The organism is Acinetobacter sp. TYF_19, assembly GCF_043105125.1.
GTDB classification, from domain to species: domain Bacteria; phylum Pseudomonadota; class Gammaproteobacteria; order Pseudomonadales; family Moraxellaceae; genus Acinetobacter; species Acinetobacter johnsonii.
The window spans coordinates 115,344-159,135 of sequence record NZ_JBICLH010000061.1 but is presented as its reverse complement, the minus strand read 5'-3'; the positions used below and the strand labels follow the sequence as shown (position 1 = coordinate 159,135).

Sequence of the window (43,792 nt, the reverse complement as noted above, 5' to 3'; positions counted from 1 at the left end):
TTCATACTGTCAGTATGTTATTATACTTTAAGGAAAAAAATCTTATTTTCTTTTCAGTCGAAGACTTATTAGTATTAGTAGTTAGTCAATATAAAAATATTGTAAATTTACAGGAAAATATTAAAAAATTTGATTACTTTGGTATTAGTGAGGAGTCTGGTGGATATGGATTATATGCTCGTGAATTTCCCATTTTTAAAAAGTTTATAGAGGATCTTGCTCAAGCATATGAGGATAAATATGTTGAAAAAAATATAGAAAGAGTACAAGAATTATTGTCCCTAATGGAAAATGATAGTTATGAGTTTCATCAACAGATCACGAATAAATACTATGATTATCCAATCTTGAACTCATTAGAAGCTATAGATTTTCTAGATCAACTTTTAAGAATTGACTATAGAAGCGCAATGTATGCAATAGACGGTTTAAACTCACGATTTACAGTACATTCCCAAAGTGCAATATATTTACAAGAGGAAAAATGGTTTGAAAAAATCATTGAGCTCGCTACTCAAAAATTAGTTTCATCTCCAATGCTAGAAAAGCATAAAATTCAAGATAAATTTTTACCAAAATTGCTTGAAATAAAGGAACAGGCATATAAAGGCTAATTTTTAGCTATATTTAAAAAATGAATTGAAATGCTATAAAAAAGCCCCTACAACGTAGAGGCTTTTTTCATCTAAGATCTAAATCTTAAGATACTTTATCACCAGCTTTAGCACCAGATTCAGGTGAAATCACCCAAACACCTTCGCCATTGCCAGCAGCTAAAACCATACCGTTAGAAATACCAAAACGCATTTTACGCGGTGCAAGGTTTGCCACCATCACCACCAATTTGCCTTTTAAGTCTTCTGGTTGGTAGAACTCACGAATACCACTGAATACATTACGCGGTTCAGCTTCACCCACATTTAAAGTCAGTTGAAGCAATTTATCAGAGCCTTCAACGTGAGCTGCATCTAAAACTTCAGCAACACGAAGGTCAACTTTCATAAAGTCTTCAATACCAATTACATTGTTTTCAGAAACAGCTTCACCCACTTTTGGCTCAGGCTTCTTCTCGGCTTTCTTCTCTTTTTTCTTTTCAACTTTTACAGGTTCAGCTGCAGCCGCTAAAGAGTCTTTAGACGCATCGACCATTGCCGCAACTGCTTTCGGGTCTACACGTTGCATTAACGGTTGGAACAATGCAATTTCATGATCGACCAATGCTGTTTGAGCAGAAGCAAAGTCAAAGCGGTCTAGTTTTAAGAACTCTTGCACTTGAGCCGCTAAAGTTGGAAGTACAGGTGCAAGGTATACAGCCAATTGACGGAACAGGTTAATACCGACAGAACATACATCATGTACTTGTTGTTCTTCGCCTTCAACTTTGGCTAAAGCCCAAGGTTTTTTCTCATCGATATATTGGTTGGCTTTGTCCGCAAGCGCCATGATTTCACGAATCGCAGCAGAGAACTCACGTGCTTCATAGGCTTTCGCAATTGAATCACCGGCATCAATAAAGCTTTGAACCAATTCAGGCTCTGCACAAGTTGCTGATAATTTATTATCAAACTTGGTGTTGATGAATTTTGCACAACGGCTAGCAATATTCACTACTTTACCAACTAGATCAGAGTTTACCTTTTGAACGAAATCATCCAAGTTCAAATCAGAGTCTTCAACTTTATCAGACAGTTTAGACGCGAAGTAGTAACGTAAATATTCAGGGTTTAAGTGCTCTAAATAGGTTTCAGCTTTAATGAATGTACCGCGAGACTTTGACATCTTCTGACCGTTTACCGTCAAGAAACCGTTGATGAATAAACCTGATGGCGTACGGTAGTTTGCACCTTCAAGCATTGCAGGCCAGAACAGCGCATGGAAGTAAACGATGTCTTTACCAATGAAGTGATAGACTTCTTTGTCAGAGTCTTTCTTCCAAAAGTCGTCAAAACTTAAATCAGGACGTTTCGCTTTGATGTAGTTTTCAAAACTCGACATATAACCAATCGGCGCATCGACCCAAACATAGAAATACTTGTTTGGTGCATCTGGAATTTCAAAACCGAAATACGGTGCATCACGTGAAATATCCCAATCAGATAAACCCGCTTCAAACCATTCATCCAGTTTGTTGGCAATTGAAACAGGTAGGCGACCTTGGTCACGCGTCCATTTTTGTAAATATTCTGAGAAATTCGGCAGTTTAAAGAAGTAGTGATCTGAAGATTTTTCTACAGGCGTCGCACCACTCAAAGTTGATTTCGGGTTTAAAAGCTCAGTCGCATTGTATGTTGTACCGCAGACTTCACACGCATCGCCATATTGATCTTCCGATTTACATTTCGGGCACGTGCCTTTAATGAAACGATCCGATAAGAACATGCCTTTTTCAGGGTCAAAAAGCTGGTTGACAGGACGGATGGCAATATTACCAGCTTCACGGTTTTTCACATAAATTTCAGATGCGCGAACACGGTTTTCATCACTATGAGTTGAATCATAATGGTCGAAATGCACACCAAAACCGTCAAAATCACGGATGTGTTCTTTTTGCACATTGGCGATTTGATCTTCAGGTGAAATACCATTCGCTTCGGCACGGAGCATGATCGCTGTGCCGTGAGCATCATCCGCACATACATAAGTCACATCGTGTCCCATTGCACGCATGGCACGAACCCAAATATCTGCTTGGATATAACCGAGTAAGTGTCCCATATGGATGGGGCCATTGGCGTATGGTAGGGCGTTAGTGACTAAAATATTACGCACGGATATGACTCTCTCATTCGTATTTTATATAAGGTCAACGATTTTACCTTAGATAGCCGCGACTTGCACAAGTGAATCGGTGAAAAGTTTTCAAATGAGACTAAAGCCCATAGGAATTGATCGGCCCGAAGATGGATCTATTGCCAAATATTCATGAGCCAATAGTGCAAAGATCGAAAATATCGCTTTTAATATCTTAAAAAAGAAGGTGTACATCATTTTGTCTAACTCATGGGGAATACCCAAAAATATTGAAGAACTAGTTTTAGAACGTGATCAGTGTTGTGTTTATTGTGGCTGTGAATTTGGCACTGAAAGAGCTAAAAAGAAATCATGGGAGCACATCATTAATGATATCAATATTAAAACATTAGAGAATATTGCCTTATGTTGTGTTGGTTGTAATGCTTCCAAAGGCAATAAAGAATTAATCAGTTGGTTTTATTCTGGACATGCTCGAAAGAGAGGTATTAATTCCGAAACTATTGCTGATGTTATTAAAATAGCACTAAACCTTAAAAGCTAATGATGAAGTAATCTGCCTTCAATTTTAAGCACTGCTATATAATAGTGTTATTCAGTACATTCAGCCTATTTAGAGTATACCGTCCATGATCGATGATGATTTTGATTTCGACCAACCCGTGACCCGAATTCCGCAAAATCCACAAGCGACCAAACTACTGGGCAATCGACTTTTACAACAAGCTGAACAATATCTTGCTTCAATGGGTAGTCAAGCTCATGCACAATTGGTCGAGTCGCTCCGTCAGCTAGAGTTGGAAGATTCGTACTTTGCAGTAATGGCCGATCAGCTTGAGTATGAAAGTGATGAACCAATGGCCAATGACGTGCTCAATCTGTTGTTTTTCTGGCAAATGGCCAATGAAAAAGAAGCGGATATGACTAAGTTTCAGTTGCCTAATTTAATCCAAACAGACTATTTCCAAACAACTTTGCTTGACGCTTACGACGCGATGGATTTGGGGGCATTCCAAGCCCAGCGCCGCAGCGTGATTGAAGAAACCTTAAAACTGTATCAACAGCAGTGTTATGCAGGGTGCATTACAGTTCTTTATGGTCAAATAGAAGGGATTTTGACAGATGCGCTGATTGAACATGGCTATTTACAGCAAAATCAAACCAAGTTTGTCGATGTGTATAAAATCGTACCGGGTTTGAAAGGCCATGAAGTCAAAAGCCTATGGCATAAAGTCAAAATTGCCAGTGAAATCAATCCGTATTTTCTGAGCCTTGAAGCATTGAAAATGGATGCGAGTTCTAGTGTCACCGCCACTCGTCATAATATGGTACACGGTGCGGACGTGATCCATTTCACGCAAGCACGCAGTTTCATTTTGTTTATTTGGCTGTTTGCAGTTATCAGTTTTATCAGTACGTTAAAGCGTTAGTCACTGCCGTTGAGTGGTACAGGATGGTGTTTAAATTGATGCATCCTGTACAGCTATTGTTTCCAAATGATGCAAATGACGTCAGCACTCAAAAAGCAAGGTATAACTCTTAGTTAAGCAAAATTTTAAATACGAAAGAGGGCTGTGACATGACGAATGACAATAAACTCGATGATTTAAAAACCAAAGCGACTGAGTTGGGCGAAGACTTGAAGTTGAAAGCTCAAGCGGCAAAACTTGAAGGCGAGAAAGTGCTTGAAGATGTCAAACATCAGGCTACTGAAGTCAAGCTTGATGCTGAAAAGCAGCTGACTGACTTAAAGCAGAACGCAGCAGAAAGTAAAGCCGAAGGCGATGCAGCTTTTGAGCAAAAGTTGGAGTCTGCACAAGCCAAAGCCGAGCATGCGAAACAAGTCGCACAGGAGAAATTGGATCACTTTAAAGTTGAAGCAGGGCATAAACTGGATGAGGCAAAACTTAAAGCTACTGAGTTAAAGCATGAGGCTGAAATTAAACTGGAAGAATTTAAGGTGCAAGCCACTGAAAAGTTTGACGAATTGAAAAAGAAAGCCACAGAAACACTGCAAAAGTTTAAAAAAGACGACCAAGCTTAATCCGTCTGAAACGGCGAATGTCGATCTTTCCGAATTTGCGAATACTATGGCGTAGACTGTGTACTGAGTGCAGGGTCTGCGTCTAAATTAAACCACATGATGCTCTGAATTTGATTGTTCACGGTACGAATGGTGTAGCGATAGTTTGCAATTTCATATACATATACCGTCTCAAGTGGGCTATTCGGTGCACTGCTGATTGGGGTAGAGGACATAGAAATTGGCGATAAATCAATTTTTTTCTGCATGTCTTGAACTTGATCACCGATAGTCACCGTTTGACCCGCAGGGGTTTTAAATGAATTGGTTGATGTATCTGCAAAACTAAAGCTAGATATGGTGCAAGCCAAAACAACCACGGCCCAAAGTTTCATTTTTTTCTCCCCAAATCGCGTCAAGATAGAACAATAGAATATAGATATTTTGCTATGCAATAACATCACCTTAAATGGGGAGATTGGATTGTACTTACAATTCTTTACGTTCAAATTTGATGTAATTCACCGATTTTATTTTTTCAGTTAGCTTAAGTGACTAAGCTTCGCCCTTTGATATTCAGTGTATAAAACCAACTAAAAAGCTAGGAATACTAAATTTCATGGCATAATCCATAAATACTGAACTTAAACTAAGTTCGTTTTGTGGTTAAACTATAGCATTCAGCTGAATACTCGAATTTGGAGTACATATATGTCGTGGCTTTCTTCTCTTAAATCAGTTTTTTCTCCTGCGCAGGAGGTAAAGGAAGAAGAAATCCAAACAGTACTGCAAAACTATATCTTGCCCAATTCAAACCATGTGTTGAAAGACCGCATTACTCAAGTGAATGTGCAGGGCAATATTCTGCAAATTACCATCAATACTTTTCCTGCCGAAGCAGATGATTTACAACAGATTCATGATGATTTGGCGGTTGCGCTTGAAGCATGCGGTATCAAAGAATTAAACATGCATGTGATTCAACAAAAAACGGGACATAAAGAAAAGTCAGGTGGCTGTGGACATCAGCATGCTGAAGGTGAGAGCTGTTCAAGCCAAGCAAAAGAGGCTGCACCGAAAAGCAATTTACCCCCAGTGATTGATGCTTCAGGCTCAGCAGCCCAAGCTGCTGCACAACCCGTTGAAACTGATCCAAACAATCCACCCATTCAAAAAGCAGCACCACAACAACGTGATGTGCCGAAGCATCCGCGTATTCAAAATGTGATTTTGGTGTCCTCGGGCAAGGGGGGCGTAGGCAAATCCACCACCACGGTAAACCTTGCACTTGCTTTGCAAAAGCTAGGCTTAAAAGTTGGGGTCTTAGATGCGGACATTTATGGTCCAAGTATTCCGACCATGTTGGGCAATGCGGGCAAAACGCCGATGATTGAAGCGGAAAATTTTGTACCCTTAGATGCCTATGGTTTGGCCGTGTTATCGATTGGGCATTTAACAGGTGATCATAATACTCCTGTGGCTTGGCGTGGGCCGAAAGCGACAGGGGCGTTGATGCAACTGTTCAATCAAACCTTATGGCCTGACTTAGATGTCTTGATGATTGATATGCCACCGGGTACAGGTGATATTCAGTTGACGCTTGCGCAGCGTATTCCTGTGACAGGTGCAGTAATTGTAACTACACCGCAAAACGTGGCACTTATGGATGCGACCAAAGGCATTGAGTTATTTAACCGCGTACATATTCCAGTTATGGGTGTTGTGGAAAATATGTCGACCCATATTTGCTCAAATTGTGGATTTGAAGAGCAAATTTTTGGTACGGGCGGTGGAGATCAACTGTCGGAGCAATATGCTATTCCGCTGTTGGGGCGTTTGCCTTTAAATGTACAAATTCGTGAAAATGCGGATGCGGGTAAGCCTTCTGTTTTAGTGGAAGACAGTGCAGCAGACAGCTATATGCAGATTGCTGAAAAAATTGCAGCCGCACTGCCTCAGGCTGAGAAAGATCAGACTCGTATTTTTTAAATCAGCCATAAATGAAAAAAAGCCCAATCTGTTGAGTTGGGCTTTTTTTTCTTTTTTAGGAGAGTGAATAGGACTGATTTTGTTTTTTGGCTTGCATTATATTAATGCTGATCGCAATCACCACCATCACAATCCCGATAATATCAGTGACAGTTTCAGGGATAATCATACATAAAGCACCTGCACCTAAGAAAATTCGCCAGAACCAGTTCAAACCAATTTTAAAGTAACCTTCAACTGCTGCACCCAGCGCCAAAATACCGACTACTGAGGTAAACACAATACTCACAATAGTTGTCCATACAGGAAAGGCAAACTCACGTGCATTGACTGCGACGTTGGCCGTATCAATCATCAGCATGGCAGGGTTATAGACGAACAGGAACGGGACAATGAAACCAGCCAAAGAGAGTTTCAATGCTTGGAAACCTGTGCGCATTGGGTCGCCCCCTGCGATTCCCGCACCTGCAAAGGCGGCTAAGGCGACAGGGGGAGTAATATTGGCAAACAGACCAAAGTAGAACACAAACATATGTGCCACCAGTGTGGGAATATCAAAGTTTGCCAAAGCGGGTGCAGCCATAGTCGCGGTAATGATATAGGCTGGAATCGAAGGAAGTCCCATACCTAAAATCATCGATGCAATCATGGTAAAGAACAGCGTTAAAAATAGGCTGCCTGCACCGATGCTCATAATCGAGGAGGTCATGACAGAGCCAAAGCTGGTCAGGCTCACCACACCAATAATAATCCCCACCACAGCACAGGCTGCCATGACCGAAAGGGATTGTTTTGCACCATCGGAGAGCGCTTCTAATATTTCTTTGAAGCCCATACGGGTCGATTTGCGGAAACTCGCCACAATCACAGTTAAGACAATGGTGTAGACCGCGGCATAACTGACAGGGATGGATTGAAATAGGAAAAATACCAAAGCCACAATTGGAATAAGTAAGTGCCCTCGCTCTTTTAGGACATCTTTAACCCGTGGCAAATCCGCTTTCGGTACGCCTTTTAAATTGTCTTTACCAGCACGGAAATGGACTTGCGCCATCACACCTAAATAGTAGAGTAAAGCCGGAAGAGTGGCTGCAAGGGCAATGGTGCCATAACTGACACCCGTGGTTTCAGCCATAATGAAGGCACTGGCTCCCATCACTGGGGGTAAAATTTGTCCACCTACAGAGGCACTGGCTTCAACAGCACCTGCAAAATTTTTGTGGTAGCCAATTTTTTTCATCAGGGGAATGGTAAATGAACCTGTACCCACGACATTAGCCACCGCTGTGCCATTAATACTGCCCATAAATCCACTGGAAATGACGGCAACTTTTGCAGGACCACCTTGTTTATGGCCTGCCAGTGCCATCGCAAGATCATTAAACAGTTTTCCCATGCCTGATTTCGCCAGAAAAGCACCAAACAAAATAAACAGGAAAATAAAAGTGACTGAAGCACCGATTGCGGAAGAATAAAGTCCTTCAGTTTTTAAATACATTTGCCCGAAAATATCACTAATACTATATGGGCGCGTCAATAAACGATCAGGGACCCAGTCATAGTGGCTAAAAAACGGGTAAGACAGAAAGACTAAACCTAAAATAGGTAGCATCCACCCCATAACCCGCCGTGCGCCTTCAACCACCAGCACCACGGCTAAAATGGCAAAAACAATATCTAAGGTGTTTGGAATACCACCACGTGTGGTCATAATGGCTTGATATTCTTTCCAAAGGTATAAAAAGGTTGCTAAAGCGGCTAAGGCAAGTAACCAATCCAACCAAGGGATGCTTTGTCGTGAACTGGACTGACGCGCAGGATAAAGTAGAAAGATTAAAACCAAACCAATAGCGACATGGGCGGAACGTTGAATCAGTTCGGGTAGTGGATTAAATGTAATAAATAAATGAAATAAGGAATAGAAAATAGCAATCGCCGCTATGAACCATGCCACAGACTTGTTGCTTGGGGAACGAGTCACTGACTCACGATCAAATTTTTCTAAAATGGCTTGTTGTTGTTGCTCATCTAATTGTTCAGGGGCAACTTTGTCTTCATTTTGAGTCATCGGCATTCTCCGATCTGCCATGCTTTCCACAAGGGCTGTTGTTGTGCTGTAATTTGCACCAAGGTGTAATCTGGATATTGTTGAAAAATGGGCCAGACGCTCTGGTGAATAATGATACTGCCTTGCATATTCTTGGAAATGATCCAGTTGATTTGATCAATGCGCCGATGAACTTTCATTCTGACCATACCGTCTTTTTGAAAGATGATGGGGTAGTCATTCGGTGTGCCTGCACCGAAAGAAATCAGGTCGGTGTAGCGCAATATAAAGTGTTGTTGCTCTCGTTGATAGTTTTCAATCCAACGGGTTTTTTCAACTGAATGTTTCCACTGCAAACTAAATTGTGCTGTTGAAATTCGGCACTGCATTTGAGCAACAGTTACTTCGCTATAGCGAACAGGTAAGAACAACAGCCCGAATAAACCGAGTAGAAAAAGTGCAGTAATCACTGCACCTTTTTTCAGCTTCATTTTTTCGCTGCGAGTTCGTCGTAATAACGCTTAGCCCCAGGGTGTAGCGGAGCAACCACGCCTTTTTGAGCTGTTTCCAGATTAATTTCTGTCGCTGCCTGATGTGAGTTGGCCAATTGTCCTAAACTATCAAAGAAGGTTTTGGTCAGTTTATAGACATCATCTTCAGAAAGATCGGAACGGACCACTAAAGCATTCATAATGGCCGCAGTTGGAATATCTTCTGCATTACCATAAGTGCCTTTCGGAATATTCAGAGATAGGAAATAAGTTTGGTTTTTGGCGATTTGTTTCACTTTCTCAGGATCGATCCCGACCAGTTGTAAATCGAAACCTTGTTGCAGTTCCATCAAGGATGAGTTGGGGATACCACTGGTTAAGAATGCAGCATCAATTTTTCCACCCTTTAAAGCATCCGCGGCTTCAGCATAGCCTAGATAGTCGACCTTCACGTCATTGTAAGTAATACCAAAACCATTTAAGAGGGTGCGCGCATTAACTTCAACCCCTGAGTTTTGGGCACCGACGGCAATACGCTTACCTTTTAAGTCTTCAAGCTTTTTAATGCCTGATTTTTTTGATGCCACAATTTGCACATAGTTGGGGTAAAGTGCCGCCACTTGTTGGATATTATCAATTTTCCCACTGGCAAAACTACCTGTGCCATTCAGTGCTTCGGTTAAGCTGTCACTCATGACAAAAGCCATTTCAACTTTTTTCTGTTTGAGTAAGTTAAGATTTTCTACCGATGCGCCTGTGGTTTGGGTTTTTGAATTTACACCGTAGGTTTTATTATAAATTTCAGCCAAACTGGTGCCAATCACGTTATACGGCCCAGATGCACCACCTGTCGCTATGTTGACAAATTTACTTTGGAGTTTGTCGGATGCTTGTGCACTGGTTTCAGTTTGAGCATCGCCTGAAGTTGCGGTTTTATTGTCACTTGAGCATGCTCCTAGACCCGCAAGTGCAATTGAAAGTAGCGTGAGTTGAGTCCATTTTTTCATATACTTTTCCTCGTTTTATTATCTTCAAAGCCATTCACTTGGCTCTTTTATCCTTGACTTTGCGTGATCAGATTGATGAATAAAAATACGCATGTTTTAAAAAGTAACTGATTAAAAATCATTTGAATAGTTTTTTTTCATTAGTTATGTCTATTTGATTTATAAAATCATTGATTTGAAAAAAGAATAAAGCATATGGCGTCATTTTTATGAATGCTAGATTGGGTAAGGGTCTTATACGTTATTTATGTTAAGTATTGAATGAAAATTAAAAAAACTGTTATCACGGTTCACTAAATTTGATTGCTTTCAGCATGGCAAGTCATTACGCTTATAGTTATATATATGTGGGTCTGTGAATATGGTCACTTGGTTTTTTATTGGTTTAGTGATAACCATTCTTTTAACTCCAGGACCAACCAATACCTTACTTGCCTCTTCGGGTATTCAAGTCGGTATTCGTAAATCATTGCGTCTCATTCCTGCAGAAGCTTTTGGCTATCTCATTTCAATCACGGCATGGGGCTTCCTCATTGGAAAAGTGTCTGTGCACTTGCCTTTATTGCCGACCATTTTAAAATTGTTTAGCGCAAGCTATATCATTTATTTGGCCATCAAATTATGGCGTACAGCCGATGCTGAAGTGAGTTTTAATCAACCGACTATTCGGGCGCGTGAACTGTTTTTGGCAACATTATTGAACCCTAAAGCATTATTGTTTGCTTCAGCCATTTTCCCAACCATTGCGTGGACAAAACTAGATTATTATCTGTCACATATGTCGCTGTTTTTGGTTTTGATTGTTCCAATTGCTTTCTTTTGGACTTTTATCGGGTCAATTTTAGCGAGCAATAAAATTCGTTGGCTGAACCAATCTAACCTGCAAAAAACAGCATCACTGGTTTTGATGAGTTTTTCGATTCCGCTGAGCTATTCTGCGATTTTAAGCTTTTAATTTAGTAATTAAAGACAGAAATTTTGCGAACTTAAACGCGCTTATTTTCATTGAAAGCGATTTCAGTTAAAGTACAACGCAATTATTGAAATTAAGCTTTTTTGGAAAGAATAAATGGCTATTAAGTCCGATCGTTGGATTCGCGAAATGAGCGAAAAACACGGCATGATCGAACCGTATGCAGAAAACCAAGTTCGTTTAGATGAAAATGGTCAAAAACTCATTTCTTATGGCGTGTCGAGCTATGGTTATGACGTTCGTTGTGCACGTGAGTTTAAAGTTTTTACCAATGTTCACTCGGCAATTGTAGATCCAAAAAACTTTGATGATAAAAGTTTTATCGACATTGAAGCTGATGTTTGTATTATTCCGCCAAACTCATTTGCTTTAGCACGTACCGTTGAATATTTCCGTATTCCACGTAATGTGTTGACTGTGTGTTTGGGTAAATCGACCTATGCACGTTGCGGTATTATCGTAAACGTCACACCACTTGAGCCTGAGTGGGAAGGTCATGTTACTTTAGAGTTCTCGAACACAACCAATCTTCCTGCACGTATTTATGCAGGTGAGGGTGTTGCACAAATGTTGTTCTTCGAATCTGACGAAGTGTGTGAAACATCGTATAAAGACCGTGGTGGTAAGTACCAAGGTCAAACAGGTGTAACTTTACCGAAGACCTAAGTTTTTGGTATTAAAAAAAGCGGATCATTGATCCGCTTTTTTTGTGTCAATTCATTCATCGGAAAATAAATATTATCGGACAGTTGGTTTTGCATTTGTGTTGAGTTTCAGCATAATCAATTGTGAAATAGAGTGCTTTGGTTGACGCAAATAAAAATTATAGTGCGCAGAGTAAAATGCCAAGCAAAGGATGTAGTACATAAAGATGCGGAGCATCGAATAATAAGGATGGTCGAGATGACGAATCGTATATATCCCGCAGGATTGAAAAAATCCTGTTTAGCTAGTCTTGTCGGACTCATGCTTGCACAGTCTACATTTGCGCTCGAGTCACTTTCCGATGAATATCTAGCGGATACTACGGGTGAAGGCATTGCGTTACTTCCTGAAAACTTCAAGATGGTGTTCCAAGGGGCCAATGATCTCTCCACTGCTTCTAGCTACAACCGTGGCGTGGCCAATCCACAACAATACGACACGGGTTTCATTCGTATTATTCCTGTGGGTGAGAACTACTCCAAATATACCGATGCTGATGATCTGAGTGCGAAACGAACCAAAGCGGACATCTTTATTTATGGTTTAGCGCTTTCGCGGTCTGATAATGATGCCAATAGCCGTTTCAGTAATCAGGGCTTCACATGGGGAAGCGATGTTAATCCTTGGTTATTTCACGCTGGCACAGCCACGGGGATTAAACAGTTTCATCAGTCGAATGCAAGTTCAGATGTTAGTTTTCTGGGGCTAGAAGCGCCTTTAGCGACCGTTCTAGCCAATGAAGCAGATAATAATATTAAATTAGGTCTATGGTGGGATGCTTTTTCACGCAGTTGGAACTCTCAAAATAAAGTGGACCCTATTACAGGTGCACCAACAACAACCAATGCGGCTGCGGATCCTGATTTAAGTTTAAATCAAAGAATACGTCTACAAGCTGTTGCCAACGGATTGAGTTTAAATGGCTCACAGGTTCGTATGTTTCAAACCCAAGCATCTACCCTAGACCATCAGAATAAAACCTTTGGGATGGCAACCTTACTTCGGATCAATACCAATGATAATCCGTCTACATTAATCTATGAAAATACAGATGCTAATAAAGCGCTATTGAATGCCAAAGTACTTCGACTCAGCACAGCCACGACTAATGATGGCACGGCAGTCACACCCGCATTAGATCGTTCATTGGCTCCAATCTTTGATGCCAGTGAAGGACTTTATTTATACAGCCCAAATATTAATTTGGTCTTGGGCAATATGTATCAGCCTTTTGTTGTAGGTTCGGAAGGACGCAATATTATTCTTGAAGTCACGCGTATTCCGAATGTGCCTGAGATTTATAAGCAGATTTATACCTACTACCCAGATGTACAGGGTGGAAGCAACGCTGACTATAAAGGATCAACTTGTAATGTGGCCTATTGCGGTTCGAATTTTGTTCAAACTGGGGCAGGGACTAGCGCGGTTCAATACCAAGGAAATAACGCAACACATAGCAGTATTTCGATTGGTAGCGTGACACGAGATCCGACCACCAATACGCTCAAAGCCAATACAGCCAATAATTCTACGGGAGTGGTATTTCGTGGGACTGGAACGGCAGTTCCTGTGAATTTGGGTTCGGTTGCTATAGATGGTGTACTGATCCAACACTTAAAAATTAAGACCACAGGCCTATAGGACGCTGACATGATGAAAAAATTATGTGTACCCCTGTTGATGTCGCTATCCATGTTGTCTCAAGCGGGTTTGGTGGATTTGGATAATACTGAACTGGTCGGTGTGACTGGGCAGGGCGGCGCAGATTTGAGCTTAACCCTATCGATCAATCACCAATATGCCAATGATATGAGTTTAAATACGATCTCTAGGACCAATGGTGTCGATGCGAATGGTCGAGCTATTGTCACTGAAGCGTATTATCAAATGCGCGCAAATCAAGACTGCGCTTTATTAGAATTGTGTCGTATCGCTATTTCCCCAAATAATCATAAGGAAAATGGGCAACGAAAATGGCTGGTGTTTAAGCAGTTCCAAGGCACCATGCAAATTGATAAATTTTCGCTAGAAGGCACCACAATTCTGAATAAAGAAGGCAGACCACAAACTGCAATGATGTTAAAGTTTTTCGATGATAAACCCCTCAAAATTCGTAACTTGGGCTTTGCTAGCCTTTCAGTGGAAAGTGGTGAAAATGGGTATTTCAATACCTCAACGTATAACAGTTATGGTATGAGTAAAACTGTACCAACTTTTGACAAAGGTCAGGAACAAGGCTTTATGGGCTTAAATGTTCACGGAAACTTACATCTAGATGGAAATCTAAAAATCTTTAGCTATAACTGCTCGGGCACTGCGGGTAGCCGCTGTTAGACATATAGTTTCAAAAGGATATTGAAATGCATAAAATAATAAAACTAAACCTTCTGACACTATGTATCTGTGCAGCCAATCAAAGTTATGCATTACAAGCTTTGAATGATCAGATTTTAAGTGATGTAACGGGCCAAGATGGTATTTCAATTACCCATGAAGCTTCAAAAGTTGACATTAAACAGCTGAATTGGGTCGATCCTGCGGAAGTCGGAAAAACACCGATTAAACTGGGTTTACATAATATTGAAGTGAAAACGGCGACTGGTTATAACAACATTAAAACCAAACTCGATTTTGATGTGGGAACAACACAATTAGCCAATGGTACGCAAGGGGTTGGTATTCAGCTCTCTGCCAGTGTGTCACCTTTTACCGCAACGGCTGCCCAAATTATGCTGATGTGTTCACCAAATTGTGCAACGGGTGAAACGGATCAAAATTTAGGAAGTTTTAAGCTTTCGACTATTTCACCTTTTGAAGTGTACTTGGCAACGACGAATGGGCTATTTAACCGCGACTCAAAGGTGCATTTAGATTTTAAATTGCAGAATGCCAGCATTAGTTATGGACAAAATAATCAAGATTTAACCCTAAAAGATTTTAACTTCAATCTATCTGCTGATGGATATCTCTATATCGACGAAACAGAAGGTGTAGTTCTCACTTCAAAAGGCAGTGTTGGCGATAATCTTGTTGTTTTAGGTCGAGTGGAAGATAAGACAGATGTACATGACAGCCGTGTAGGCAATGCCACAAATCCGGGGTTAAACGTTGATTTACGTTATGGCTCAGCAAATTCGACTCACCGAAACTTAATTCGAATAGGGGCATCGGGTGCATTAACCAATGGCAAGATCGTATTAAATGCTGACCAGACTGGTGTTGCTAAATTTAATACGGTCAACCGTGTTAACGGTAATGTTCAAGAAAATGAGGTGGTTGCATCTGCAGGTTATGGTTTTAAGAATGCTGGCGGCTTACATTTAAATGTATCGGCTGACTTTACCCGTGCAGGGAATAGCTTGCTCGGTGCTGCCACACCGACAACGTTTGAATTAGGACACACCGGTACAGGCAGTTATGCCATCGAATTTTCAAATTTATCACCGCTGAACGTGCGTACTTCCACTGATCCTAATTCAGCAATAAACAGTCAAAATGCCTATATTGATTTTGGCCAAATTTATATCAATAACATTCGCACAAACTCAATGGGTTTTGTGGTCAATGACCAAATTAAGGCGATATTGGGTGCGCAAAACTATGAGTTGATTTATAACCCATCACCAACGGGCAATGCTTCAAATATGGCTTTTATTGCTGTACGTGGGCTCGATTTTCAAGCCATTGCACGTAAAGCTCGCTTTATTTCAGATAATTCTATTGCGGTAAACAATACTAACGAAGGGACATGGGGCTTAGGTATTCCGATTTATAACCTGAATGCCAATGCAGCATTTTTTGCCAAGAAATATACCAATACCGCTGGAACAGTGAAGGATGGTTTGGGCTATGACATCGCGGTATCAACTGATGGTTATGGTGAAGATAGTCAAGGCAACCCTAAAACAACGTCTATTATCGTCATTGATGGTGCGATGAGTAAGCATGGCGAAGAAGTTAACTACTATACAGGCTTACGTAATATTGACTCATATTTTAAAGCCAATGGTGTGATTGGTTTTAATGAAAATGAAATCTATATCAAAGCCGATAGCTTATTGTTTGCTGCCAATGCGGAAATCGCAATTGGGCAGCTTCCAGGTGCACTGTATAACTGCCCAGAAGGGGTGAATAGTTGTGCCAAAGAAGTCGTACCGATTAATAATTTTGCCAAAAAAGATGATGTTCTCGCATCGATTGCTTTTATGTTGGATGGTAAAGGTGAACTCTTTATTATTCCTGGGCTTGAGGCTGTAGGCGGAACACCGCAGAGCAATTATCTGTCATTTAAATCCAATTTTGAGTTTAATACACTGAGTAGCACAGACCTGAGTAATGAAAGTAAAAAAGGCAGTTTTATTAGTCTCAGTAATACTGATAGCAATGGAACAACAACAAAAACCTCAAGTTTTAACTTAAACAAAATGCAAGGTCAATTAGGTTTGAATGGAAAAATTCATATGCAAAAGGACTCAGTTGTCATCGACAATCAAGTGCAATTTAACCATAAGGCATTAGCAGGTGGACAAGGAGCTGCCTTTAGAACGGAGATTGCATTGTCTCCAACAGGTACCATGCAGAAGGTTGCAGATATTGCCATTACGGGTGGAGCTATGCGTAGCACATTAGGAATTATGCCGCGCTAAAAGGAATGACAAGGAATAAATAAAATGAATAAGTCTTTAATTTCAATTCTAATCACAGCGACTTTAGGTTTGACTCAAAGTTATGCGATGACCGCCTTAAATGACGAAGAATTGGCAGAAGTCGAAGGTCAGTCTTTGATGAATCTAGAGTTTCAGCAAGGAACAAATACAACCGATGCACAAGGGAAAACATATAACCAATCAAATATTGGGTTTTATAAGTTGGCTCTAAGTGCCGAATTGGAACTGAATGCCAATATTAAAAAGCTTCAATTAGGATGTGGTGGCGACAACAATTCCATTCGAGCCAACAGTTGTGATATTGATATCGATCATATTGGTTTAAGTGGATTGCCCGATGATCCGAACTATACATCGGATCAGCGTGCAGCAACTTCAGCATTAATCACAAACCCGTTCATTCAGTTTGCTATTAAAAATCCGACTTCAGCCGCAACACGTGAGGTGTTAGGGTTTCGTGTCAGTGCTGAAAAGATTAAAGGTTTGATGACATTAGGTACTAATAATGATGTAGATGCAAATAATAATGCGATACCCAATGGAATTAATACATTTAGTGGTTATATGAAAACCAAAACGGCATCTGGCACTGCAGTAACAGCAGCTCGTAACATGACATATGCGGATACGGGCTTAACTATTAATGGGGCTGTTTCAGGTCGTTTATTCGGAAGTAGTCCTGGTACAACTTGCGTAGGTGGTTTTTTAGACCCTTGTCACGATATTTCTTACTCATCTGATACTTATAATTTAAGTTTATCTTCAACCTCTGCTCCTTTTACGATTAATTCAACGATTGTGTCTGGGACTCGAATGAAAGATGTGACCTTAAAAGGAAGTGGTACGGTTGGGCAAATTGATTTTAGTGGACAATTAACGGCTAAAGTACTCGGTTTCTTAAACTTAGATAAACAGGTGTCAGGTAATATTACTGGGCTCAAAACGGATATCACTGTGAACCAAAGTTTAGGCTTAATTCATGCATTGTATTTAAACAACCCTGCATCATTATCCTTGCAATCCCAAGATATTTTATGGACGGGTGCTGCGGTTGGTGCGAATAAAGGCTGGTGGCTGGCAATGGAAGATGAAGTCGAGCTGGGTAGTTTAAGTCCAACGACTAAAGTAGCGATTACTAATGAAGTCTTAAAACAAACCATTGCGGGGATTAATAAAGATCTGACGGAAAATCCTCGAAATTGCGGTAATCTTTTAACAGGATGTGTCGGTGGTTCTGCATTAGTTGTTGGTAATGTCCCAATGAATTCTACAACTTTGGATTTCCCACTGACTAATTTAAGCTTACAAGGGCAAAACTTTAGATCAAACTGCTACGGTGGTTTAAAGTTCTGTTAAACATATAACGTAATAAAAAACCCGCGATATACGCGGGATTTTTTTAATCTAAAATGAATTATTTTGTAATTTTCGCCAATAACTCTGCTTTAGAAATGTTTACAGATTCAGCATCACGACGGCCTTTGTATTCAAAAGTACCTGCATCCAAGCCTTTCTCACCAATCACAATACGGTGAGGAATACCTGTAAGCTCAAGGTCTGAGAATTTCACGCCTGGACGTTCGTTACGATCATCCAGTAAAACATCATAACCTGCTGCCGTAAGTTCAGCGTATAGTGCTTCAGCTGCTTCTAAAGTACGTGGAGACTTATGCGCATTCATAGGCACAATCGCAACTTCAAATGGTGCAATTGCCGTAGGCCAAATAATACCTTTTTCGTCAAAGTTTTGCTCAATTGCTGAAGCAACTACACGTGTTACACCAATACCGTAACAACCCATGGTTACCGTAAATGGTTTGCCATCTTCACCTAGAACTTTACAGCCCAAAGCTTCTGAGTACTTTTGACCGAGTTGGAAAATATGCCCCACTTCGATACCACGTTTAATTTGCAGCGTACCTTTACCGTCTGGAGACGGATCACCCTCAACTACATTACGTAAGTCATAAACTTCGGTGAACTGTGCATCACGTTCCCAGTTTAGACCAGTCACGTGTTTATCAACCTCATTTGCACCCGCAATAAAGTCAGAAAGTACCGATGCAGCACGGTCAACAATAACTGTTAAGCCTTTTTCTACCAAGCCTTGTGGTCCACAGAAACCAGCGGTTAAACCTAGTGCAGCAAGTTGTTCTTCTGTTGCAAAAGTTAATGGTGATGCAATGCGTGGATGCTTCTCGGCTTTAATTTCATTTAGCTCATGATCGCCACGTAAGAACAATGCCACTACCGGTGTTGCTTGGCCTTCTTCGGCTGCAATACCTTGCACTAACAAGGCTTTGACAGAGTGTGCAGGATCAGATTTCAAGAAGTTAGAGACATCAGCAATGGTTTTTTGATTTGGTGTGTCGACAACTTCCAAAGCTTTGGTTGGCGCTGCACGTTCACCGACTAAAACGGCCTCTGCCATTTCAATATTTGCCGCATAGTCAGATTCAGTTGAGAAGGCGATATCATCTTCACCACTTGACGCTAACACGTGGAATTCATGTGAGCCTGAACCCCCAATTGAACCTGTATCGGCTTGTACTGGACGGAAATCTAAACCTAAACGGCTAAAGATTTTGCAGTACGCGCCATACATGATGTCATAGGTTTCTTGCAGTGATTCTTGGTTTGCGTGGAAAGAATAAGCATCTTTCATAATAAATTCACGTGAACGCATTACACCGAAACGTGGACGAATTTCATCACGGAATTTGGTTTGTACTTGATAGAAGTTTGCAGGCAATTGTTTATAGCTTTTGAGTTCATTGCGCGCAAGGTCGGTAATGACTTCTTCGTGGGTAGGGCCAAGTACGAAAGGGTTGCTATGGCGGTCTTTGAAACGAAGCAGTTCAGGGCCGTATTGGACGTATCGACCAGATTCTTCCCATAAAGATGCTGGCTGAGTTACGGGCATCAGGACTTCGAGTGAACCCGCATTGTTCATTTCTTCATGAACGATCGCTGCAACTTTATTTAATACGCGAACGCCCATCGGCAGCCAAGTGTATAAACCTGAAGCCAATTTACGAATCATCCCAGCACGTAACATTAGTTGATGTGAAATCACTTCTGCGTCATTTGGGGTTTCTCTTAACGTTGCAAATAAAAAGCGACTCGCGCGCATGGAAACTGTCCTAAAATTTTAAACTTTGAAAGTCAAAGATTATACGATAAAAAATGAGGAGGCATGTCGACACCGCCTCAGAAAAATGTTGATTATTATGACATGATTTTACGTGCTTGACGCAGCATAAAGTTCTTAAAGTCATCTAAATAGGTGAAGATCACAGGAACCACCACTAAGGTCAGCAGTGTCGATGTAATGACACCGCCGATCACTGCATGTGCCATCGGTGCACTTTGTTCACCTCCTTCACCTAGCCCTAAAGCCAGAGGCACCATGCCCATCACCATAGCACTAGTAGTCATCAAAATAGGGCGTAAACGTGTTTTACCCGCATCAATAATCGCTTGATAACGATCAACGCCGTGATCCATGGCTTTTTTAATGAAATCGATCAATAGAATTGCATTTTTGGTCACCAGACCCATCAACATGATAATACCGATAATAGAAAACAAGTTCATGGTGGAGTTAAATAAGAAGAGCGCTAAAAATACTCCTATCAGCGATAACGGAAGGGAAGCCATAATCGCCGCAGGGTGAATAAAGCTATTGAACTGTGAACCTAGCACAATATAAATAAACACAATGGATAAGGTGATAGCGGTCATGGCATAGCCTGCGGATTCAGCCATGTCTTTGTTTGAACCTTGTGTGTCAAAGCTATAACCTGCAGGAAGGTCAAAGTTATCTTCAATTTTTTTAATATCTGCACCAATATCGCCTGCAGGACGACCCGCGGTGTTGGCTTCGACTAAGACTTCCCTTGCTAGATCGCGACGATTAATCTGCGATGCCCCCAGACTTTGCTCTAAATGCGCAACGCTAGAAAGGGGAATCAATAAAGCTTGGCCATTGGCATCCGTTTTTTGCGATGTGAGGTAAAGGTTTTGTACATCACTAGGTAAGCTACGTGCAGTTTCAGTTAGGCGTAGGTTAACGTCATAGGTTTCGCCTTTGTCATCTTGCCATGTGGTGACATCATCCCCTGCAATCAGTGGGCGAATGACATTGGCAATTTGGTTGACCGATAGTCCTAAATCGCTGGCTAAGACCCGATTAATATGCACGCCTAAAGTCGGTTTAGGAGCTTTAAGTGAGCTTTCTAAGTCGACAATGCCTTGGACTTGCGCAATTTCTGCCATAAAGCGGTCTGAAATTTTTTGCAATTCGGCTAAGTCTGGACCTTTGATGGAAATCATCACTGGCTTTTGTCCGCCCGATACCGTTTCATCTGCGGAGGCAATTGAGGTCACAGTGATGCCACCCACTTGTTGTAGGCGTTGACGGAACTCATTGTTTAAGTCGGTTAAGCTTTTTTTGCGCTCTGTACGTGGTGTAACGGTTACGCGAATACTGACATGGTTTTTACCACGATCCGTAACGCCATTAATCACGGCATAGGTTGCTCGAACGTCAGGGTGCTGCTGAATAATTTTATCGACTTGCAGCAGTTTGGCTTGTGAATATTCCAAAGAGGCGTCGACAGGTGTTTCGAACTTAATCCGAATCTCACCTTTATCTGGAACAGGGACAAACTCTGTTCCAATCAGTTTAGATAAGCCTAATGCACCGAACAGTGAAGCCACAGCAATCATGAGGGTGATGAGTCGGAAGCGTAGAGCAAGCTTGAGTAATTTCTCATAGCCATGGCTGAGATTATCTAGTTTGCCAGAAATCCAATTAAAGAAACGTTTGACTCGATTGGGTGGTTTATGTGGATTATGCTTTTCAGCCCAATGTGCAGATAGCATTGGATCTAAAGTAAAGCTGACAAACATGGAGATCAGCACAGCAGTACTGACGGTTACGCCAAACTGATAGAAAAAGCGCCCGATAATACCGCCCATAAATGCCACAGGTAAGAACACCGCAACAATGGTTAAGGTGGTGGCTAAAACAGCGAGTCCAATTTCTTTGGTGCCATCAAGGGCTGCTGTGACAGGGTCTTTGCCCATGTCTGAATGTCGCACAATATTTTCACGGACTACAATCGCATCATCAATCAGTAGACCAATACTGAGTGATAGTGCCAGTAAGGTCATCATATTGATGCTAAAGCCAAAGATCCAAATAAACGTCAGAGTGCCAAGGAGGGCAATCGGCAAGGTCATGCCTGTAATGGCAGTGGAACGGAATGAGCCTAAAAACAGCAAGACAATCAAAACGGCAAGTGCTGCACCTTCAATAATGGTACGTGCAACATCGGTGATGCTGTTACGAATGCCTTTGGATGAATCTACCACGACTTTTGCTGTGGTGCCTTCAGGCAACTGTTTTTCGATATCTGCTAAGGTCTCATAAGCACCGTCGACCACGTCAATCACATTTGAATCGGAACTGCGTAAAATATCAATCGCAACTGCGGTTTTACCATCTAAATAGGCACTTGACTCAAGTTCGGCTTGGCTGTCTGAAATGCTTGCAACTTGGCGCAAATAAATCGGTACACCATTTTTATTGGCAATCACCAAATTGCCGAAGGCTAAAGGATGAATTACTTTAGACTTAATTTCGACCACAAGTTCACTGTTACCATGTTTCAACGTTCCACCCGGAACCTCGACATTTTCAGCTTTTAGCGTGTTGATGATCTGATCAATACCAATCCCAAAACTTTGTAATTTGTGGGGTTCAATCTGTATGCGAATTTGTCGCTGGGCATCACCCAATAAGTTGACTGTCCCGACACCAGAAACGGTTCTAAATTGTGGAACGATGCGCTGATCCAAATAAGAACTGAGCGCTTTCAGTGACATGTTTTGTGATTCAAATACAATCGACATCACGGCATTGGCAGAAGGGTCGTAACGTTCAACAATTGGGTCTTGAATTTCGTCTCGAAACTCAGCGGTGACTGGTGCAATTTTATCGCGGACATCTTGCGCGGCTATAGCGGAAGAAACATCGAGATCAAATTCAGCAATAATGGTCGATAAGCCTTCGCTAGACTGAGAAATGACCTGTTTTAAACCTGAAATGGTATTGATTTGATCTTCCATTTTCTTGGTGATTTCAGACTCCACCGTTTCAGGCGATGCCCCTGGATAGGTGGTATAAACCACCACGAAGGGGAAATCGACATCAGGAAACTCCTCAACTCCCATTCTTTGCCAAGAGGCTAAGCCCAAAACCATCAGACAGAACATCATCATGATGGTAAAAACAGGATATTTCACACTAATACGGGTTAACCACATAGCAACAACCTTTTCTTATTTTTATGGATTGATTGTCACCATTTGATGCAAATCTTTTTCATTAAACTTTATACGGCTGATACGGTCGCCGGCTTGTAGTCCCTGTACTACAGCGCTGTTGTTGCTATAGCGTTGTTCCAATACTTTTATGGGGCTACGTTCAATTTTATTGTGGCGAATCACCCAAACGTAAGGCGCATTTTGTATATCTTGAATGGTATCCAGCGGGATAATTTGTCCTGTGATGGGCTGTGAACCAAGTATGTCGCCCTCCACAAAGGTCCCGATACTCAATGAATTAATACTTTCAATTGGCTGAGCAAAAAACTCAATTTGACGGCTTGCGGGGTCTGCAATCGGGGAAATACGAGTAAGCTTGGCTGTCAGTTTTTGGGGATTGCCTTGCAGACGATATTCAATTTTTTCTCCCAAACTTAAAGCGGCTTGTAGATCACTTGGAATTTTGGCCTGTATTTCTAAACGACTCGGGTCAATGATTTCAAATAGGGTTTGTCCTGCGGACACTGTTTGCCCAGGTTCAACCAGACGTTGAGTAATAACCCCTGAAATCGGGCTTAGAATAGTGCCATCGCGATCCGCTTTTTCGGCAATATCAACATTGGCTTGTTGCGCACGTACATTTTCTAATTGAGCTTGATAGTCTACAAGGCTTTGTTCATATTCCACTTTAGAAATAAAGCCCTGATCGAGTAAACGTTTTTTTCTTCCAACCATGCTTTTTGCAAGATTGGCTTGGGCTTGAGTTGATGCAAGATTGGCTTGAGCTTGGGCAAGACGTGCAGCATTATCTTGATTGTTCAATCGAACCAGCACTTGCCCTTTTTGAACGGCTTGTCCAACTTGAGCGGAGACGGCGGTTGCTGTCGCTGTCACTTGAGCCTGAATGGAACTTTGATTGACGGCGCGAATAGTACCAGTAAAGGCTGTACGTTGGATAGAAGGCCCTTCTTGGAACTGGACTAAGTCTTCTGCTATCAGCTCGATTTTAGCTGTAGATGAAGTCGGAGATGTAGCCTCGTCTTGTTTTTGGCAGGCAGAGAGGAGTAAACACAAACACAGCGGACTGAGTTTTAAAATAGGGAGCACTTGGCGGCTTAATTTGTTTTTTATACGTAGTGCAGCCTGCATTGAGTCAAATCCTTTGGTCTAGCGGCGAAAGTCAGCACACTGTAAATAAAACGCAGATTATTCAAGTGTTTTTAAGCGAGCAATAATTCTGTCGTATTCAGCCTTGGTATTACGATAGTGACTTTGTAACGATTGTATTTGCTCTTTTTTCATCACAATATTTTTGGAATTATAATCAATCATATCTTGGAGCGGTTTCGGATTGCTTTTGCCTTTACGCATGTTCTCTTTTTCTTGGCGTAAGAATCCAATACGGTCATTCTGTAATTGTTTTAATTCATCTTGCTGGAACTTAATCTGCTTTAAGATATAGGAAAGGGCGGTATTGCGTTTCTGAGTGGCGACTTGGCTGTTGGTATAAGCGCGTTTTAATTTAAGATCTGACTCGCGTTGCTTGGCCGCAGCTGCGCGTTGTGGCGCATATTGCGCATCTTTTTCTGCGTTGTATGGACGAGCCCGTTGAATCACTTGCATGTTGCTATCGAGTGCTTCATAACCATAACGAATATGGTTGGGGGTGACACTACTACTGACGTTCGCGATGCCTTTACTGTCGTAATATCGATACCAGACCGCTTTAGGTGGATCGGCCATAATCGAGATGGTCTGCAAACTTAGCAAAGCCAGCAAAATGACTTTCGCAGTCATCCTTTTTTTCACGATCAAAGCAAGTTTGTGATTACACTCCCTAAGCATCGATACCCCCAGTTTAAAGTTGACTAAATTACTTATTTAGAAGCAATAAATAGTGCTATATTAGTCCTAAATTTAGGAATAAAAAATATAATCAGTCAAAAAAAAATCGACGGGTATGGGAAAGTGTGAAGCCGTTCTTAAAAAGAAGATGAAGTGTGGTTTTATGCGGAAACTGTTCGTTGAAAATATAAGTAAATATATGTTAAAAGTGTACGTAACTTGTAAAGCGTCTACGAATCTGTTTCTACAAACATTCTAAAAATGGGAAGGGTCATATTAAATGGACGATAAATTCCAGAATCTAAAAGTAATGGTCATTGATGATTCAAAAACCATTCGTCGTACAGCTGAAACACTATTGCAACGTGAAGGTTGTGAAGTGGTGACTGCAGTCGATGGTTTTGATGCATTGTCAAAAATTGCTCAAGCCAATCCTGATATCGTATTTGTCGACATTATGATGCCACGACTAGATGGTTATCAAACGTGTGCATTAATCAAAAATTCACAAAATTATCAAAATATTCCTGTCGTAATGCTCTCTAGCAAAGATGGTCTATTTGACCAAGCCAAAGGGCGTGTTGTCGGTTCAGATGAATATTTAACAAAGCCGTTTAGTAAAGATGAATTATTAAATGCGATTCGTAATCACGTTTCAGCATAAATAATATAAGTGTAATTGGGGAAAATTATGGCGCGTATTTTAATTGTGGATGACTCACCTACAGAGACATTCCGCTTTAAAGAAATTTTGGGGAAACACGGTTTTGAAGTGATTGAAGCGTCGAATGGTGCCGATGGTGTAACCATGGCTCAAGCTGAACTTCCTGATCTTGTGTTGATGGATGTGGTGATGCCAGGCGTTAATGGCTTCCAAGCAACCCGTCAAATTGCGCGTGGCGCAACAACAAAACACATTCCCGTAGTGATCGTCAGTACTAAAGATCAGGCTACAGACCGTGTATGGGGTAAGCGTCAAGGTGCATGTGATTATTTAACCAAGCCTGTTGATGAAAACCAACTGATTGATGTGATTAAGCAACACCTGAACGCAGGATAAGCTCTATGGCAGCAAATGGATTTATCGAATTACTTCGACTTGCTAAACGTGGTAATAAAAACTACGTTTCAAACGAAAATGAGGTAAACCGCTGGTCGGGCATTGCTTTTGAGATGATGGGGCAATATTTCGTTGCGCCATTAGGTGAAGTTGCAGAGGTGATTTATCCTCCGAAATATACCTTAGTGCCAAATACTCAGCCTTGGGTTGTGGGTTTGGCCAATATTCGAGGACGTTTACTTTCTGTTGCTGATTTAGCGCACTATGTATCAGGGCATCGCAGTGCGTATTCACCAACTCAAAAAGTACTCTGTATTAGTCATAATGACCACTATGTCGGTTTAGTTGTAGATCAGGTTCTGGGGATTCAGCACTTTAATAAGAAAAGTTTCTTTTCTAAACATGAAGATTTAGATCGGAATTTAAAAGAATATTGCCAAGGGTATTTTCACCAACATAACCAACAATGGCATGTTTTCTTATTCAGTCGCTTATTAGACAATCCAAAGTATATGAACGCATCTATAAAATTTATAAATTAATATCATTGTCGCGCGCGAAATTATAAGGGCGTAAATCGGGGAGAAGCTGCATGGGCTTTAAACTTAAAAAGAAAAATACGGATGGAAGCAGTAACCGCTCAGGTGGAAATGCTTTAGTAGCAAAACTTCAATCACAGACGGAACAGTTTTCACGTGTATTTGGTGATAGTGAAAAGTCCAAGCCATTAATTTTGGGTGCGGCATTTTGTATCGTACTGGCAATTTTCTTACTGTTGTACCTATTCTATAGCGTACCTCGAAATAACGAATTCACCCGTAGCTTGGGTGAATTACGTCTTTTATCACAAACGATTTCGCGTCAGGCAACTGAAGCAACAGCATCAGGTACACCTGAAGCCATTAAAAAACTAACAGAATCACAAAAATCTTTTGCTGAAAACTTAGAAACAGTAAAAGATATTCACGCGAGTACAGATGCACTGCGTGAAGTAGATGCGCAGTGGAAAAAAGTTTCTGAAAATATTGATTTAATTGCATCACAACAAAAAATCATTAACCAGCTTTACGATACCAACATCGCGATTAGTGAAAGTATTCCGGGGATTCAGGCCGAATACAACTTAATGGTTGACCAAATGGCACGTCAAAATGTGCCAGCCAACCAAGTCGTAATTGCAAAAAACCAAGTATTCATTGCTGAACGTATTCTTCGTTCGATTGGTTCGGTATTAACGGGTTCAGACAACTCACGTGAATCTGCGGATGACTTTAGCTCAGATACAGAAACCTTCGCGTCATACTTAAACGCACAGTTAAATGGCAGTGCCGACTTAGGTGTAGAGCGTATTAATGACCCTGAAATGCGTGACTCTTTAACCAGTATTCAATCAGAATATGATGCTGTACTGAAGTCAGCAGCAGCAACCGTCTTAAAGAACTCATCACAAATCGTTAAAGTACGCCAAGCGTCATCATCGATTTTTGAACAGTCGGATGCTTTGTTAAGCAATTTGAACAAATTGTCAGGTGGTACAGGTTTAGCCATTGCAATTCCTGCCTTAGGTTTAATTCTAGCCTTGATTGCTTTCTTATTCTGTGTATTTAAATTACTCGTACTTCGTGGCGAATCAGATAAAAAACGTGTATCTCGCCTACAAGATGAATATGACCGTAACCAAAACGCGATTTTACGTTTACTGGATGAGATTGCCGATCTTGCAGATGGTGACTTACGTTCATATGCAACGGTATCTGAAGACTTCACGGGTGCAATTGCCGACTCGATTAACTTCGCAATTGACCAATTACGTGACCTTGTATCGCGTATTACTGAAACCTCTCAAGAGGTTGCACAATATACGGCAAGTACGCAGGGGATTACCAACCAGTTAGCCGAAGCATCTGAACACCAAGCGCAAGAAATTGCGGGTGCATCTGCCGCGATTAACGAAATGGCAATGTCAATTGACCAAGTATCTTCAAACGCTGAAGAATCAGCGGTAGTAGCAGAACGTTCAGTAAAAATTGCTGCAAATGGCGCGAACGTTGTAAACCGTTCAATTGAAGGTATGGATATCATTCGTGAGCAGATTCAAGAAACCTCTAAACGTATTAAACGTTTGGGTGAATCTTCGCAAGAGATTGGTAACATCGTTGCCTTGATTAACGATATTGCCGACCAAACGAACATCTTGGCTTTAAACGCAGCGATCCAAGCATCGATGGCAGGTGAAGCAGGTCGTGGTTTCGCCGTGGTCGCGGATGAGGTACAGCGCCTTGCAGAGCGTTCAGCTTCAGCAACCAAGCAGATTGAAACACTGGTAAAAACCATTCAGACCGACACCAACGAAGCTGTAATTTCGATGGAACAAACCACGTCTGAGGTTGTACGTGGTGCGAACTTATCTAAGGATGCGGGTGTTGCACTGGATGAGATTCAAAACGTATCGGGTAATTTGGCGAAATTGATTGCAAACATTTCGGATGCAGCAAAGCTACAATCCGCATCTGCAGGTCATATTGCAACTACGATGAATGTCGTACAAGAAATTACCTCACAAACCACCACTGCGACTTTCGATACAGCCCGTTCAGTCTCTGAACTTGCGAACATGGCGGAAGCGTTACGTGAGTCTGTAACAGACTTTAAACTGCCTGATTAAGCACTTGCTTTGGGGAGGGTATGCTGCTCATCGCTTGAGTGGCATACCAGAATCAGAATACACATCAACCCAATTAGCTTGAGCAAAAGGACTGGTTTGGGATGATGGTTATAATGAAGTTTATGCACCTTTTTGGGTAGCTGACAACGCAAGAAGCCTTAGCTATGAAAGAAATATTAAAACATTTAGTTGAAACGACAACGCTTCCGGAAGATAGTTATCTAGATCAAGATGCAGAAATTCTTGAAATTTTTGTTGAAGAAATTGAAGAAATCTTCGTTGAGTTAGATCCATTATTTGAAAAGTGGTATGCTGAACCGACACATCAAGAAACCTTGTTGAGCATACGTCGTCACTTCCATACCTTAAAAGGTTCTGGTCGTATGGTGGGGGCAAAGTCAGCAGGTGAAACGGCGTGGGTAGTTGAAGACACCTTAAACCGTGTGATTTCAGGGGCTGTACCGCTTACAGCAACGGTTCAAAAATTTGCTAAGACAGTATTCAAACTGTTTCAATTTAAACTGTATCCTATATTCAAAGCGGTACAGGAAATTGATCTTGATCTTCGTCCATTGGTTTTAATTGGACAACAATTACAACAAAATCAAAGTTTAGAACCTGCTCTAGAAGAGTTGCTACAACTGTCTAATCATCTAAATAGTAATGATGTCGTGACAGGATTAGAGCTGAGCGATATTGAAGTGGTTGACTCTGAGCCGCAAGTTGCAGACGCATCTGAACAGGATGATCAAGTACATGATGTCCTTGAAGAAACTTTAGCGATCTTCATTGAAGAAGCGGAAGACCATTTAGCGACTATAGATCAGTTCTTAAATGTAGATGAAACCAAAGTACAAGATTACAATGGTTTAATCCGTGCTTTACATACATTGCGCGGTAGTTCGTCTATGGCGCAAATTGAGCATGTCTTTAATGCCAGCTCAAAAGTTGAAAATCTATTTAAAACCTTGGTTCAAGAAGAGATCGTTTCTACCTCGAAGGAGATCTCTTTACTCACCCAATATGCTGAATTTGTACGTGATTATTTACATGTGCTTGGGCGTGGTACGAACGAACAGCTTGACGTGATTTACGCCACGTTCACTACGGCTTGGGATAACTATGGTTTCAGTATTGAAGACGTAGCTGATGAGCTAAACCCACAAGGTATGGTCTCGAAGCTGATTGAGTTAAATATTGACCTGTTGCTTGATGCCGAGTTTGAGTTTGATCAGCGTGCTAAGGTTGAATATCCAGACTATATTCAGCACTTAGGTGAACAAGCAAAACAATTGCTGGAATTCACCAATAACCGTGCTGCTCAAGGAATTCATGATTTTACTTTTGAGCTATATGCAGGTTATCAAGCCTTACTGGAAAAGCCTGAATTACTCAATGTAGATTATGCATACGAGTTATTTGGTCAGGCACATCAAGAATTTATCCATTTATTTGACACTTTAGCTGCGGGTCAGCGCGTCATTCTGACTGAAGAAGTGCATAAAGTTCTGAATGAATTAATGGCCTTCGTACAGCAAGATGTTGAATCGACTTCGACGACCGTAATTGAACCTGTTGCTGAGGCTATTGTTTCTAGAAATACTTTACAACCAAGCCTTGATCTTGCGCAGATTTCGCAGCAAATTGCATCGGATCATCAGTACAAGCAATCGAATACGGCCAATACCAATTTTGATGATGATTTGCTTGATATCTTCTTGGAAGAAGCTGAAGAATTATTGATGGGGATGGATCAGGATCTTAATACTTGGTCTAAAAATGGCAATGATACCGCGGCACTCAATAATTTAATGCGTTATTTGCACACCTTAAAAGGTGGTGCTAATATGATTTCTGCACCTTTTATTGGTTCGATTGCACACGAATTAGAGTCTATTTATGAGCGTGTGATTCGTCAGCAAATAGCCACAACGCCACAGTTGATCAGCATCATACGTTTAGTACAGGATGACGTCGCAGACCGAATTCAGGTCATTCGTACCGATAAGGTTGATTATCCAGCAACAGCGACGATCAATGTACTGCATAACATTCAGAGCTTAGTTGAGGGTACGACTGTTACAACTACAGTATCCGAGCCTTTAGTTGAAGCGTTTGTTGCGGCAGTTGAAGAACCTTTATCTAATATAGATAGAACGATTGAAGTTGAGGCAGCTGCGGTTGAGTCAGCAACTGCGATTGAAGAGCCGAGTGTAGTTGATAACACTGACGTTACTGTCGTTGAACAGCTGGATACTCCGTCACTTGTCCAAGAAGAAGCAGTCAACGCTGTTGAAGAAGCAGCTAGTCTTTTATCAATTGTTGAAGAAACCTTCTTGGAAGAAGCTGAAGAAATTTTAGCGACTACGGATGGCTTACTGAAACAGTGGACTGAACAACGTAGTGACCGTAGTGTGTTACTACAATTGCAACGTGCTGCGCACAGCTTAAAAGGCGGCGCGCGTATGGCGGAGAATGAACCCGTTGGTGCGATTGCTTATGAACTAGAAACCACATTTGAGCAATTTGCTGTACATAATTTCAGTTCAAACGTGTATGACCCATTATTGCAGACTGCATTTGAATGGTTAAAACAAGCCATCTTCAAACGTGATTTTAGTAATTATGATGGTCTGAAAAACAGCTTAGCATCTATTGACTATGTGGATGTGATTGCGCAATTACCAACGCGTGTAACACAAATTGATTTACTTAATGCGGTACCAAGTTTTGAGTTTGTACAGGGTGATGGTACTGAGCCGCCAGCAATGCTGGGTGAGTGGAAAGAAACGACACACTTGGATGGTGGTAATGAGATGATCCGTATCTCAGCTGATTTGGTTGAGAAAATGATCGACCTGTCAGGTGAAAATGCGATTAACCGTTCGCGTATAGAGATGGACTTAGGTCAGCTCGGCAATACGTTGAACGAGATGGAGCTTGCAATTAAACGTTTGGCGGATCAGTTACGTCGAATGGAAGGTGAGCTTGAAAGTCAAATTATTGCGAAGCACGGTTCTGAAAACTCGCGCTACGCAGACTTTGACCCCTTGGAAATGGACCAATACTCATCGCTCAACCAATTGTCTAAATCCTTAGCAGAATCGGCTTCGGATTTGGTCGATTTTAAGAGCACTTTGGCTGAGAAAATTCGTGATGCGGAAGGCTTGTTATTACAACAATCCCGTATTCAAGCGGAGATTCAAGAAAGCTTAATGCGGACACGTTTGGTACCGTTCTCACGTATGCTGCCGCGTTTGCAACGTATTGTACGTCAGACCGCATCAACTTTGAACCGTCCAACGGAATTGGTCGTCCATAACACCGAAGGTGAATTAGACCGTACGATTCTTGAACGTTTGGTTACGCCGTTTGAGCATATGCTACGTAACGCAATCGACCACGGTATTGAAGATGCGGAACAACGTGGCGCTGCGAAAAAATCAGCGACAGGCCAAATTGAACTGAACATTAGTCGTCAAGGTACAGATGTTATAGTCAGCTTTAAAGATGATGGTAAGGGTATTGATGAAAGCACGATTAAAGCGAAAGCGCTAAACCTAGGTTTAATTAAAGCCGATCAAGTGCTAGATAAACAGGAAATCTTACAGTTTATTTTCCATCCGGGTTTCAGTACGGCCAAAGAAGTGACGCAAATTTCTGGACGTGGTGTCGGTCTTGATGTGGTACAAAGTGAAATTAAAGCACTGGGTGGACATGTCACGGTTGAATCGGAAATTGGTTTCGGCACAACCTTCATTATTCGCGTACCGACTACGGTAGCGGTGAGTGATGCGTTGATGGTGAAAGCCGGTGATCAACAATATGCGATTCCATTGGCGCAGATTGATCGTATTGTGCGTATTGCTCCAACAGCATTGGATCAGTATTTCCACAGCAAAGATGACCAATTCAAAATTGATGGCGTGAGTTATAAATTGCGCTATTTATCTGAGTTTTTATCCAATCAGCCGATTCCGCGTTTGAGTAATATTGGACATTCATTGCCGGTGTTATTGATTAAAGGCAATAGTGGACAAACCATTGCATTATTAGTCGATCAGCTCATTGGTTCACGTGCGCAAATTGTAGTGAAGACGGTTGGACAACAGTTTGCCAGCATTGGTGCAATTGCGGGTGCAACGATTTTGGGTGATGGCCATGTGTGCTTGATTTTAGATGGTCAGAACATTGCACGTCAGATTTTAAGTACCAAGCGTGTGACGCATGCTGCTGATCATCGTGATTTTGGTCGTCATCAGGATACGCGTCGTTTAGTGATGATTGTGGATGACTCAGTTACGGTTCGTAAGGTCACATCGCGCTTATTAGAGCGCCAAGGCTTTGATATTGTGACAGCAAAAGATGGTGTCGATGCGATGGAGCAGCTGGAGAGTGTTAAACCAGACTTGATGTTGCTAGATATTGAAATGCCACGTATGGATGGTTTCGAAGTAACGAACTTGGTTCGTCACCACGAAATTCACCAGAACTTGCCGATTATTATGATTACATCGCGTACGGGTGAAAAACACCGTGAACGTGCTTTCAGCTTGGGCGTGACACACTACATGGGCAAACCATTCCAAGAGGCAGAATTACTTGCCAACATTCAGCAACTATTGGCTGAAAAGCAGGGGTAAATAAATGAACGCAAATGTTTCAAAGAGCATGAATGAGCAAATCAGTCAGCAAGAATTGCAATACCTGATTACGGTATCAACAGGTTTTATTGATGCTTATATTATTGAGTGTCATGGTAAAAACCCCATGCTCTTGCCGCAAAATATTGTTCTGTCTGCGCTCGACAGCGATACGCAAGTGAAAACGGTGGAATGGCACGATCTTCATCTGCCTGTTTATGCCATCAACCGTCCAGACCAAATGGAAGGGGTGGCGCTGGTGATTGAAGGGGATGATGCTTCTCAGCGCTTTGCTTTGATGTGTAATGAAATGCCGAAGTCAATTCGTTTGCGTATTTCTGAAATTGTTGATGATGAAAGCCCTGTGAATGATCCCACCATTTTCCAGCTAGTCCGTATGGGGGATGAGACTTACCACGTACCGAATTTAAATAAAATTCAAGCGAGTTTAGGTCTTTAAGCTTAAGTTTGAATGTAATAAAAAAGGAACTCAACTGAGTTCCTTTTTTATTTGGGTTTGAATGCTTATGCCAAAAGGCCTTCTAAAATTTGTTCGTAAATTTCAGCAAGCGGTTCAAGATCAGCCACATTCACATGCTCATCAATTTGATGGATGCTGGCATTGAGAACACCAAGTTCAAGTACTTGAGCACCTGTAGGAGCAATAAAGCGACCATCTGATGTTCCGCCTGAGGTTGAAAGCTCAGTTTCTACACCAGTCACATTACGAATAGCATTTTTAGCCGCATTCACCAACTCACCCACTGGCGTCAGGAATGGTAAGCCTGAGTGTGTCCATTTAATGTCGTAGACTAAACCATGACGATCCAAAATTTCTAAAACACGTGCTTTTAATTCTTCAGCGGTTAATTCAGTTGAATAACGGAAATTGAAAGTCACAGTCATGGTACCTGGGACGACATTGGTTGCCCCTGTACCAGCTTGAATATTGGACACTTGGAACGATGTCGCAGGGAAGTATTCGTTGCCCTGATCCCAAACCGTATCACAGAGTTCAGAAACGGCTTTAGAGGCCATGTGAATCGGGTTAATGGCCAAATGTGGATAAGCCACGTGACCTTGTTTTCCTTTCACTGTCAGTACTGCATTGAGTGAACCACGACGACCATTTTTAACAATATCACCCAGTTGATGTGTACTTGAAGGTTCACCCACCAAACACCACTTCATTTTTTCATTACGGGCTTCGAGTGTCTCGATCACTTTGACTGTGCCATTAATCGATGGACCTTCTTCATCTGAGGTGATGAGGAACGCGATTGAGCCTTTATGATTTGGGTGTTTCGCAACAAAGCGCTCAGAAGCAACCACCATTGCAGCCAAGGCAGTTTTCATGTCTGCGCTGCCACGACCATAAAGCTTGCCATCACGAATTTCAGGGGCAAATGGGTCTGAGTTCCAAGCATCTAAATTACCTGTAGGAACGACATCGGTATGACCCGCAAAGCAGAATACAGGTGCTTCAGTACCTTTTCGTGCCCATAGATTATCAACATCATCAAAGCGCATAGACTCAATGTTGAAACCAATTTTTTTTAAGCGTTCAGCCATAATATTTTGACAGTTGTGGTCCACAGGTGTAACCGATGGCTGACGTAAAAGTTGGAGGCTTAAATCGAGAGTAGCAGAAGAGGTCATGCGCATTTCAAAGTCAATAAAACAGTCGGCACTATAATAGGCGATTAATCTCTGGAATGCGAAACTTAGCAATAAAAAAACCTTATCTATTGATAAGGTTTTTATGCAAATATTAACTACTTGCGGATTTCATCTTGGGTTTTTTCAGCGGTATGTGATACAGCATTACCTGCTGAAGAGACATCTTTACCCATACCTTTGACGGTATTACAGCCTGTTAAAACAAAAAGCATCACTAGTGAACTTAAAACAATTTTTTTCATCTCTATCTCCAAAATTTTTAGTGTATTCATCAAATGATTTTGTTCTGATGTTGTTTAAGATTAAAAAATAAACACTATAAAAAATAGCATGGTTTTACAGGAGATAAGTAAGCGTATGTTGTATTATGTATTTTTGTATAAAGGAACTTCTGCAAAATCAAGTTAAAATCAAATTTGGATTTCGATACATATAAAACTGATTGTTTTGATTTTGTAAGTACAGGCCATTTGTCCACCAATGTGCATTTTGGCTGCTGATTTCTGCATTTGGGCAAATCCACTCTTGACGTTGTAGGCGATAGTAATTCAAGTCGGCCTTTGGAATGATGTTACCCCAAGTGCCTAGTCGACGGTCTGGGTTGAGCCAATCGGGAAGGGAGTATTGATTTAAAGCATCAACTGCTGTGAAACCATTTCTTAGAGGGAGAAAAAGTTGCCCCTTTAAAACGGCAAAGCGCGTTTGAATGTCTGTGTCTAAAGCTTGCTGGAATTGAAACTGTTTATGGGTAAAGTGTTTTAGTTTTCGGTTTAAAGTATCAGTACGATTCAACCCATACCATGTGGTTAAGCTCAGATCTGTTTCACCTAAATAATATTTCAAAGCAACTTCCCAATGCTCGATTTGATTGGTTTCGGTATTTTTAATTAAAAAGTCCAACTCACCCGTAGTACGTGAACCATCAATGATTTGGATACTATGACCCAATAATTCATAAGCATGATAGTGATGATCCAGTAACCAAAACCACATGAACATTTCAAAGCGCAGACCCAGACGGGTACTTTTCAGTTGAGCCATAAAGTCTTCGAGTTCTTTAGGGTCTTGATCGAGCTGTTTAAGGCGAGGTAAATAGGTTTGAAAGTGCTGTTGCCAGATCTGTGAGGGATGAAAATGAAAAGCATGTTGTATATCGAGCTCTAACGGCAATGCAGACAAAATGTTTGGACTTGCTACAGCAAAAGCCAACTGGCGAACCAATGGATGTTTGAATTGGAGCCAAGGTTCGAACAACTGATGTTGTGAAATAAGGTGCATGCGAGTGCCTTAAAAAAGAAGCTAAATATGCAGAAGGACAACGATAAACTTAAAAAACACTTTATACTACCGCAATTCGGTGTTCAGGAAAGTGGTATGAAAACGTTGTTTTGGCGTTGTTTAGTGGTGATCTTTGTCATCCTAGGCTTCATCGGTGCACTGTTGCCGGGTATGCCAACCACTGTTTTTCTGATCTTGGCCGCTTGGGCTGCATCTAAAGGTTGGCCACAAATGGATGCTTGGTTACTCAACCATCCTAAATATGGTGCAACGTTAAGAGCATGGCGTGCCAATGGAACTGTACCACGTAAAGCGAAATGGTTTGCCAGTATCATGATGTTGATCAGTGGACTGATCATGCTACTGACCAATGCACCATTTTTAGTGAAATTATTTACCAATGCTACCATGCTACTTGTCGCAATATGGTTATGGTTACGTCCAGAACCAAATACTGTAATAGATAAAAAACAAATAGAGGACAATTGATGTCTTATGTAATTGCTGATGCAGACGTCTTGATTGATCTGGCTGAACAGACTTTAACGCTGCCTAAAAAGAATAAATTTTATCTGATCTCGTCGGGGAAAAATGGCATTGGCGAAACTGAAAATAGTGGTAAAACGCCACGGGGTTGGCATCTCGTTGCTGAGAAACATGGTGCCGAGCAACCGCAAAATGCCGTTTTTATTGCTCGAAAGCCTACAGGGGAAGTTTACGACACCGATTTAGCCAAGCAGTTTCCTGAGCGGGACTGGATTTTGTCTCGGATTTTATGGCTGAGTGGTTTAGAAGAGGGCTTCAATCGCGGGGAAGGCTGCGATACCTATCAACGTTATATCTATATTCATGGAACACCTGATAGCGAACCAATGGGGATGCCGATGTCGCATGGCTGTATTCGTATGCGTAATACGGATGTCATGGAGTTATTTGAACTAATTGATTGCAATGCGCTGGTTTATATTTCCGAACATAAACTTGAACTCTAAAAATAGCTGTTAAAAAATGTGCAAGCTTATTTTATTGAGTATTCAACGCTGTAATTTAAAATATGAATATTGAGTAGAAGAAGGGGATTAGTCATAGAAAATGTGTATTTTGAGGAAAAGAAATTTAGCGAATAATCATTTTAATTTTCGCAAATATGTTAAATAACATACAGAAAATACTTGTTTTTATACCATTTGACCTATTTTTTAATCACTCGATTGCAAAAAAGTGAAAACAAGCCGAAAAGCGTTTGACAGCCTGTAAAGATTCTCTATAATGCACCTCACAAACGATAAAGACGTTAAGGGCGCTTAGCTCAGTTGGTAGAGCGTCTGCCTTACAAGCAGAATGTCGGCGGTTCGATCCCGTCAGCGCCCACCAAGCCTTTACGTTAAAGATCTTACGTGCAGCGGTAGTTCAGTTGGTTAGAATACCGGCCTGTCACGCCGGGGGTCGCGGGTTCGAGCCCCGTCCGCTGCGCCACTTAAGATTTTTAATATTGTTTGTACCACATTAGTGACTTTGTGTAAGTGCAGCGGTAGTTCAGTTGGTTAGAATACCGGCCTGTCACGCCGGGGGTCGCGGGTTCGAGCCCCGTCCGCTGCGCCATTTATACAGAATCCTTAATGAGGGCGCTTAGCTCAGTTGGTAGAGCGTCTGCCTTACAAGCAGAATGTCGGCGGTTCGATCCCGTCAGCGCCCACCAGATTTTTTGCGATGCAGCGGTAGTTCAGTTGGTTAGAATACCGGCCTGTCACGCCGGGGGTCGCGGGTTCGAGCCCCGTCCGCTGCGCCATTCAAAGAATCGATTAAATTTAAGTTCCTGAGCTTGAGTTTAAAAACTAAGACTGACAATCTTAATCAGGGCGCTTAGCTCAGTTGGTAGAGCGTCTGCCTTACAAGCAGAATGTCGGCGGTTCGATCCCGTCAGCGCCCACCATATTTTACGACGCAGCGGTAGTTCAGTTGGTTAGAATACCGGCCTGTCACGCCGGGGGTCGCGGGTTCGAGCCCCGTCCGCTGCGCCATTTAAAATATAAATTTAAGTCCCTGAGCTTAAATTTGAACACTAAGACTGACAATCTTAAATCAGGGCGCTTAGCTCAGTTGGTAGAGCGTCTGCCTTACAAGCAGAATGTCGGCGGTTCGATCCCGTCAGCGCCCACCATATTCAAGCTGTAAAGCTTAATGACCCTAATTGCATTCGCAATTACCGTTGCAGCGGTAGTTCAGTTGGTTAGAATACCGGCCTGTCACGCCGGGGGTCGCGGGTTCGAGCCCCGTCCGCTGCGCCATTTTCTAGATCCCTTGTGCTAGTAAATGGAATCAAGCAAGATTTCTTTCTTGCATCATAAAAATAGCGACGCTATTTTTATTTCTCAAGGGCGCTTAGCTCAGTTGGTAGAGCGTCTGCCTTACAAGCAGAATGTCGGCGGTTCGATCCCGTCAGCGCCCACCATATTCCCTTATCGTAAAAACCTTGCTTATCTCAAGCTGTTTTCATACACTTCTGTGCAATAATAATTTTAAAATATGACAGATTTATGAGAAACCCATATCAACGCAAAGCTGCGTCTAAAAATCAAAATATTGCTTACGATCCTCTTGAAATCTATCGTCTTTTTATCGAAACTATCGTGCATCAAGGCCATGTTATTGCCTTATACCAAGATGGCTGGGCTTTATGTGCTACGCCAACCGGTCAACGTTCCTTTGCGATGTGGCAGAGTAAAGGTTTAGCACAGCTTTTAGTGAAAGATAATTGGGCAGGCTACGAAATCCAGAGTATTGGTCTTAGCGATTTAGTCGAAAAAGTGATTCCATTCTTACGTGCAGAAAAAACCACGGTCTCGATGAATTTAAGCCCAGAAGGGCAGAATGTCTTGGTTGCTCCAGAAAAATTATTATTAGATATCAAAAACTATTTATATCAATTTTCAATGCAGAAGCCTGAATTATTTAAACAATTACAATTACCATCGCCACGGACAATTCGCCTCCATTAATTCAAGATGATCCCATTTTAGTATTCATTGAGTAACCAACCACTCCAATATGCAAAATACTCACGTAACCATGCATTATAGCGAGTGGCAAAAGGTGTCTGAGCGCTGATCATGATGGGCGTTTGATAACCCTGACGTATGGCTATAGCGCGGCTACGTGGAATATGAAAATCGCTGGTCACAATAGCAATAGGTTGCTGGAGAGAAATATGCTGCTTGGCTAAAATCTTTTTACTATTGATCAGATTTAACTCAGTGCTGGTGCTTTGATCTTCGGTGTCAATACGCTTCACTGGGATATGGTGTACATCAATCAGATACTGCCGCATTGCTTCAGCTTCACTATTTTTTTGCTGAAATGATAGGCCGCCACTGACGACCATAATACTGTTGGGATGCAGCTTGGCATAGCTTGCCGCTTGATCTAAACGGCTGGCCAATGTTGGACTCGGTTTGCCATGCTTCAGACCACTGCCAAGAACTACAATAGCGGGTGCAGCGACAAGAGGGGTATTTTGTTGATTTGAAAACCCTAAAAAGACGAAGAAAATGACTAAGCTAAAAACCCAAACAAAGAAAATCGCCCAAGCCCAATGCCATATTGATTGTCTGATTGTATTGGTTTGAATATAGGCGATAAGTTTAGGATAAGCCAGTGCATAAATGATCAGACCTAGTCCAATCAACAAGGGCAAGAGGGTGCCAAAATTAAAGCGTAGTTGTAAAACAAAATACAAGCCGTCTGCGAATAGTAATGACCCAATAATAAAACTAATGACTCTTTTTGATTTTTGCATACAGGCTTGAGGGTTATCATTTGCATGGATTCTAGCAAATTTACGTATGAAAAAACCGAGCGCTGTGGCTCGGTTTTTTTACTTGGGCTTAGTGTTTAGTAAACATCACGACGGTAACGACCTTCTTGACGTAATTTATCTAATTTTTCTTCGCCTAAGATTTCAATTAGGGCAGCATCGACATCGCTCGCCATACCATTAATGCTACCGCAGACATAAATTACGGCACCATTTTCAACCCATGTTTTAAGCTCAGTGGCTTGTTCACGCAGTTTATGGTGTACATAGACTTTCTCTGCCTGATCTCGCGAGAACGCTAAATCTAAGCGTTGTAGCATGCCTGTGGTTTGCCACGCTTCAATCGTACTTTGATAGAAGAAATCATGTTCACGTTGACGCTCACCAAAGATCAACCAGTTTTGCGTATAGTCTAGGCGGGTACGTGCATGGAGTAGACTCATTAAACCAGCGATACCTGTACCGTTCCCAATACAAATGATAGGACGGTTGTCATTGATCAAATGGAATGATTCATTAGTACGAATACGTAGTGCGATAGGTTGCTGAAGCTCGGCATGTTGGGTTAACCAACCAGAACCTAAGCCCAGTTCACCTGCTGAATCTTGCTGTTGGCGCACGACTAAACGTAACACTTGTTGAGTCGGTACACTTGCAATTGAGTATTCACGTGTAGGTAAAGGGCTCAACTGTTCCAGTAAATGTTCCAAATTGGCAAAAGGCTCAATCTCTGTGTTGAGGTTTTTATCCCAAAGCGCTTGCTCAATGGAAATGGCTAAAGACTCAACGATGCTCTGTGCTGCAATGTGATGCTTTTGCATAAAGGCTTGGATACGTGCTGTGCTGTTACCTGGTTGAACTTCAGCAATATCACCCGCTTGCCATGTTGCATCGAAGTTGGTTTTTAGCTCAATATTATAAGCATGTGCTCCAACACTATTTGGATTGAGTACTTCACGTTGTGCCAAATTCCATTGATCAAAGGTTTTGTCAATGTTCATGGCTTGAAGCTCAAGTTTGGTTGCAGAGGCAAGAGCACTGTTCCAACGTTGAATATCATTGTTATCTGCGTTGTTGACTTCAATGGTTGCAAACAAAGCATGTGCGCCATTGGCTTTTAACCAACTATTAATGCGATGTCCAAAACTACAATAGGAATCAGGATATTCTTGAGAGCCTAAAGCCAAAACGGCATAGTGAAGGTGTGACAAATCCAAAGTTGTATTTAAAAATTTCTTTTCAAAACTACTGGCTAAGTCAGGTGCTTCACCCGTGCCATAAGTACTTGCAACAAAAAGCACTTGCTCAGCAGCTTTTAAGTCATCCTGTGTTAAGTGTTGCACAGCTTTAACGCTTACAGGTTGTCTTGCTTCTTGTAAGCTGGTTGCAGTACGCCAAGCAATTTGTTCAGAAACACCCGTTTGAGTTGCATAGGCAATGAGCCATGGTTTCGCATGTGGATCAACTGGAACATTCAACGCTCCACCACGGGCTTGCTGGGTGAGTTTCTTTTGCTTACGGCGTTTGAGATACAGCATCCAACCCGTTACAAAGAACAGTGGCATCATCAGTGATGCAAACATGGCAAAGAATTGATAAATTGGGCCAAAGAAGCTACCACGGTGCACAGGAAGCATACTGCTCATGATTTTTTCATTCAGCTTCTTCTGCTCATACAACTCCATTTTTTCAATTTTTGCAGTTTGATAGTTGAAGACCGCTGAGTTTCGCGCCCGCTCATGTTGTGGAATTGCATCTACAAATGAAAGCTCAAGTGTACCATCAGGCTTTTTCGGAATATTTAGGGTCAGGGTTGAATAGTCTCGACCAACTTGTGCATTAAATCCTGTCCACGTTTGGGTTAAAGCAATTTGTACTTGTTCTGGAGATAAGCCTTTACGCTCACCATGTTGTTCGCTTTGACCTCCTTCACCACGGGCTGTGTGCTCACCTTGTGGGCCGCTACCACGACCTTGCTCATGTGATTCTCCACCACGAGCACCAGCCTGTTCGCCACGTGGGCCTTGAGCTGCACCAGTATTTGGACGGGGTCCTTCTTGCATTTGTGCTTGTGGGCGCTCAACACCAAGGACTTTAAACATGCCGTCGCGCCACCAATCATAAGACCAGTACAGTCCTGTACAGGCCAAAATCAGATAAAAGATCACCACCCAAGTACCAACAACAGCATGCAAATCCCAAATGAAGTTACGTCCTTTCAATTTAGGTTTAATAAAGAACCATTGCTTGATGGAATGACGTTTGGGCCAACGTAAGTACAGGCCACTCAATACAAAGAAAATAAGCATGAGGGTACAAGCGCCAGTAATTTGTTTACCGACAGGGCCGACAGTTAAATTACGGTGTAACTGTTGAATAAAGTTAAAAAACTCACGGCCTTTAACTTCGGGTAAAACTTCAGCAGTATACGGGTTCACCATCATGTTATAACCACGACGTGCGCCTTCTTTCTCGATATTGACCGTACTTGAAGCGGTTGGCTCTTGAGCAATCGTAATACTATTGATTTTGATGGCAGGATCTTGTTTTTGGAAATGTAGATACAGCTCAGCAGGGGTTAATTTATGGTTTTGTGTTGCTTGAACGGTATAGCTGTCTGGGTTCATCCATTTTAAGATTTGTTGTTCATAAGAATAGATAGCACCTGTGACGCCCATAAGCGACAGGATAAGACCCGCAGTGATTCCCAAAAACCAATGCACTTGGAAAAATGTTTTTTTAAACATGGCGATACTTAATGGTGAGCGATTTGTTGTGCGGAAATTATACCTGAAGATTGAGAAGATAATATGGATTTAGAAATTAATATTTATTCTCATTATCATTTGTATTCGAGAGTTTGGGATATAAAAAAACCTCCAAAAGTTGGAGGTTTTTTACAGAAGAGAAAGCAGGACTTAAAGTGGCTGCGCTTCACCAACTGTTTCTTTTAAATGTTTACGAATCGTATTAAACGAGAAGTTTTTGCTATCCATGCGTTTTGGCAGAATGTATGCACCTTCTTGGCCTTTCACTTTGAATTTAATCAACAAAAACTCAGGTGTGTTGTACCATTCGTAGATATCTTTCCAACCGATTGCACCGACACCTTCTTGCATGCCCATTTGTTGGCGCATAATTAGACCGTGAGGTTGTACACCTAAACGAATACCTTTAATTTCCTGAACTGGAAACTCATTCATTTTTCGCTTCACATACCATTCTAAACCGAATTTACGGACTAAAAGGTAAACCACGACGCAGGCGATTGCGACCCAACAAAAGATGGTTGAATAATTCTTGAGTAAAATTAGGCCAAGAATCGAAAGGGCTGTAACGACAGCCATGATGATCCAAGCTTTCATGCTAATTTTGTTTGTGCTACGCCAAATTTTTAATTGAGCATCGCGTTGTTCAGCTTCAGTGATTTCATAGGTCACAGGCTGTAAAGTATAAGCGTATAAATTTTTCGCGGTCATAGTGAAAGTAACAGATTTAAAACTGCAAAAAGTTTAGCATTATTTAGAGCATTTCAGTGAGTATATTGTTCCAAAATCGCCCAAATTATAATGAAGCCAATTCTGTGGCCTCATGATCCCGTTCGTGGCTTAAACTTTGCTTCAAACGACTGAACTGATTCAAGATGCTAAACATCAAGGAAAGCTGTTGTAAAATAATCAATGCCTTCTGATCTTCCTCATTATTTTGGCTTAAACGCTGACGTATGGTCTGTAGCATATTTTGCGCAGTTAAATCAGGCATTTCATCCCGCAGGAGCGCACCTTGGATATTGTCAAAAGCGCGATCCATCAATTCTAAAA

General features: G+C 41.6%; 35 protein-coding genes, 10 tRNA genes and 1 pseudogene (1 of these 46 running past the window's edge). 30 read left to right on the top strand and 16 right to left on the bottom strand.

Annotated features, from left to right (window positions below; genetic code table 11):
- Nucleotides 1–614 (top strand): annotated as a pseudogene (locus tag ACF8FD_RS08490) (hypothetical protein); the annotation flags it as partial.
- Nucleotides 615–699: 85 nt separating this feature from the next.
- Here the strand turns inward: ACF8FD_RS08490 and metG are convergent.
- A complete protein-coding gene (gene metG / locus ACF8FD_RS08485) occupies nt 700–2,769 on the bottom strand; it encodes a methionine--tRNA ligase (protein ID WP_205666968.1) in 2,070 nt (689 codons plus the stop codon).
- Between the two features lie 220 nt (nt 2,770–2,989).
- Between metG and ACF8FD_RS08480 the strand changes: the two genes are divergently transcribed.
- The 3 genes from ACF8FD_RS08480 (at nt 2,990) to ACF8FD_RS08470 (ending at nt 4,795) form a co-directional block, all read left to right on the top strand.
- Nucleotides 2,990–3,295: an HNH endonuclease gene (locus tag ACF8FD_RS08480; RefSeq protein ID WP_205666967.1), complete on the top strand. Its 306-nt coding sequence runs from the start codon at nt 2,990–2,992 to the stop codon at nt 3,293–3,295.
- An 85-nt stretch (nt 3,296–3,380) separates the two neighbouring features.
- Nucleotides 3,381–4,181: a hypothetical protein gene (locus ACF8FD_RS08475; RefSeq protein ID WP_178928994.1), complete on the top strand. Its 801-nt coding sequence runs from the start codon at nt 3,381–3,383 to the stop codon at nt 4,179–4,181.
- Between the two features lie 149 nt (nt 4,182–4,330).
- On the top strand, nt 4,331–4,795 hold the full coding sequence (locus tag ACF8FD_RS08470) for a hypothetical protein (RefSeq protein WP_392453324.1): 465 nt from the start codon (nt 4,331–4,333) through the stop codon (nt 4,793–4,795).
- Nucleotides 4,796–4,839: 44 nt separating this feature from the next.
- Here ACF8FD_RS08470 and ACF8FD_RS08465 read toward each other — a convergent pair whose 3' ends face one another.
- Entirely contained in the window at nt 4,840–5,169 is a 330-nt protein-coding gene (locus ACF8FD_RS08465) for a hypothetical protein (RefSeq protein WP_004694526.1), read from the bottom strand.
- A gap of 316 nt (nt 5,170–5,485) precedes the next feature.
- Between ACF8FD_RS08465 and apbC the strand changes: the two genes are divergently transcribed.
- Entirely contained in the window at nt 5,486–6,763 is a 1,278-nt protein-coding gene (apbC, locus tag ACF8FD_RS08460) for an iron-sulfur cluster carrier protein ApbC (protein ID WP_279682480.1), read from the top strand.
- Between the two features lie 55 nt (nt 6,764–6,818).
- On the opposite strand, the gene ACF8FD_RS08455 is transcribed toward apbC, so the two are convergent.
- The 3 genes from ACF8FD_RS08455 to ACF8FD_RS08445 are packed head-to-tail and all read right to left on the bottom strand — an operon-like array spanning nt 6,819 to nt 10,308.
- Nucleotides 6,819–8,831 (bottom strand): TRAP transporter permease, encoded by a 2,013-nt coding sequence (locus ACF8FD_RS08455; RefSeq protein WP_279682482.1) that lies wholly within the window; start codon nt 8,829–8,831, stop codon nt 6,819–6,821.
- Entirely contained in the window at nt 8,828–9,301 is a 474-nt protein-coding gene (locus ACF8FD_RS08450) for a DUF1850 domain-containing protein (RefSeq protein WP_281963645.1), read from the bottom strand. Before ACF8FD_RS08450 ends, ACF8FD_RS08455 begins: the two co-directional genes overlap by 4 nt.
- Complete coding sequence (locus ACF8FD_RS08445; RefSeq protein ID WP_058869152.1) at nt 9,298–10,308, bottom strand: TAXI family TRAP transporter solute-binding subunit; 1,011 nt, start codon at nt 10,306–10,308, stop codon at nt 9,298–9,300. Before ACF8FD_RS08445 ends, ACF8FD_RS08450 begins: the two co-directional genes overlap by 4 nt.
- A gap of 361 nt (nt 10,309–10,669) precedes the next feature.
- Here ACF8FD_RS08445 and ACF8FD_RS08440 point away from each other — a divergent pair, with 361 nt between their 5' ends.
- From ACF8FD_RS08440 to ACF8FD_RS08415, 6 genes are all read left to right on the top strand, one after another.
- Entirely contained in the window at nt 10,670–11,263 is a 594-nt protein-coding gene (locus ACF8FD_RS08440; RefSeq protein ID WP_004694517.1) for a LysE family translocator, read from the top strand.
- 114 nt (nt 11,264–11,377) lie between these two features.
- Nucleotides 11,378–11,947, top strand: a complete 570-nt coding sequence (gene dcd / locus ACF8FD_RS08435) for a dCTP deaminase (protein ID WP_004694514.1) — start codon at nt 11,378–11,380, stop codon at nt 11,945–11,947.
- 237 nt (nt 11,948–12,184) lie between these two features.
- Entirely contained in the window at nt 12,185–13,627 is a 1,443-nt protein-coding gene (locus tag ACF8FD_RS08430; protein WP_058869153.1) for a hypothetical protein, read from the top strand.
- 9 nt (nt 13,628–13,636) lie between these two features.
- Nucleotides 13,637–14,320, top strand: coding sequence for a hypothetical protein (locus tag ACF8FD_RS08425; RefSeq protein WP_058869154.1), 684 nt, complete (start codon nt 13,637–13,639; stop codon nt 14,318–14,320).
- Between the two features lie 26 nt (nt 14,321–14,346).
- The gene (locus tag ACF8FD_RS08420) at nt 14,347–16,632 is read left to right on the top strand and encodes a DUF6160 family protein (protein ID WP_392453323.1); all 2,286 of its coding nucleotides are present in this window, start codon (nt 14,347–14,349) and stop codon (nt 16,630–16,632) included.
- Between the two features lie 24 nt (nt 16,633–16,656).
- Nucleotides 16,657–18,009, top strand: a complete 1,353-nt coding sequence (locus ACF8FD_RS08415) for a hypothetical protein (protein ID WP_205666959.1) — start codon at nt 16,657–16,659, stop codon at nt 18,007–18,009.
- A 58-nt stretch (nt 18,010–18,067) separates the two neighbouring features.
- On the opposite strand, the gene ACF8FD_RS08410 is transcribed toward ACF8FD_RS08415, so the two are convergent.
- The 4 genes from ACF8FD_RS08410 to ACF8FD_RS08395 form a co-directional block, all read right to left on the bottom strand.
- Entirely contained in the window at nt 18,068–19,786 is a 1,719-nt protein-coding gene (locus ACF8FD_RS08410) for a proline--tRNA ligase (RefSeq protein ID WP_205666958.1), read from the bottom strand.
- A 95-nt stretch (nt 19,787–19,881) separates the two neighbouring features.
- Entirely contained in the window at nt 19,882–22,986 is a 3,105-nt protein-coding gene (locus tag ACF8FD_RS08405) for an efflux RND transporter permease subunit (RefSeq protein ID WP_392453322.1), read from the bottom strand.
- Between the two features lie 21 nt (nt 22,987–23,007).
- A complete protein-coding gene (locus ACF8FD_RS08400) occupies nt 23,008–24,135 on the bottom strand; it encodes an efflux RND transporter periplasmic adaptor subunit (protein WP_058869159.1) in 1,128 nt (375 codons plus the stop codon).
- 57 nt (nt 24,136–24,192) lie between these two features.
- Nucleotides 24,193–24,831: a hypothetical protein gene (locus ACF8FD_RS08395; protein WP_058869160.1), complete on the bottom strand. Its 639-nt coding sequence runs from the start codon at nt 24,829–24,831 to the stop codon at nt 24,193–24,195.
- Between the two features lie 280 nt (nt 24,832–25,111).
- Between ACF8FD_RS08395 and pilG the strand changes: the two genes are divergently transcribed.
- The 6 genes from pilG to ACF8FD_RS08365 all read left to right on the top strand — a co-directional run bounded on the left by pilG (nt 25,112) and on the right by ACF8FD_RS08365 (nt 33,659).
- On the top strand, nt 25,112–25,495 hold the full coding sequence (gene pilG, locus ACF8FD_RS08390) for a twitching motility response regulator PilG (RefSeq protein ID WP_004694493.1): 384 nt from the start codon (nt 25,112–25,114) through the stop codon (nt 25,493–25,495).
- A gap of 27 nt (nt 25,496–25,522) precedes the next feature.
- On the top strand, nt 25,523–25,891 hold the full coding sequence (locus tag ACF8FD_RS08385) for a response regulator (RefSeq protein WP_004694491.1): 369 nt from the start codon (nt 25,523–25,525) through the stop codon (nt 25,889–25,891).
- Between the two features lie 5 nt (nt 25,892–25,896).
- Nucleotides 25,897–26,433, top strand: coding sequence for a chemotaxis protein CheW (locus ACF8FD_RS08380; RefSeq protein ID WP_004694490.1), 537 nt, complete (start codon nt 25,897–25,899; stop codon nt 26,431–26,433).
- A gap of 50 nt (nt 26,434–26,483) precedes the next feature.
- Nucleotides 26,484–28,556, top strand: a complete 2,073-nt coding sequence (locus ACF8FD_RS08375) for a methyl-accepting chemotaxis protein (RefSeq protein WP_205666957.1) — start codon at nt 26,484–26,486, stop codon at nt 28,554–28,556.
- Between the two features lie 164 nt (nt 28,557–28,720).
- Nucleotides 28,721–33,199 carry an Hpt domain-containing protein gene (locus ACF8FD_RS08370; protein ID WP_205666956.1) on the top strand — a complete coding sequence of 1,493 codons (4,479 nt, stop codon included), beginning with the start codon at nt 28,721–28,723 and terminating at the stop codon, nt 33,197–33,199.
- A 4-nt stretch (nt 33,200–33,203) separates the two neighbouring features.
- Nucleotides 33,204–33,659 carry a hypothetical protein gene (locus ACF8FD_RS08365; protein WP_078388412.1) on the top strand — a complete coding sequence of 152 codons (456 nt, stop codon included), beginning with the start codon at nt 33,204–33,206 and terminating at the stop codon, nt 33,657–33,659.
- Nucleotides 33,660–33,724: 65 nt separating this feature from the next.
- Here ACF8FD_RS08365 and dapE read toward each other — a convergent pair whose 3' ends face one another.
- From dapE to ACF8FD_RS08350, 3 genes are all read right to left on the bottom strand, one after another.
- The gene (gene dapE / locus ACF8FD_RS08360) at nt 33,725–34,858 is read right to left on the bottom strand and encodes a succinyl-diaminopimelate desuccinylase (protein ID WP_176537359.1); all 1,134 of its coding nucleotides are present in this window, start codon (nt 34,856–34,858) and stop codon (nt 33,725–33,727) included.
- A 116-nt stretch (nt 34,859–34,974) separates the two neighbouring features.
- On the bottom strand, nt 34,975–35,121 hold the full coding sequence (locus tag ACF8FD_RS08355) for an entericidin A/B family lipoprotein (protein WP_010326244.1): 147 nt from the start codon (nt 35,119–35,121) through the stop codon (nt 34,975–34,977).
- Between the two features lie 157 nt (nt 35,122–35,278).
- Entirely contained in the window at nt 35,279–36,157 is an 879-nt protein-coding gene (locus ACF8FD_RS08350; RefSeq protein WP_205666955.1) for a DUF1853 family protein, read from the bottom strand.
- Between the two features lie 96 nt (nt 36,158–36,253).
- Between ACF8FD_RS08350 and ACF8FD_RS08345 the strand changes: the two genes are divergently transcribed.
- The 13 genes from ACF8FD_RS08345 (at nt 36,254) to ACF8FD_RS08285 (ending at nt 39,156) form a co-directional block, all read left to right on the top strand.
- Complete coding sequence (locus tag ACF8FD_RS08345; RefSeq protein WP_205666954.1) at nt 36,254–36,646, top strand: YbaN family protein; 393 nt, start codon at nt 36,254–36,256, stop codon at nt 36,644–36,646.
- Nucleotides 36,646–37,149 carry a cell wall-recycling L,D-carboxypeptidase ElsL gene (elsL, locus tag ACF8FD_RS08340; RefSeq protein ID WP_178896076.1) on the top strand — a complete coding sequence of 168 codons (504 nt, stop codon included), beginning with the start codon at nt 36,646–36,648 and terminating at the stop codon, nt 37,147–37,149. The genes ACF8FD_RS08345 and elsL overlap by 1 nt, the downstream gene beginning before the upstream one ends.
- A gap of 306 nt (nt 37,150–37,455) precedes the next feature.
- Nucleotides 37,456–37,531, top strand: a tRNA-Val gene (locus tag ACF8FD_RS08335).
- 25 nt (nt 37,532–37,556) lie between these two features.
- Nucleotides 37,557–37,633: transfer RNA gene (locus ACF8FD_RS08330), tRNA-Asp, on the top strand.
- A gap of 49 nt (nt 37,634–37,682) precedes the next feature.
- Nucleotides 37,683–37,759 (top strand) — tRNA-Asp (locus ACF8FD_RS08325).
- A 21-nt stretch (nt 37,760–37,780) separates the two neighbouring features.
- Nucleotides 37,781–37,856 (top strand) — tRNA-Val (locus ACF8FD_RS08320).
- Nucleotides 37,857–37,869: 13 nt separating this feature from the next.
- Nucleotides 37,870–37,946: transfer RNA gene (locus tag ACF8FD_RS08315), tRNA-Asp, on the top strand.
- Between the two features lie 68 nt (nt 37,947–38,014).
- Nucleotides 38,015–38,090, top strand: a tRNA-Val gene (locus tag ACF8FD_RS08310).
- Between the two features lie 11 nt (nt 38,091–38,101).
- A tRNA-Asp gene (locus tag ACF8FD_RS08305) sits at nt 38,102–38,178 on the top strand.
- A gap of 64 nt (nt 38,179–38,242) precedes the next feature.
- Nucleotides 38,243–38,318 (top strand) — tRNA-Val (locus ACF8FD_RS08300).
- Nucleotides 38,319–38,368: 50 nt separating this feature from the next.
- Nucleotides 38,369–38,445, top strand: a tRNA-Asp gene (locus ACF8FD_RS08295).
- Between the two features lie 88 nt (nt 38,446–38,533).
- A tRNA-Val gene (locus tag ACF8FD_RS08290) sits at nt 38,534–38,609 on the top strand.
- 85 nt (nt 38,610–38,694) lie between these two features.
- Nucleotides 38,695–39,156: a DUF2750 domain-containing protein gene (locus ACF8FD_RS08285; RefSeq protein ID WP_004981136.1), complete on the top strand. Its 462-nt coding sequence runs from the start codon at nt 38,695–38,697 to the stop codon at nt 39,154–39,156.
- A 17-nt stretch (nt 39,157–39,173) separates the two neighbouring features.
- On the opposite strand, the gene ACF8FD_RS08280 is transcribed toward ACF8FD_RS08285, so the two are convergent.
- The 4 genes from ACF8FD_RS08280 to yccS form a co-directional block, all read right to left on the bottom strand.
- Complete coding sequence (locus tag ACF8FD_RS08280; protein ID WP_205666952.1) at nt 39,174–39,953, bottom strand: YdcF family protein; 780 nt, start codon at nt 39,951–39,953, stop codon at nt 39,174–39,176.
- 95 nt (nt 39,954–40,048) lie between these two features.
- Nucleotides 40,049–42,718, bottom strand: a complete 2,670-nt coding sequence (locus ACF8FD_RS08275) for a sulfite reductase flavoprotein subunit alpha (protein WP_205666951.1) — start codon at nt 42,716–42,718, stop codon at nt 40,049–40,051.
- Between the two features lie 171 nt (nt 42,719–42,889).
- Nucleotides 42,890–43,450 (bottom strand): YcxB family protein, encoded by a 561-nt coding sequence (locus ACF8FD_RS08270; RefSeq protein WP_004981126.1) that lies wholly within the window; start codon nt 43,448–43,450, stop codon nt 42,890–42,892.
- Nucleotides 43,451–43,535: 85 nt separating this feature from the next.
- Nucleotides 43,536–43,792: the 3' end of a YccS family putative transporter gene (gene yccS / locus ACF8FD_RS08265; RefSeq protein ID WP_205666950.1), read on the bottom strand. It continues 1,918 nt past the right edge of the window; 257 of the gene's 2,175 nt are visible here — the last part of the coding sequence; its start codon lies off the right edge, out of view; the stop codon is at nt 43,536–43,538.

Coding starts and splice junctions, on each gene's coding strand:
- ACF8FD_RS08475 (WP_178928994.1), top strand. CDS start 3,381: ATGATCGATGATGATTTTGATTTCGACCAACCCGTGACCCGAATTCCG.
- ACF8FD_RS08470 (WP_392453324.1), top strand. CDS start 4,331: ATGACGAATGACAATAAACTCGATGATTTAAAAACCAAAGCGACTGAG.
- ACF8FD_RS08465 (WP_004694526.1), bottom strand. CDS start 5,169: ATGAAACTTTGGGCCGTGGTTGTTTTGGCTTGCACCATATCTAGCTTT.
- apbC (WP_279682480.1), top strand. CDS start 5,486: ATGTCGTGGCTTTCTTCTCTTAAATCAGTTTTTTCTCCTGCGCAGGAG.
- ACF8FD_RS08455 (WP_279682482.1), bottom strand. CDS start 8,831: ATGACTCAAAATGAAGACAAAGTTGCCCCTGAACAATTAGATGAGCAA.
- ACF8FD_RS08450 (WP_281963645.1), bottom strand. CDS start 9,301: ATGAAGCTGAAAAAAGGTGCAGTGATTACTGCACTTTTTCTACTCGGT.
- ACF8FD_RS08445 (WP_058869152.1), bottom strand. CDS start 10,308: ATGAAAAAATGGACTCAACTCACGCTACTTTCAATTGCACTTGCGGGT.
- ACF8FD_RS08440 (WP_004694517.1), top strand. CDS start 10,670: ATGGTCACTTGGTTTTTTATTGGTTTAGTGATAACCATTCTTTTAACT.
- dcd (WP_004694514.1), top strand. CDS start 11,378: ATGGCTATTAAGTCCGATCGTTGGATTCGCGAAATGAGCGAAAAACAC.
- ACF8FD_RS08430 (WP_058869153.1), top strand. CDS start 12,185: ATGACGAATCGTATATATCCCGCAGGATTGAAAAAATCCTGTTTAGCT.
- ACF8FD_RS08425 (WP_058869154.1), top strand. CDS start 13,637: ATGATGAAAAAATTATGTGTACCCCTGTTGATGTCGCTATCCATGTTG.
- ACF8FD_RS08420 (WP_392453323.1), top strand. CDS start 14,347: ATGCATAAAATAATAAAACTAAACCTTCTGACACTATGTATCTGTGCA.
- ACF8FD_RS08415 (WP_205666959.1), top strand. CDS start 16,657: ATGAATAAGTCTTTAATTTCAATTCTAATCACAGCGACTTTAGGTTTG.
- ACF8FD_RS08410 (WP_205666958.1), bottom strand. CDS start 19,786: ATGCGCGCGAGTCGCTTTTTATTTGCAACGTTAAGAGAAACCCCAAAT.
- ACF8FD_RS08405 (WP_392453322.1), bottom strand. CDS start 22,986: ATGTGGTTAACCCGTATTAGTGTGAAATATCCTGTTTTTACCATCATG.
- ACF8FD_RS08400 (WP_058869159.1), bottom strand. CDS start 24,135: ATGCAGGCTGCACTACGTATAAAAAACAAATTAAGCCGCCAAGTGCTC.
- ACF8FD_RS08395 (WP_058869160.1), bottom strand. CDS start 24,831: ATGCTTAGGGAGTGTAATCACAAACTTGCTTTGATCGTGAAAAAAAGG.
- pilG (WP_004694493.1), top strand. CDS start 25,112: ATGGACGATAAATTCCAGAATCTAAAAGTAATGGTCATTGATGATTCA.
- ACF8FD_RS08385 (WP_004694491.1), top strand. CDS start 25,523: ATGGCGCGTATTTTAATTGTGGATGACTCACCTACAGAGACATTCCGC.
- ACF8FD_RS08380 (WP_004694490.1), top strand. CDS start 25,897: ATGGCAGCAAATGGATTTATCGAATTACTTCGACTTGCTAAACGTGGT.
- ACF8FD_RS08375 (WP_205666957.1), top strand. CDS start 26,484: ATGGGCTTTAAACTTAAAAAGAAAAATACGGATGGAAGCAGTAACCGC.
- ACF8FD_RS08370 (WP_205666956.1), top strand. CDS start 28,721: ATGAAAGAAATATTAAAACATTTAGTTGAAACGACAACGCTTCCGGAA.
- ACF8FD_RS08365 (WP_078388412.1), top strand. CDS start 33,204: ATGAACGCAAATGTTTCAAAGAGCATGAATGAGCAAATCAGTCAGCAA.
- dapE (WP_176537359.1), bottom strand. CDS start 34,858: ATGACCTCTTCTGCTACTCTCGATTTAAGCCTCCAACTTTTACGTCAG.
- ACF8FD_RS08355 (WP_010326244.1), bottom strand. CDS start 35,121: ATGAAAAAAATTGTTTTAAGTTCACTAGTGATGCTTTTTGTTTTAACA.
- ACF8FD_RS08350 (WP_205666955.1), bottom strand. CDS start 36,157: ATGCACCTTATTTCACAACATCAGTTGTTCGAACCTTGGCTCCAATTC.
- ACF8FD_RS08345 (WP_205666954.1), top strand. CDS start 36,254: ATGAAAACGTTGTTTTGGCGTTGTTTAGTGGTGATCTTTGTCATCCTA.
- elsL (WP_178896076.1), top strand. CDS start 36,646: ATGTCTTATGTAATTGCTGATGCAGACGTCTTGATTGATCTGGCTGAA.
- ACF8FD_RS08285 (WP_004981136.1), top strand. CDS start 38,695: ATGAGAAACCCATATCAACGCAAAGCTGCGTCTAAAAATCAAAATATT.
- ACF8FD_RS08280 (WP_205666952.1), bottom strand. CDS start 39,953: ATGCAAAAATCAAAAAGAGTCATTAGTTTTATTATTGGGTCATTACTA.
- ACF8FD_RS08275 (WP_205666951.1), bottom strand. CDS start 42,718: ATGTTTAAAAAAACATTTTTCCAAGTGCATTGGTTTTTGGGAATCACT.
- ACF8FD_RS08270 (WP_004981126.1), bottom strand. CDS start 43,450: ATGACCGCGAAAAATTTATACGCTTATACTTTACAGCCTGTGACCTAT.